Annotated in this window: 49 protein-coding genes and 2 pseudogenes; 20 read left to right on the top strand and 31 right to left on the bottom strand. The window is 73.3% G+C overall.

Annotated elements, in window-relative coordinates:
- The first annotated feature begins 46 nt into the window (after positions 1-46).
- Complete coding sequence (locus ACIGG8_RS37160) at positions 47-250, top strand: cold-shock protein (RefSeq protein WP_099897249.1); 204 nt, start codon at positions 47-49, stop codon at positions 248-250.
- Between the two features lie 354 nt (positions 251-604).
- On the opposite strand, the gene ACIGG8_RS37155 is transcribed toward ACIGG8_RS37160, so the two are convergent.
- The gene (locus ACIGG8_RS37155; protein WP_396553028.1) at positions 605-1,237 is read right to left on the bottom strand and encodes an HD domain-containing protein; all 633 of its coding nucleotides are present in this window, start codon (positions 1,235-1,237) and stop codon (positions 605-607) included.
- 70 nt (positions 1,238-1,307) lie between these two features.
- Here ACIGG8_RS37155 and ACIGG8_RS37150 point away from each other — a divergent pair, with 70 nt between their 5' ends.
- From ACIGG8_RS37150 to ACIGG8_RS37140, 3 genes are all read left to right on the top strand, one after another.
- A complete protein-coding gene (locus tag ACIGG8_RS37150; RefSeq protein ID WP_396553027.1) occupies positions 1,308-2,270 on the top strand; it encodes a GlxA family transcriptional regulator in 963 nt (320 codons plus the stop codon).
- A gap of 500 nt (positions 2,271-2,770) precedes the next feature.
- Positions 2,771-2,974, top strand: a complete 204-nt coding sequence (locus ACIGG8_RS37145) for a hypothetical protein (protein WP_396553026.1) — start codon at positions 2,771-2,773, stop codon at positions 2,972-2,974.
- Positions 2,975-3,025: 51 nt separating this feature from the next.
- Positions 3,026-3,505: a DUF5709 domain-containing protein gene (locus ACIGG8_RS37140; RefSeq protein WP_396553025.1), complete on the top strand. Its 480-nt coding sequence runs from the start codon at positions 3,026-3,028 to the stop codon at positions 3,503-3,505.
- Between the two features lie 598 nt (positions 3,506-4,103).
- On the opposite strand, the gene ACIGG8_RS37135 is transcribed toward ACIGG8_RS37140, so the two are convergent.
- The 6 genes from ACIGG8_RS37135 to ACIGG8_RS37110 all read right to left on the bottom strand — a co-directional run bounded on the left by ACIGG8_RS37135 (position 4,104) and on the right by ACIGG8_RS37110 (position 12,690).
- Positions 4,104-6,524, bottom strand: a complete 2,421-nt coding sequence (locus ACIGG8_RS37135) for an RICIN domain-containing protein (protein ID WP_396553024.1) — start codon at positions 6,522-6,524, stop codon at positions 4,104-4,106.
- A gap of 43 nt (positions 6,525-6,567) precedes the next feature.
- A complete protein-coding gene (locus ACIGG8_RS37130; RefSeq protein ID WP_396553023.1) occupies positions 6,568-7,587 on the bottom strand; it encodes a LacI family DNA-binding transcriptional regulator in 1,020 nt (339 codons plus the stop codon).
- 54 nt (positions 7,588-7,641) lie between these two features.
- Positions 7,642-9,447, bottom strand: a complete 1,806-nt coding sequence (locus tag ACIGG8_RS37125) for a glycoside hydrolase family 36 protein (protein WP_396553022.1) — start codon at positions 9,445-9,447, stop codon at positions 7,642-7,644.
- An 80-nt stretch (positions 9,448-9,527) separates the two neighbouring features.
- Entirely contained in the window at positions 9,528-10,373 is an 846-nt protein-coding gene (locus tag ACIGG8_RS37120; RefSeq protein WP_396553021.1) for a carbohydrate ABC transporter permease, read from the bottom strand.
- Positions 10,373-11,326, bottom strand: coding sequence for a carbohydrate ABC transporter permease (locus ACIGG8_RS37115; RefSeq protein WP_396553020.1), 954 nt, complete (start codon positions 11,324-11,326; stop codon positions 10,373-10,375). Before ACIGG8_RS37115 ends, ACIGG8_RS37120 begins: the two co-directional genes overlap by 1 nt.
- Positions 11,323-12,690, bottom strand: coding sequence for an extracellular solute-binding protein (locus tag ACIGG8_RS37110; protein WP_396553019.1), 1,368 nt, complete (start codon positions 12,688-12,690; stop codon positions 11,323-11,325). The genes ACIGG8_RS37115 and ACIGG8_RS37110 overlap by 4 nt, the downstream gene beginning before the upstream one ends.
- A gap of 534 nt (positions 12,691-13,224) precedes the next feature.
- Here ACIGG8_RS37110 and ACIGG8_RS37105 point away from each other — a divergent pair.
- Entirely contained in the window at positions 13,225-13,788 is a 564-nt protein-coding gene (locus tag ACIGG8_RS37105; RefSeq protein ID WP_396553018.1) for a hypothetical protein, read from the top strand.
- A 401-nt stretch (positions 13,789-14,189) separates the two neighbouring features.
- Here ACIGG8_RS37105 and ACIGG8_RS37100 read toward each other — a convergent pair whose 3' ends face one another.
- Both ACIGG8_RS37100 and ACIGG8_RS37095 read right to left on the bottom strand, forming a co-directional pair.
- Entirely contained in the window at positions 14,190-14,504 is a 315-nt protein-coding gene (locus ACIGG8_RS37100) for a hypothetical protein (RefSeq protein ID WP_396553017.1), read from the bottom strand.
- Between the two features lie 409 nt (positions 14,505-14,913).
- Positions 14,914-17,178, bottom strand: coding sequence for a catalase (locus ACIGG8_RS37095; RefSeq protein ID WP_396553016.1), 2,265 nt, complete (start codon positions 17,176-17,178; stop codon positions 14,914-14,916).
- A 467-nt stretch (positions 17,179-17,645) separates the two neighbouring features.
- Between ACIGG8_RS37095 and ACIGG8_RS37090 the strand changes: the two genes are divergently transcribed.
- Both ACIGG8_RS37090 and ACIGG8_RS37085 read left to right on the top strand, forming a co-directional pair.
- Entirely contained in the window at positions 17,646-17,870 is a 225-nt protein-coding gene (locus tag ACIGG8_RS37090) for a hypothetical protein (RefSeq protein WP_396553015.1), read from the top strand.
- 109 nt (positions 17,871-17,979) lie between these two features.
- Positions 17,980-18,279: a WhiB family transcriptional regulator gene (locus tag ACIGG8_RS37085; RefSeq protein ID WP_396553014.1), complete on the top strand. Its 300-nt coding sequence runs from the start codon at positions 17,980-17,982 to the stop codon at positions 18,277-18,279.
- 145 nt (positions 18,280-18,424) lie between these two features.
- On the opposite strand, the gene ACIGG8_RS37080 is transcribed toward ACIGG8_RS37085, so the two are convergent.
- Complete coding sequence (locus tag ACIGG8_RS37080; RefSeq protein WP_396553013.1) at positions 18,425-18,577, bottom strand: hypothetical protein; 153 nt, start codon at positions 18,575-18,577, stop codon at positions 18,425-18,427.
- 286 nt (positions 18,578-18,863) lie between these two features.
- Between ACIGG8_RS37080 and ACIGG8_RS37075 the strand changes: the two are divergent.
- Positions 18,864-19,259, top strand: a pseudogene (locus tag ACIGG8_RS37075) (hypothetical protein); the annotation flags it as partial.
- Here ACIGG8_RS37075 and ACIGG8_RS37070 read toward each other — a convergent pair.
- The 5 genes from ACIGG8_RS37070 to ACIGG8_RS37050 all read right to left on the bottom strand — a co-directional run bounded on the left by ACIGG8_RS37070 (position 19,246) and on the right by ACIGG8_RS37050 (position 24,836).
- Complete coding sequence (locus tag ACIGG8_RS37070) at positions 19,246-19,902, bottom strand: hypothetical protein (RefSeq protein WP_396553012.1); 657 nt, start codon at positions 19,900-19,902, stop codon at positions 19,246-19,248. The pseudogene ACIGG8_RS37075 and the gene ACIGG8_RS37070 sit on opposite strands and share 14 nt — an antisense overlap.
- A gap of 192 nt (positions 19,903-20,094) precedes the next feature.
- Positions 20,095-21,114, bottom strand: a complete 1,020-nt coding sequence (locus ACIGG8_RS37065; RefSeq protein ID WP_396553011.1) for a YdcF family protein — start codon at positions 21,112-21,114, stop codon at positions 20,095-20,097.
- A gap of 396 nt (positions 21,115-21,510) precedes the next feature.
- Positions 21,511-23,487: a YhgE/Pip family protein gene (locus ACIGG8_RS37060; RefSeq protein WP_396553010.1), complete on the bottom strand. Its 1,977-nt coding sequence runs from the start codon at positions 23,485-23,487 to the stop codon at positions 21,511-21,513.
- Positions 23,484-24,110, bottom strand: a complete 627-nt coding sequence (locus ACIGG8_RS37055; RefSeq protein ID WP_396553009.1) for an ABC transporter ATP-binding protein — start codon at positions 24,108-24,110, stop codon at positions 23,484-23,486. Before ACIGG8_RS37055 ends, ACIGG8_RS37060 begins: the two co-directional genes overlap by 4 nt.
- A gap of 237 nt (positions 24,111-24,347) precedes the next feature.
- A complete protein-coding gene (locus ACIGG8_RS37050) occupies positions 24,348-24,836 on the bottom strand; it encodes a hypothetical protein (protein ID WP_396553008.1) in 489 nt (162 codons plus the stop codon).
- Between the two features lie 93 nt (positions 24,837-24,929).
- Between ACIGG8_RS37050 and ACIGG8_RS37045 the strand changes: the two genes are divergently transcribed.
- The 4 genes from ACIGG8_RS37045 (at position 24,930) to ACIGG8_RS37030 (ending at position 27,866) form a co-directional block, all read left to right on the top strand.
- Positions 24,930-25,352 (top strand): TipAS antibiotic-recognition domain-containing protein, encoded by a 423-nt coding sequence (locus tag ACIGG8_RS37045; RefSeq protein WP_396553007.1) that lies wholly within the window; start codon positions 24,930-24,932, stop codon positions 25,350-25,352.
- 69 nt (positions 25,353-25,421) lie between these two features.
- Complete coding sequence (locus ACIGG8_RS37040) at positions 25,422-25,625, top strand: hypothetical protein (RefSeq protein ID WP_396553006.1); 204 nt, start codon at positions 25,422-25,424, stop codon at positions 25,623-25,625.
- A gap of 526 nt (positions 25,626-26,151) precedes the next feature.
- Positions 26,152-26,985, top strand: coding sequence for a class II glutamine amidotransferase (locus ACIGG8_RS37035; RefSeq protein ID WP_396553005.1), 834 nt, complete (start codon positions 26,152-26,154; stop codon positions 26,983-26,985).
- Between the two features lie 347 nt (positions 26,986-27,332).
- Positions 27,333-27,866: a CbrC family protein gene (locus ACIGG8_RS37030; protein ID WP_396553004.1), complete on the top strand. Its 534-nt coding sequence runs from the start codon at positions 27,333-27,335 to the stop codon at positions 27,864-27,866.
- Positions 27,867-28,090: 224 nt separating this feature from the next.
- Here the strand turns inward: ACIGG8_RS37030 and ACIGG8_RS37025 are convergent, their stop codons facing one another.
- Positions 28,091-29,617, bottom strand: a complete 1,527-nt coding sequence (locus ACIGG8_RS37025; protein ID WP_396553003.1) for an MFS transporter — start codon at positions 29,615-29,617, stop codon at positions 28,091-28,093.
- 232 nt (positions 29,618-29,849) lie between these two features.
- Between ACIGG8_RS37025 and ACIGG8_RS37020 the strand changes: the two genes are divergently transcribed.
- The gene (locus ACIGG8_RS37020; RefSeq protein ID WP_396553002.1) at positions 29,850-30,023 is read left to right on the top strand and encodes a CsbD family protein; all 174 of its coding nucleotides are present in this window, start codon (positions 29,850-29,852) and stop codon (positions 30,021-30,023) included.
- Positions 30,024-30,140: 117 nt separating this feature from the next.
- Positions 30,141-30,488 carry a PRC-barrel domain containing protein gene (locus ACIGG8_RS37015; RefSeq protein ID WP_396553001.1) on the top strand — a complete coding sequence of 116 codons (348 nt, stop codon included), beginning with the start codon at positions 30,141-30,143 and terminating at the stop codon, positions 30,486-30,488.
- 167 nt (positions 30,489-30,655) lie between these two features.
- Here ACIGG8_RS37015 and ACIGG8_RS37010 read toward each other — a convergent pair whose 3' ends face one another.
- Complete coding sequence (locus ACIGG8_RS37010) at positions 30,656-31,372, bottom strand: RICIN domain-containing protein (RefSeq protein WP_396553000.1); 717 nt, start codon at positions 31,370-31,372, stop codon at positions 30,656-30,658.
- Between the two features lie 345 nt (positions 31,373-31,717).
- On the opposite strand from ACIGG8_RS37010, the gene ACIGG8_RS37005 reads away from it, so the two are divergent.
- Entirely contained in the window at positions 31,718-32,299 is a 582-nt protein-coding gene (locus ACIGG8_RS37005) for a TetR/AcrR family transcriptional regulator (RefSeq protein WP_396552999.1), read from the top strand.
- Positions 32,300-33,278: 979 nt separating this feature from the next.
- On the opposite strand, the gene ACIGG8_RS37000 is transcribed toward ACIGG8_RS37005, so the two are convergent.
- From ACIGG8_RS37000 to ACIGG8_RS36970, 7 genes are all read right to left on the bottom strand, one after another.
- Complete coding sequence (locus ACIGG8_RS37000) at positions 33,279-33,947, bottom strand: glyoxalase (protein WP_396552998.1); 669 nt, start codon at positions 33,945-33,947, stop codon at positions 33,279-33,281.
- Positions 33,948-34,650: 703 nt separating this feature from the next.
- Complete coding sequence (locus ACIGG8_RS36995; protein WP_396552997.1) at positions 34,651-35,193, bottom strand: DUF6328 family protein; 543 nt, start codon at positions 35,191-35,193, stop codon at positions 34,651-34,653.
- A gap of 32 nt (positions 35,194-35,225) precedes the next feature.
- Positions 35,226-35,426: a hypothetical protein gene (locus ACIGG8_RS36990; RefSeq protein ID WP_396552996.1), complete on the bottom strand. Its 201-nt coding sequence runs from the start codon at positions 35,424-35,426 to the stop codon at positions 35,226-35,228.
- A 69-nt stretch (positions 35,427-35,495) separates the two neighbouring features.
- On the bottom strand, positions 35,496-35,756 hold the full coding sequence (locus ACIGG8_RS36985; protein WP_396552995.1) for a DUF4235 domain-containing protein: 261 nt from the start codon (positions 35,754-35,756) through the stop codon (positions 35,496-35,498).
- Positions 35,757-36,018: 262 nt separating this feature from the next.
- Positions 36,019-37,083 carry a pyroglutamyl peptidase gene (locus ACIGG8_RS36980; RefSeq protein WP_396552994.1) on the bottom strand — a complete coding sequence of 355 codons (1,065 nt, stop codon included), beginning with the start codon at positions 37,081-37,083 and terminating at the stop codon, positions 36,019-36,021.
- 311 nt (positions 37,084-37,394) lie between these two features.
- Positions 37,395-37,955, bottom strand: a complete 561-nt coding sequence (locus ACIGG8_RS36975; protein WP_396552993.1) for a DUF6479 family protein — start codon at positions 37,953-37,955, stop codon at positions 37,395-37,397.
- Between the two features lie 141 nt (positions 37,956-38,096).
- Entirely contained in the window at positions 38,097-38,267 is a 171-nt protein-coding gene (locus tag ACIGG8_RS36970; protein ID WP_396552992.1) for a hydrophobic protein, read from the bottom strand.
- 1,157 nt (positions 38,268-39,424) lie between these two features.
- Between ACIGG8_RS36970 and ACIGG8_RS36965 the strand changes: the two are divergent.
- Positions 39,425-40,084, top strand: a pseudogene (locus ACIGG8_RS36965) (phosphatase PAP2 family protein); the annotation flags it as partial.
- Positions 40,085-40,273: 189 nt separating this feature from the next.
- On the opposite strand, the gene ACIGG8_RS36960 reads toward ACIGG8_RS36965, so the two are convergent.
- Both ACIGG8_RS36960 and ACIGG8_RS36955 read right to left on the bottom strand, forming a co-directional pair.
- A complete protein-coding gene (locus tag ACIGG8_RS36960) occupies positions 40,274-40,933 on the bottom strand; it encodes a response regulator (RefSeq protein ID WP_396553029.1) in 660 nt (219 codons plus the stop codon).
- An 85-nt stretch (positions 40,934-41,018) separates the two neighbouring features.
- Positions 41,019-42,443 carry a sensor histidine kinase gene (locus tag ACIGG8_RS36955; RefSeq protein ID WP_396552991.1) on the bottom strand — a complete coding sequence of 475 codons (1,425 nt, stop codon included), beginning with the start codon at positions 42,441-42,443 and terminating at the stop codon, positions 41,019-41,021.
- A 210-nt stretch (positions 42,444-42,653) separates the two neighbouring features.
- On the opposite strand from ACIGG8_RS36955, the gene ACIGG8_RS36950 reads away from it, so the two are divergent.
- Positions 42,654-43,376, top strand: coding sequence for a hypothetical protein (locus tag ACIGG8_RS36950; RefSeq protein WP_396552990.1), 723 nt, complete (start codon positions 42,654-42,656; stop codon positions 43,374-43,376).
- 205 nt (positions 43,377-43,581) lie between these two features.
- On the opposite strand, the gene ACIGG8_RS36945 is transcribed toward ACIGG8_RS36950, so the two are convergent.
- The 4 genes from ACIGG8_RS36945 to ACIGG8_RS36930 all read right to left on the bottom strand — a co-directional run bounded on the left by ACIGG8_RS36945 (position 43,582) and on the right by ACIGG8_RS36930 (position 46,632).
- Positions 43,582-44,028 carry a type IV toxin-antitoxin system AbiEi family antitoxin domain-containing protein gene (locus ACIGG8_RS36945; RefSeq protein ID WP_396552989.1) on the bottom strand — a complete coding sequence of 149 codons (447 nt, stop codon included), beginning with the start codon at positions 44,026-44,028 and terminating at the stop codon, positions 43,582-43,584.
- A gap of 34 nt (positions 44,029-44,062) precedes the next feature.
- Complete coding sequence (locus ACIGG8_RS36940) at positions 44,063-45,082, bottom strand: NADPH:quinone reductase (RefSeq protein WP_396552988.1); 1,020 nt, start codon at positions 45,080-45,082, stop codon at positions 44,063-44,065.
- 102 nt (positions 45,083-45,184) lie between these two features.
- Positions 45,185-46,078 (bottom strand): aldo/keto reductase, encoded by an 894-nt coding sequence (locus ACIGG8_RS36935; protein WP_396552987.1) that lies wholly within the window; start codon positions 46,076-46,078, stop codon positions 45,185-45,187.
- Positions 46,075-46,632, bottom strand: coding sequence for a TetR/AcrR family transcriptional regulator (locus tag ACIGG8_RS36930; RefSeq protein ID WP_396552986.1), 558 nt, complete (start codon positions 46,630-46,632; stop codon positions 46,075-46,077). The genes ACIGG8_RS36935 and ACIGG8_RS36930 overlap by 4 nt, the downstream gene beginning before the upstream one ends.
- A gap of 516 nt (positions 46,633-47,148) precedes the next feature.
- On the opposite strand from ACIGG8_RS36930, the gene ACIGG8_RS36925 reads away from it, so the two are divergent.
- Positions 47,149-49,422, top strand: a complete 2,274-nt coding sequence (locus ACIGG8_RS36925) for a histidine kinase (protein WP_396552985.1) — start codon at positions 47,149-47,151, stop codon at positions 49,420-49,422.
- Between the two features lie 99 nt (positions 49,423-49,521).
- Here the strand turns inward: ACIGG8_RS36925 and ACIGG8_RS36920 are convergent, their stop codons facing one another.
- Positions 49,522-50,136 carry a DNA-binding response regulator gene (locus ACIGG8_RS36920; protein WP_396552984.1) on the bottom strand — a complete coding sequence of 205 codons (615 nt, stop codon included), beginning with the start codon at positions 50,134-50,136 and terminating at the stop codon, positions 49,522-49,524.
- Between the two features lie 86 nt (positions 50,137-50,222).
- On the opposite strand from ACIGG8_RS36920, the gene ACIGG8_RS36915 reads away from it, so the two are divergent.
- Both ACIGG8_RS36915 and ACIGG8_RS36910 read left to right on the top strand, forming a co-directional pair.
- Positions 50,223-50,957, top strand: coding sequence for an ABC transporter ATP-binding protein (locus tag ACIGG8_RS36915; RefSeq protein ID WP_396552983.1), 735 nt, complete (start codon positions 50,223-50,225; stop codon positions 50,955-50,957).
- A complete protein-coding gene (locus tag ACIGG8_RS36910) occupies positions 50,954-53,437 on the top strand; it encodes an FtsX-like permease family protein (protein ID WP_396552982.1) in 2,484 nt (827 codons plus the stop codon). Before ACIGG8_RS36915 ends, ACIGG8_RS36910 begins: the two co-directional genes overlap by 4 nt.
- Positions 53,438-54,154: the final 717 nt, after the last annotated feature.

The raw sequence follows: 54,154 nt of genomic DNA, 5'->3' as shown, positions 1-54,154 counted from the left end.
AGTCCGCACTGTGCGGGCTTCGGACAGCCCCATAAAGGAGATTTTTATGGCTAATGGCACTGTGAAGTGGTTCAACGCGGAAAAGGGCTTCGGCTTCATCGAGCAGGACGGTGGCGGCGCTGACGTCTTCGCCCACTACTCGAACATCAACGCCAACGGCTTCCGCGAGCTGCTTGAGGGCCAGAAGGTCGAGTTCGACGTCACGCAGGGCCAGAAGGGCCCGCAGGCCGAGAACATCCGTCCGCTGTAGTTCTTCTGCCACGGCACCCGCCTGGCAGCGAGGGGCCCGCACCGAGTACACGATGCCCGGTCCGGGCCCCTCGGCATCGCTCCATCAAGCGCATCCCCGGCCCCTGGCTCCGTCCACCGGAGAACGGACGAGGAGGCCCGCCAACCCAAGGTCCGACCGGGCCGCCCAGAACGGTGCGAGGAAGCGGGCCCGCCGCGGTGGCGGGGTAGGGGCGACCGCGTTCAGCTCCAGTCCCGGCCGCAGCCGGCCCAGCAGGGCCAGGGCCTGCGGCGCGACCGGCAGAAGCAGCGAGCCGCCGACCGCCTCCTGCCCGGCCGCGTCCATCCACCTGAGCCGGTGCCCCGTCGGTGCCGCTCACTCCCCCCAGGGCGCGGCAGTCGTGTCGAGCTCCAGACCGGTCACACCGTCGGCCCGGCGTTCGCGGAGGAGTTCACCGCCGAGCGAGTAGCGGGGCGCGGCGGCGGCCGATCGGGCGGCGCGCTCCACGATCGCGTCGACGAGCGAGCGGACCATGGCCAGACGGGGGTAGGCGGCGTGGATCCGCTCCTCCCACCCGGCGGTGATCTCCGCGTTGCGGCCGAAGTCGGCTACCACGCCTGCGCGGGTGAGGTGGCACAGCAGACCGCGGCGCTCGGCGATGCCGGGCGAGGTGTGCAGGGCGATCGCCTCCCAAACGCGGTCGACGTCCGCTTCGGGGACCTCGTGCTGCCGCAGCAGGTCCGCCGCCAGGTCCGCGCCTTCCACCTCGAACCGGGCCTCGCCCTTCGCGAGGCTGCCCGTGCCCACGTCGTGCAGGACGGTGGCGGCGAACAGCAGGTCGCGGTCGTAGGCGGCGTCCGTCAGACATCCTTCGTGGGCGGCGAGGAGCTCGGCGAAGAGGAAGCTGCGCACGCTGTGATTGACGATCGGCGCGGCCTCCGAGGCGCGCACGGTGGAGAGGACGGCGTCGGCCAGAGGGCTGGTCGGCAGGTCGAGTGAGAGTTCCATGGGCGCAGGCTACGAAGCGGTCCGCCGCCTCGACAGTGGCACGCGGGCCATCCACCGCTAGGATCGTGCCATGTCGGTTGTCGAGGGGCATCGGGTCGCGGTGCTGGCACTTCCCGGGGTTCTGCCGCTGGATCTCGGCATCGCGGTGCAGACCTTCGGGTCGGGCCCGCACTACCAGGTCACCGTCTGCACTGACCCGACGGCCGGACCGGTGTGCAGCGGCGGGTTCACGGTGGCCACCTCCGCGGGGCTGGAGGCGCTGCGGGACGCCGACACCGTCGTCGTCCCCGGCTACCAGGTCCCGGACACTCCGGTTCCCGCTGCGTCGCTGGCCGCGCTGCGCTCCGCGCACGCGCGCGGAGCGCGGATGGTGTCGATCTGTACGGGGGCGTTCGCCCTGGCGGCCGCCGGACTGCTGGACGGACGCCCGGCCACGACCCACTGGCAGGATGCCGCTGCGCTGCAACGCCTGTACCCGACGATCGAGGTCCGGCCGAACCAGCTCTACGTCGACGACGGCGACGTCCTCACCTCGGCAGGGGTGACCGCGGGCGTCGATCTGTGCCTGCACGTCATCCGACGCGACTACGGTGCCGCGGCAGCCAACGCCCGCGCTCGATCGCTCGTGGCCCCGCCCCAACGCCCGGGCGGCCAGGCACAGTTCATCGAGCGCTTCCGGCCCGCGCCCCTCGGCGAGGACCTTGCACCGATTCGTGCCTGGATGCTCGACAACCTCACCCACCGCCAGGGCGTGGACGAGCTCGCGCGGCGCGCACACATGTCCCGCCGGACGTTCATCCGCCGCTTCCAGCAGGAAACGGGCACCTCGCCGATGGCCTGGCTGACCGCCGCCCGCATCGACCGGGCCCGCGAACTCCTGGAGACGACGACCACCCCGGTCGAAGAGGTCGCGCGCCTGAGCGGGCTGGGCAGCCCCGCCGCCTTCCGCGCGACCTTCCACCGTTACGTCGACACGTCCCCGGCCGGCTACCGGGCGACCTTCCGAGCCGGCCCAGCGGCGAACCGCTGCTGACCCTCGTGGATGCGGGCGTCGAGGGCGCCAAGCAGATCCGCGACGAGGGCGGCGCCGCCGTGTCGTCGCCGCCTCCGGTGGCGGGAGGTAGAGGGGATGCTGACCCAGGACACCTCGCCCTGCTGGGGCTGCCCGATGCGGGTGGTGGCGACGATCTCCTCGGTGTCGGCCGGACGGTGATCTGCTCCGATCGCGCGGGGGTGGACGGAGTGTCGCAGGGTCGACGCGGATTCGGTAGTCGCGTCCCTGGCGGCCGGCTGTGCAGGGGCCACCAAGTGAGGCGGGGCGACGGGCGGCAGGGCGAGCATCGCCACCGTGCAGCGTCGTCGCGGCGATGGGTCAACCGGATTTCGGCGGGCCCCGCCGGAGGGGGCGGCGGAGCGCACGACCGGAGCACGGCGCCGCGCAGACCGGTCCGGGTGGTTTCGCTGCGGTCGGACGGGTACGCGCCGGGGCGCGGTCCAAAGCCGACCCGGACCCCAGGAAGACGAGGAGGAGCCGTGGAGGACGTCCCGCAGGGCGGAGCCGGTGGTGTTCCGCTCGACGACACCGACCAAAAGCACCCGCTCCACCCACCCCGTGGCGAAGGTGAGCCCGACACCGGCGATCAGGGCGACGCCACCACCGCCGAACCGGGCAGAAGCCGGCGCCTCGACCCGCAGGAGACCACCGACCAGGAGGACGACCAGCCAACCGAGAGCTGAGGCGGGCCGCTGCGCACGCAGTGGCGCGCGATCGACGGAGAGGCGTGGGACATGAGCGACGAACCCATGGGCGACGACGTCTACCAGCCGACCGGGGATACGGAGGAGCAGGCGGACGCGGCCCCCCTGGACCTGGACGACGCGCTGGACGAGCGCGACTACGACGACCTGCTCGACGAGGGCTACTCGCCGCCGGAGAAGCCACTGGGCGTCGACAGGATCGGGGTGACGGCCGCCGAGCAGCGCGACGGCGAGACGCTGGCCCAGCGCCTCGCCCAGGAGGAGCCCGACGTCCTGCCCGACGAGGGCGACGGGATCGGCGACCTGCCCGACGGAGAGGGCGAGCCGGTCGACCCGCAGGCCGTGGGCAGCCGCCGCGCGGGACGACTCGTGGCCCCCGACGAGGGTGCCCGGCCCGACAGGGAGAAGGGCCTCGTCGCCTCTGACGCCGGCATCGACGGCGGCGCGGCAGGCGCGGAGGAGGCCGCAGTGCACATCGTCCCGGACGAGCAGGACGAGACCACCTCGTAGCGCCGGCGCCGTGGTCGCGTGCTCGACCGCCCTGCGCGGGTGTCCGCCAGGGCGGTCGGTGCCCTTGCCGCCGCGATCAGCCTGTTCACGGGCGGGTGTCGCCGAGCAGTCGTGGTCGGCCGGACGGAGCCGTCCGTGTGCAGCACGAGGGCAATGGTCGTCCGCACGACGACAACGCCCGAGATTCCGGCGCCGGCCACGGGGCGGCACGTCGAGACGCACGAGCGCGCCGATCTCCATGAGCTGGTCCGGCAGCGCCAGCCGGATCGCCCGGGGGCGGGCCCGGGTTGCGCAGGACCCCGACCCGGTCTGAACGAAGGTGGCGCGGTCCCCGGCCTCGGGGTTGTCAGGCCGGGCGGGGGCCGGGGTGGCGGCCGACGCGCCCGCGGCGGCCGTCGTGGCGCGGCCGGCGGTGTCGGACGCCTTGTCGCCGTCGCCTTCGCCGCCGCAGGCCGTGAGGGTGGCGGCGAGGATGCCTGGCCCCTGCGGTCCGGGGAACGGGAGGACGCCCGGCGGCAGTGTCCCGACTGCCGCCGGGCGTGTGCCCGGCCCGGGCGCGGACCGTGGGGGAAGTGCCGCGCCGCCGGCCGGGGGTCGGTCAGCCGGTGGCCTGGACGACCGAGGTCCGGCCGGCTGGGACGGTGACCGTGGCGTAGGTGTAGGTGACGCCGTCGAGCGTGACGGTGCGGGTCGGCTGCGCCGTCCCGTCGACGGTGATGCCGCTGTGGGTGCCGGCGAACCGGGCCGTCCAGGTGAGGCTGCCGGTGCCGGAGGTGTTGCTCAGGGTCGACTTGGTGACCCCGTCGTGCCGCAGGGTCACCGTGCCGCTGCCGACCGGAATGGAGGTGAGCTGCAGCCAGCCGATGTCCGAGGGCAGTCGGGAGGTGGTGCTGAGGGCGTGTCCGGCGGCGTCCGGCTGGACGCCCAGCAAGCCCTGGACGGTCTGGCCGAGCAGGGTGAAGGCGATCTCGGGGTAGTCGCCGTTGAGGAAGCGCCCGGTGCTGTGCGGCGCGCCGACGCGGTCGTGGACGTACTGCATCCACTTCCAGCCGGTCGCGCCCTGGTTGTGCGCGAAGAACACGTCCGGCAGGTAGGTGGCGGCTTCGAGGTTCTCGGGCGCGCCCGCCCCGGAGGCTTGGGCGTCGATCCAGGCGAGGTAGTCGTTCTGCCGCTGACCCGGGTCCATGATGCCCTTCAGCGGTATGAACCAGGAGTTCTCCTTGCCCCAGTCGCTGTACGCGGTGCCGTTGACGTCGTAGGCGCGGACGACGTGCGCCGGGTCGGCCTGGTCCACGCTCCACTTGGTGTTGAAGTAGGTCCTCAGGGTGGTCGCCTTGGCCTGGAGCCCGGCGGCGGCATCGGCGTTCCCCTTGGCCCTCGCCAGCGCGGCGGCGGCCAGGTAGGCCTGGTACTGCGAGGCCACGGCGTCGCCGGATTCGGCGAGCGTGGCACCGTTCTCGTTGTAGCTGGCGACGCCCTGGAAGATGTCGCCGCTGGTGGCCTGGGCGATCGGGACGCCACCGTTGTCGATCGGGCCGGTGTGCCCGGTGACGTAGGGCCCGACGGTCCCCGCGACGAATCCGGACAGCGCCGGGTCGTCGAGGTAGTCGGTGTCGCCGGTCCAGCCGTAGGCCTCGTTGATCTTCTGGGTGAGCTCGAACGCGGCCGGGAGCTCGCGGACGAATGAGGTCGGACTGTGGTAGTCGATCGACAGCGGCGTCTTCGCGTCGAAGTTGACCGCCCAGTACGGCATGTGGTCCGGGGCGCCGGCTGCGGAGGACGCGAAGGAGCGGAGCATGGTCTTGTTGGCCGCGTCGAGGCCGAGCAGGTGGGCGCCCACCACCTGGTGGGCGAAGTCCCGGGAGTAGAAGGCCGAGCGGTACGGGTAGCCCGCCCAGTAGGTGGTGGCGTACGTGTCCTGTCCGCTGCCCCCGCTGGCGCGCTCGTCGGCGTTGAGCGGGCCGGTGGCACCGGGCTGGGCGGCGAAGGAGTTGGCCTTGGCCCGGGCCCAGTCGAAGAGGGCGGTGACGGTCGCGTTGGAGGAGCTGATCCGCGGGTTGTTGGGGGCGGACGGCGCGACGGTGACGTCGTCGACGTTGACCCATCCACCGGGTGCGGAGCCCACGGACACGGTGACGGTGTCTCCGGTGGCCACCCGTACGCCCGGCACGGTGTACTGGGCGTAGACGGCCTGCGCGGGTACGGTCACGGTTCCCACGGCGACCGCGTTGACCTGCACGGTCAGGGTGCCCCCGGCCGCGCCGGTGGCGATCCAGGCGCCGATGTCGTAGCTGCCCGCCTGTGGCGCGGTGGTGCTCTGGCTGACCCGGTAGCCGCTGCCCGCGTCCAGGTAGGCGAGGCCGGCTCCCCGGTGCGCGTTGTTCCCGGCGGTCCCGGTGTGCACGGTGAACGTCCAGCCCGCGGTGCCCTGTTCGAAGCCCGGGTTGGCGAAGAGCAGCGGGTCGGCTCGGGTCAGCAGCCACTGCTGGTTGGCGCCGCCGAGGCAGGTGTACTGCTGGATCTGGACGTTCGGAGTGGGGGCGCCGTACGGCAGGTCCAGGCAGAGCGCGCTGTTCTGCGGGTGGACGAGGGTGGCGCCGTTCGCGGTGGCCTCCAGCGTGAACTGTTCGTTCGGGGAGCCGTCGCAGGCGTACTCGATGAGTGCGGCGCCAGGGGCGGTGGAGCCGCCCTGGACGTTGAGGCAGGAGTTCGGGGCGGAGCGGTCGGAGATGGTGTAGCCGCCGCGGCCGTTGGGGGTGAGGCGCCAGCGCTGGCCCAGGAGCCCCTGACAGGGCTGCTGCACGACCGGGGTCAGGTCGGCGGTGGCCGCCCACCTGCCGCCCAGGCACTGGCCGGTGGCCCCGGAGGCGATGGTGTAGGCGCTTCCGGGGACCACCGGATCGCCGACGGCGTGGGCCGCCCCGGCGGGCAGCAGGGTGAGGGCGCTCGCGGCGACGGAGACCAGACCCAGGTGGGCGTGCGCGCGCAGCAGGGCGCGACGGGGTACGGGGTGGGGCAACGTATCCTCCGACATCGTTGTGGAAGGTGCGCCCCCGGCGGCCTCAGGCGGGCGGCCGTCGGGGGTGGTGAGGGGCGGTCGTGCTCCGCACGACGACTTCGGGCTGGAACATCAGTTCGCCGACCGGCACATGGTGCCCGGACAGCAGACCGACCAGGCCGCGCGCGACCTCGGCCGCGAGCCGGTCCACGGGCTGGCGCACCGTGGTCAGCGGCGGGTCGGTGAACTCCATGAGAGGGCCGTCGTCGTAGCCGATCACGGAGACGTCCTCGGGGACGGAGAGGCCCTGGCGGCGGATCGCGCGGATCGCACCGAGCGCCATCTGGTCGCTCGCGGCGATCACCGCGGTGACGCCCCGGGCCAGCAACTGCTCGGCGGCGAACTGGCCGCCTTCGACCGAGTAGGTCTGGTGCACCACCGGCTGCTCGTCCTCACCCAGGCCGAGCGCCGCCATCGCGGCCCGGAATCCGGCGACCCTCCGGTCGGCGGGGCGGTTTCCGACCGGACCGGCGGCCATCCCGATCCGGCGGTGGCCGAGCCCGTGCAGGTGACGCACCGAGAGTTCCGCGGCGTAGGCGTCGTCGGTGGAGAAGGCGACCGAGCGGCTGTCCTCGAAGCGGCCGTTGATGCAGACGTAGGGGACGGGACGGTTCTCCAGGAGCTGGAGCACCTCGGGGTCGAAGTTCTCCAGGGTGTTGCTGGCGGAACAGAAGACTATGCCGCTCGCGCCCAGGTCGAGGAGCGACTTGAGGAACTCGCGCTCCTGCACGCCTCCCGGCAGCGCGGGGCACACGACGGCGCGCAGGCCGTGCGGCGCCAGCGCGAGGCCGATCCGCTCGGCCAGCACACCGAAGATCGGGATCGACAGCCCCGGGGTGATGACCCCGACGATGCCACCGGTGGCGGTGCCCCGCTCGTAGCCGAGTTCCTCCATGGCCCGCTCGACCACCTGCCGGGTCTTCTGCGAGACCCCGGCCTTGCGGTTCAGCACCCGGCTCACCGTGGCCACGCTGACCCCGGCCCGCTGGGCGACCTCGGTGATCCCGACCTTTTCCTGTTCCACTACTACCTGCCCCCAGATTGGGTTGATCGTTGTCCCCGGTCGGCCGTAACTATGTCATCCGGCGACCTCGGTGACGTGCCAGAGACCGCCGGTCGGCACGGCGACGGAGTGCAGGCCCTCGGGGAGGTCGATCAGGAGGTCGGGCTGCGGTCGGCCCGCCGCGTCGTAGGCCTCGATCCGGACGTGACGAGCGGTCCCGCGCACGTCCAGCAGCAGGCGCTCCGCGGTCGAGGCGTTGACCAGCGTGAGCGCGTGCCAGGGTCCCGCGGGCAGGGTGACCGGGCGGTCGGCGTAGGCGGTGACCACGTACTGGTCCTCGTGCCGGGCGGTGACCTGCGGGTACAGCTCGTCGGGCCGGCCCGGCTCGTAGTGGCCACCGGTCAGGGCCGGGCTGAGCCGCCGCCAGGTGGAGAGCCAGAACGCCAGCGCCCGGCGGTGGGCGCCGGAGAGCTCGGTGAGGCGGGCGGAGATCTGCGGCACCGAGTGGAGCGCGCCGTGGATCTGGCGGGCGAGCACCTCCGGCGCGCCGTTCGGGTCCCACATCAGCATGTCGGAGTGGACGGCGCCGCCGGGGGCGAGCATGGCGATGTCCAGGGTGCGGACCCGGTTGGCCACCGCGTCGGCCGGGCAGTCGATCGCCCGCAGGAGGTTGCCGTACGCCGTCATGGCAGGGCCGGTGTAGCGCTGGCGCAGCTCGATCACGAAGTCGTCGCCGCGCAGCCCGCGCAGTTCCTCGCGCAGCCGGGTCAGCAGCAGGGCCATCGCCTCGCCGACATCCGCGACGTAGCCGGGGCCGGCCTGGTCGGGGGCGGGGGCCAGGGCGTAGGCGGTGGCCTCGTCCAGGAAGTCGATCTTCAGTCCGTCCAGGCCGTACTCCGCCACCACGCCCCGGCAGAGGCCGACCACGTGGTCGCGGACCTCGGCGTGGCGCGGGTCGAGGATCCGGCAGTCGAGGCGGTGGACGTGGTGCGGGGCGAACCGGGCCCAGTCGCGGTGGGCCGCGGAGCGCTCGCCGAGGAGCAGCGGGGCGATCCACGCGGTGTAGCGCAGGCCCATCGCGCGGACGGTCTCGACGTGGGCGCGCAGGTCGGGGAACTTGCCGGGGTCGGCCGTCCAGTCGCCGCAACCCGCGTAGCCGCGCCCGTCACCGTGCAGCTGCCAGCCGTCGTCGAGGAAGAGCTGCCCGCAGCCCAGTTCGGCCGCGACCGCGGCCTCGCGCTCGACCCCGGCGGCGGTCACGTCCTGGGCGAAGGCGTACCACGTCGAGTAGACCGGGGTCCGGCCGAAGCCGGGCGTGGGCAGGGGCGTGCCCCCGGGCAGGGCGCCGAACCAGTCCCGCAGTTGCCGCAGGGCGGCCGCCAGGGTGGTCCCGGGAACGGCGAGCCGCACCCGGCAGGACTCGCCGGCGGCGAGCGGGAAGCGCAGCCAGACACCGAAGCGCTTGTGCTCCTCCGAGACGCCGAAGCGCACGGCGGTCTGCCGGACGACGCGGTCGGCGGCGAAGGCGAGCATGGAGCGCCCGGTGGTGTCGAAGAGGCAGCCGGCCGGAGCGGAGTCCACCAGGGAGACGGAGCGCCAGGGCGACCAGTCGGCCGGCAGGGTGCGCTCCCAGCCGGCGTTCGGGTGCCAGAAGCCGGCGGCGTCGCCGAGCGGGACGTCCAGACGGATCGTCACCTCGGTGGCGCCGGCCGTGGCGGCGAGGACGACGGTGTCGGTGTCCTCGGCGGCGGCCTCGACGGCGCCCGGCGCGGCCTGCACGGTGATCCGCGTGCCGTGCAACCGGAGTTCGTGCGTCCCGCCCTCCCACTGGTCCGGGGTGAAGGTGGGCAGCGCGGCGAGGTCGATGGAGCCGGTCTGCACGGGGGGCCTCTCTGGAGTGGGGGCGGTGGAGGGGGTGGTCGGGTCGGTCGCGGCGGTGCGCGGACCGGCCGGGTCGGCGGTCACTGCTTCACGGCCCCGGCGAGCATCCCGGACACGAAGTGCTTCTGCAGGAAGAGGAAGAGCACGGCCATCGGTACCGCGGCCACCGCGGTACCGGTCAGCAGCTGGCCGTAGTCGACGTCGGAGCTGCCGGTCAGCGCGGCGAGGGCGACCGGGATGGTGTAGGAGGACGGGTCGCGCAGCGCGACCAGCGGCCAGAGGAAGTCGTTCCACTGGAACAGGAAGAGGAACATCGCCAGCGCCGCCAGGGCCGGGCGCATGGTGGGCAGCGCGATCCGCAGGAAGAGGCCGAGCTCGCCGCAGCCGTCGATCCGGCCGGCCTGGAGCAGCTCGTCCGGCAGGGAGCGCATGGACTGGCGCATCAGGAAGATCCCGAACGGCAGGGCGAGGTTGGGCAGCAGGACGGCCTGGTAGGTGTTGAGCCAGTCCAGGTTCACCATCATCTTGAACAGCGGCACGATGGTCAGCTGGGTCGGCACCACCAGCGCGAGCAGCAGCAGCGAGAACAGGACGCCCTGGCCGCGGAAGCGGTACTTGGCGAAACCGTAGCCGGCCAGGGTGCAGACGATGCCGCCGAGGACGGTGTAGACCACCGACAGCAGCAGGGAGTTGAGCACGACGCGGCCGAAGCCGACGGACTCCTCCAGGTTGCCGAGGTTGATGCCGAGCCGGCCGCCGGGCAGCAGCTGCGGCGGGCGGCCGAAGATGTCGTGCGAGGTGTGCGTGGAGGCGATCGCCAGCCAGTACAGCGGGGCGACGGTGAAGGCGAGCAGGGCGAGCATCGCCCCGGTGAGCAGCACCTGGCCGCGGCGGGACGCACGGAAGGCGGGACTGGTGCCGGCCATCACTCCTCCTCCTTGGCGAGCTTGACCTGGACGAGGCCGAGCAGCGAGATGATCAGGACCAGCGCGTAGCCGATCGCGGACGCGTAGCCGAAGTCGAAGTACCGGAACCCGGTCTGGTACAGGTACACCCCGATGGTGGTGGTCGCGTTGTCGGGCCCGCCGCCGGTCATGATGAACGGCTCGTCGAACAGCTGGAGGGTGCCGATGGTGGACAGCACGACGGTGAGCAGCAGGGCGGGCCGCACCCCGGGCAGGGTGACGTGCCAGAACCGGCGCCAGGCGCCAGCACCGTCGACGGCGGCGGCCTCGTGCTGCTCGGCCGGGACGGTCTGCAGCCGGGCCAGGTAGATGACCGCGTTGTAGCCGGTGTAGTGCCAGGTCAGGGCGAGCATGATGGCCACCCGGGCCCAGAACGGGTCGCTGAGCCAGTGCACCTGCGGCAGTCCGACCAGCTGCAGCAGCCAGTTGACGGCACCGGAGTCCTGGTTGAGCAGTGCGCCCATCATCAGGCCGTAGGTGACCAGGCCGGTCACCACCGGGAGGAAGAAACCGAGGCGGAACACCGGCTTCCAGCGCAGCAGCGCGGAGTTGAGCGCGACGGCGAGGCCGAGCGCGAGCGCGAGCATGACCGGCACCTGCACGACCAAGATCAGCGCGGTGTTGCCCAGTGCCTTCCAGAACAGCGGGTCGTGGATCAGCCGGTCGTAGTTGCCGAGGCCGGTCCAGGTCTGCTGGACGCCGTCGGTCCGGTACAGGCTGAGGAGGAACGACCAGACCACCGGGTAGAGCCGGAACGCCGCGAACAGGGCGAGCGCCGGGAGCACGAAGAGGTAGGGCGCGAGGCGGGCACCCCCGCCGCGCCCGGCCCGCCGGGGGGCCGGGGTGGTGCGGGTCCGCGGGGCCGCGGGGCCGGCCCCGGGCGGGGCCGGCCGATCGAGCGGAGCGGTCGTCATGCCTGCGCCCGCCTGGTCTGCTGGACGAGCTGCTCCGCGGCGGACTTCAGCGCCGCGGCCGGGTCGGCGCCCTGGAGCAGCACCTTGGTCTGGGCGTCGTCGATGACCTTGAGCGCCCGGGCGTAGTCGGCGGTGTAGTTGGTGGGCACGGACGGCTTGGACAGCTCGTCGAGGAACACCTCGGCGTACTTCTGGCCGCCGAAGAACGCCGCCTCCGCGTGGAACGCCGGATCGTCGTAGGCCTTGAGCAGGGCGGGGAAGATGCCCTTGTTCTTGTAGATCCCGACCTGCGACTCGGGCCGGGTCAGCGCGAACTCGGCGAAGGCGAAGGCCGCCCGCTGGTTCTTGCTCGACCCGGCGACCGCCAGGTGGGTGGAGTTGACGATGGCGGAGCGGGAGCCGCCCGGGGTGACGGCGGGCGGGAGCATCAGCTTCCAGTTCCCGCTCTGATCGGCGGCCAGGGTCTCCATGTACCCGCCGTACCAGGCCGGGTTGGGGCAGACCGCGACCTTGCCCGCCTTGACCGCGGAGTCGTAGCCCGGCTGGCCGGGCGAGCCCTGCCCGTCGAGGACGAGGCCGGCGTCGTTCATCTCCTTGATGAGCGTGAGCGCTCGGACCGCCTCGGGCGAGTTGAGGGTGATCTTCCCGTCCAGGTTGAAGTAGAAGGTGCCCTGGAGCTGGAGCAGCAGCTGGAAGAGGTTGGCCGAGTCGGCCTGCGAGGCGGAGCGGTCCAGCGCGAGCAGGGCGGTGCCGGTGGCGTCCTTGACCTTCTTGCCGGCGGCGATGACGTCGTCCCAGGTCGCGAGTGCGGTGGCGTCGACGCCGGCCTTCTGGAAGAGGTCGGCCCGGTAGTAGAAGCCGCTGGCGTTGGCCTCCCACGGCAGGGCGTAGACCCTGGATTCGCGCGAGACGGTCTGCCACAGGCCGGGGGCGAAGGCGGTGGCGTACTTGTCGGCGCCGAGCTTGGAGATGTCGGCGAGCCCGCCGGGGAACTTCTCGATGTAGCTGGGCAGGTAGTCCACGCCGATGTGCAGGACGTCGGCGAGCCCCTGGCCGCCGGCCGCCATGGAGATGGTGATCTTGTCCCAGATGGCCGGGTTGCCGATGTCCTGGACGGTGACCTTCACCTTGGGGTGGACGGCGTTGAACGCCGGGATCAGGGCCTTGAGCTCCGCCGCCGGGTTCTTCCAGCTCCACACGGTGATCGAGCCGGACAGCTCGCCCGATCCCCCGTTGTCGCCGCCGCCCGAGCTCGAACCGCTGCACGCGGCCAGCACCGAACCCCCGCCCGCGGCGACCGCCGCCGCGCCGAGCCCCTTCAGGAACCCGCGCCGACTCGGACCGCCCACGACTCTGCCACCCATGCCCGGGTCTCCTTCTCTCGGCTCGGGACGGCGCCGCACACCAGCCGTCCCCGTTCTCCGGCGCACCGCCGTCCGGTGCCGCCGCGCTCGTCGCCGCCGGCGGGAGCGGGAGTGAATCTAGCCAGACCAGCAACGGTTAACAACAGTTTTCGAGGATTTTTCGTCTCGCACAGCGAAAAAGTTACAGACTGGTGCGCCGACCCCTCGCCGGTACACCGGCGCCGGCTCTCCCCTGGGAACCAGTCGGCGACCGCACCGGCGGCACGGGACAAGCAGCGGCCCCGGCGCGACGCCGGGGCGGCTGGTTGTCGGTGGCTGCGGGAGTGATGACCGCCGTGCACTTCACCGGGGCACGACGCCGACGGAGAGTCCGTGCAACCCGGGCCTGGCGCTCCACCGTCGGACGAGGTCCGGCACCCGCTCGGGTGCCGGACCTCGTCCGCGTTCACCGGATGGATCTTCGGCTGACAGCAGCATCGGGGGCCCCACGACCCGTCCCTGTACAGGCCGCTGCCCGGGTCCGGTCGGGTCCTCATGGCAGCCCTGGACACCGGCTCGGGAGCGGAGGTCCAGGCTGCCGCCGCGCTGGAGGCCGCGGCGGCGCGGCCCGATGCTCCTCCCGGCCGCATCGCCGCCCTGTGGAGAGTGGTGAAACGGATGGCCTACCTGCTCGGCGTGGTCACGCCCGAGCAGCGGCCGGTGTCGACCGTCATCCGCACCCTGCAGTGGATGCTGCTCGCGGTGGTCCTTCTGATCGGCCTGGTCGCCCCGCTGATCTGGCTGCCCTACCTCGGGTACTCCTACCACCGTGCGAGCCAGGACCTCGGCGAGCGAGCTCGGGCCTACTACCAGGGCAAGGCCGACGCCTGGCCGTCGGAGCCGGAGCGCACCGCGCGGGCCCGGCCAGCGCTCGTGGCCGCCGTCCTGAGGACACTGCTCTCTCTGCTGCTGCCGGTCGCTGCCGTGGTCCTCGTCATCGCCACCGACGCCCAGCTCGTGGGCGGCCGCTACCCGTTGCTCGCGATCGTGCTGGTCGCCCTGTCCGCCGTGGTCGGCGAGATCTGGTACCTACGGCGCCGGCGCCGGTCGGCCGACTGACCCACTGCGCCCGAACCGGCCCGACCGACACCCTCAGGCCGCTCACGGATGGGCGGGCAGAGGCCCGCCCAGTACATGGGTGAGGCCTTCGACGCCGCCGCCTTCCTGCGTCCGGCCACCTGACCGTGGAGCCGGCCGACGGAGGACCGATCGGGTGACGCACGGTCGGGGCTCGCACCGGCCCCGGCAGTCCGACTCCAGCGGGAAGCGCCGCCGCCGTCATGGTGGTTCTTCTCCTCACCCGCGTAGCGGCGGTCGTCGCCGACCGCCGCAGCGCCGCGGGACCCGGACGGCGAGGAGCGGGCCGGGCGGCGAGGAGCGGGCCGGGTGAGTCCCGGCCCGCTCCGGCGGGCGGTGTCAGGCCGGTGAGCCCCTGGTGCGGTCGACCGGCGGACGGCGGATCAGCCGACGTCGATGCCGGTGACCGCCGGAGTCCCGATGCCCACCGCACCCTCCTCGTACCCGGCTGCGGCGAAGGCCCGCCGGGCCAGGTCCAGTGCCGCCTCCCCGGCGGCGGTCCGGTCGGCGGCCTCGACCTCCAGCCGCAGCACGAAGGTTCCCTCCGGTTCGTCGAGGGTCAGGACGTCGAGGTCCGGCACCTCCGCGCCGGCCTCCTCCGGGTCCGCGCCGCGCACGACGGCGAGCAGGGTGCGGCGTGCCGACTCCCCCAGTGGTTGCTTGACGGTCCCCGGAACGGTGATCACATAGCTGCCCATGTCCTCCGTGTGACCCGTGCGCGGCGTCGGAAACCTCGATCCGCAGGGTTCACCCGGACGTGCGGCTGTGGGACGGCGGCCGTGGACCGTCACTGAGGTCGGGCAGTGGGGCGGCATCGTCTCCTGGCTGGTGATTCGGCTGATCACGTCTCCCTTGAGGCCTCGTCAGATCGCCACGCTCCGGCAGTCGAGCGGTTCGAGCGCAGATGGAGCGCGTGATGGAATGAACCGCCCCAGCCACGGAATGACCCGCCCCCAGCCGTGGAAGCCGGACGGCGAGTGCCGTCCGGCCCGGCGGCCTGATCCGCCGGGGCTTCAACTCCTCGCGGGCGCCCGTGTGTCGGCCCCTGGCGGGTCGGACCGGTCTCACGGACGTTCGTCGTGCTTGCGGAGCCCGCTCCGGCCTCTCCTACGGCCGGGCGTCGGGCGTGGGGAACCGGTCCCAGGCGCGGTGCGTGCCGAGGAAGCCGACGATGCCGGCAAAGACCTCGTCCATGTCTTCGCTGGTCAGGACGCCGGGGGCGTGCGGGTCAATGCCGGCGGCCGACCATGTCGCCCGCGCGGCGGGGTGGCCGCCGAGGGGCTTGGCGTGGCGGTAGGCCTCGTTGACGAGCAGCGCGACGCGGGAGTCGACGGGTGAGGGACCGTTGGACTTGGCGTCCCGCGCGCCGTGGTCGTCGGCGCCGGGCCCGGGGGTCCCGAGCAGGACCAGTGCGTCGAACTCGACGGAGCGGGCGGCGGCGAAAGTCCGCTGGACGGGGACGTCGTCGGCCAGTGGGGCGCCGGTGGGGGCGATGATCAGGGCGGTCATCCCGGCGCCGCGCACGGCGTCCCGGACCTGCCGTACGAGGTCCGCCCCACCGGCCGGGTTCGCGACGATGCCGACAACGCGGCCGTCGGCCGGCCAGGAGCTGCCGAGCTGGGAGAGGGCCGGGCTGGGCTGGACCTGGACCGGCGCCGCGGCGGCTTCCGGGGCCGACAGACCCAGCCCGGCGGCGACCTCGGCGCACAGCACCGGGTCGATGTTGGCCAGGACTCCGACCATCCGCTCCCGGATCGCCGACTCGTGCACCTTGGACAGCTCGAAGGTGTAGGCAGCGATGACGTGCTGCTGCTCGACGGGGGTGAGGCTGAGCCAGAACAGGCGCGGCTGGCTGAAGTGGTCCGCGAACGAGGCGGGGGCCTCGCGCACCTTGGCCGCGGCGGCGATGGGAGTGGGGTACTCCACGAAGGCGTGGTCGGCGGTGCCCGCGAAGAACGGGCAGCCGCCGTCGAGCGAGTTGGGCTTGTACGGCGCGACACCGGAGTGGACGGCGTCCTGGTGGAACCCGTCGCGCAGCATGTCGTTGACCGGTGCGTGGGTGCGATTGATCGGGATCTGGGCGAAGTTCGGGCCGCCCAGGCGGGTGATCTGGGTGTCCAGGTAGGAGAAGAGGCGGCCGGAGAGCAGCGGGTCGTCGGTGATGTCGATGCCCGGGACGAGGTGGCCGGGGTGGAAGGCGACCTGCTCTGTCTCGGCGAAGAAGTTGGTCGGGTTGGCGTTCAGCGTCATCAGCCCGATCGGCTGGACCGGGGCCAGTTCCTCGGGCACGATCTTGGTCGGGTCGAGCAGGTCGATGCCCTGATAGGTCTGCTCGGGAGTGTCGGGGAAGGTCTGGATGCCGAGCTCCCACTGGGGGAACGCGCCGGCCTCGATCGCGTCCGCGAGGTCGCGGCGGTGGAAGTCGGGGTCCACGCCGGCGATCAGCTGGGCCTCCTCCCAGACCAGGGAGTGCACACCGAGCCTGGGCTTCCAGTGGAACTTGGCCAGGGTGCTCGCGCCTTCGGCGTTGACCAGGCGGAAGGTGTGGATCCCGAAGCCCTCCATCATCCGGTACGAGCGCGGAATGCCGCGGTCCGACATGTTCCACAGCGTGTGGTGGGTGGCCTCGGTGTGCAGCGAGACGAAGTCCCAGAACGTGTCGTGCGCGGACTGCGCCTGGGGGATCTCCCGGTCCGGGTGCGGCTTGGCGGCGTGAACGACGTCCGGGAACTTGATCGCGTCCTGGATGAAGAAGACCGGGATGTTGTTGCCGACCAGGTCGAAGACGCCCTGGCCGGTGTAGAACTTCGTCGCGAAGCCCCGGGTGTCCCGGACGGTGTCCGCCGAGCCGCGCGAGCCCAGCACGGTGGAGAAGCGCACGAACACCGGCGTTTCGACGCCTTCGGCGAGGAACGCGGCCTTGCACACGGGGGCGGCGGTGCCGTAGCCGCGGAAGACGCCGTGCGCGGCGGCGCCCCGGGCATGGACGACCCGCTCGGGAATGCGCTCGTGGTCGAAGTGGGTGATCTTCTCGCGCAGGTGGTGGTCCTGCAGGAGCACCGGCCCGCGGGGGCCGGCCTTCAGCGAGTGGTCGCTGTCGGGCAGCCGGGCGCCCTGGGCGGTGGTCAGGTAGCCGCCGCTCTGCGAGCGCACGTCCGCCGCACCGCCGCCACCGCGTCCGGTCGCCGACACGGGGGCAGGTGCGCCCTGGTCGCGCTTGGGCGGCAGCGGTGCGCGCGGATCGGTGGGCTCCGCCACGGGCGGCGGCTCCGCACCAGGGGCCCCCGGCACCAGCGGCCGGTCGCGGTCCTTGCGGTCGGACACGGCGTCAGCCACGGCGTCGACGAGTTTGTGCAGGGGAGACTCGGTCATTGGTCCTCCGGATCGACGGCGGCCCACCCAGAACGGGCGGACGTTCAGCTGCATACACACGACTATCGGCGTGCTCGGTCGGCTCCGCACAGCGGCACACCGCACGGCGCCGGTGTTGTCGGCGAGGGCCGCCTGCCCGGCCTGAGAACCCCTACTCGCCCGCCCCGCCGGCCGTGGTACCGGGTGAGGGAGGCTTACCCCGGACGGGGCGATGAACTCGCGCAACGGGGGTAGCCGACGGCTGACCGTGTACCGGAGGACTCGGAGGACAAGATGGCACGCATGGATGCGAGCGGCGACGGCGGCCTCGACACACTGACCAGCGCCGTCCACCAGGTGAGTGATCCGGCTGCCTCGGCACTCGACCGCGCCCGGAACGCCGCCGAGCCGGTCCTGTCGTCGGCCGCGGCTGGAGCCCGGCGCGCGATCGGACCCGACAAGAAGACGAGAAGGAGAGGACGACAACCATGAGCAACCACGAGCACGGGGACACCGAGGCCCCGCAGACCGGAGCGGAGACCCGGGAGCGGTCCGCCGAGCAGCGCACCATCACCGCCCCCACCCCGCCGGACGTCCGCGACGGGGACGAGGGCGAGGACGAGGCCGGGGACGGGGACGGGGACAAGGCCGGGGAGGGGGACGAAGACGGGGACGCTCCCCGGCCTCCGGCGGCGGACACCCGGGCGCCCTGACCGGCCCCGTTGCGCGGCGCACCAACAGGCCCGGTCGGGCGAATGGTTCGGTGCAACCGGGGCAGACGGACGGGACAGGCAGCACCCCCCAGTCGGAGAGGACGACCCCATGCCGCACGGCCCGACCCACCAGCCCGGCGCCTACGAACACCACTGGAGCTGGCAGGTGCGCGGCGCCTGCCGCTCCGGGGGCGCCAGCCTCTTCTTCCACCCCTCGGGCGAGCGGGGCAGGGCACACGAGGCCCGCGACGCGGCCGCCAAGGCCGTTTGCGCCGGCTGCCCCGTCCGGCTCGAATGCCGCCGCCACGCCCTCGAAGCCCGCGAGCAGTACGGCGTGTGGGGCGGGCTCACCGAGGACGAGCGGGACCGCCTGCTCAGCCGGGGCCTGCACCGGCAGCCGGTGGCCTGAGGTGCGGGGGCCCGCCCTCGGGCCCTCGCGGCGGCGGCGGCCCGCGCGCCCGCGGGTAGGGGCGCGGGCATGGGTTCGCGAACGAATGACGCGGTGGGGCCCGTCACCGCGGAGGTCCAGGAGGAGTACCTGCTGATCGACCCGGTCACGGCTTGCCCGCACCCGGGTCGAGGTGGTGCACGAGACGGCGGGCCCGCACCCGGCGGTTGACGGCGAGGAAGTGCCGAACGAGCTCCTCCAGGCCCAGGCAGAGGTGGCCGCCCCGGTCTGCCCCGACCTGCACGAGGTCGGCGGCCACCTGCTGCGCCCGCGCCACGCCCTCGCGGCGGCAGCCGAGCAGGCCGGCCGGCGAGCTGCGGCGCGGCGCCTGACGCCCGACGCTGCCCGGAGGTCACCGACGCGCCCCGCTACCACCCGATCCGCCGCTCCCGGCCGGCGGACGAGTCGGTGATCAACGGCATGCACGTGCACGTGGCCGTCGCCGGCCCCGAGGCCGGGAGCTTGTGCTCGACCGGCTGCGCGGCTGGCTGCCGGTGCCCCCTGTGCTGTCCGCCAACTCCCCGCTCTGGTAGGGCAGCGACACCGGGTTCGCCAGCCGGCGCACGGTGCTGTTCGGCCGCTGGCCGACCCGCGGGATCCCGCCGCACTTCGCCGACGCGGCCGACTACGACCGGCGTGTCGACCACCCCCACTGGCCCCCGGGCTGTTCCGCCACCGCGGGCAGTTCCGGGCAGGCGCGGCCCTCGAACCGCTTTCCGACCGTCGAACTGCGAGCCGTGGACGTGCAGTTGCGCGCGGACGAGGCGGTGATGCCGGCCCAGGGCAACCGCGGAGCGCCCGCGCCGCCACCTGGAGCGGCACGGGAAGTCCGGCCTGCTCGCGACGATCGCGGGCGAGAGCGTCGCGGTGTGATCGGGGTCCGGCCCGGCCGGGCCGGACCCCGATCACACCGCGGGTGCCGTCCGGTCAGGCGCCACTGAGCTCCGCCGGCGGCAGGTCCGCGACCTCGTCCTTGGTCAGGCGTACATGGAGCAGCCCGCCGCTCCAGTAGGTCTGCCGGATCGGGATGGCGACCGTCTTGCGGCCCCACAGGTGGCCCTCCTGCAGCAGCACGTGGGTCACCGCATGGTCAGCCGGGTCGACCGCCAGGCCGCGGACCTTGCCGATCGCGCCGTCCTCGGCCTCCACCTGGTCCCCGCGCCGGATCTGCACCTCGCCGGCCGGCACCCGGTCGTGCTGCTCCAGCCCCGGGTCGGCCACGGGGAACAACAGACCGGGCGTCAGGCCGGCGGTCCCGGCGCCCAGCCCGTAGTAGGGCAGCAGCAGGGCCTCGCCTGGTCCGTAGCCCGGGCTGCTCGGGTCGGTTTCCAGGTAGTGGGCTTCGACGGCGGGGTCCAGCTTCTCCAGGTCCGCGCGCGTGCACCGCAACCTCAGGGTGCCGTCGGACCCGTCGTCCGGCACCGCCGGGTGTTCGACCAGGTCGGCCGGCACCAGGCGGTCGGCGACCACCAGGTGGGTGACCTCGGCTGCCACGGGGTCGACCACCACGCGGTCCAGCCGGCCGCAGTCCTCGTCCGTGCAGCGGACTTCGGCCCCGATCCGGTACGGCACGGCCTCGATCATCGCAACCTCCGATGCTCCGATGGGATGTCAGGTCGCCCGTTCGTCTGCCCCGGTCGTGCCCGGCCATGCCTGTGCGGTCGGGCACGGCGGGCCCCCGACGGGCGCGGGCGGCTTCGGGCAGTGCCAGCCGACCCGGGTGCCACGGGCAGGCGGCCCGGTCGCTGTCCGTCTCCGCCCCGGGCGCCGGCCGGCTCAGCCGCGCCAGCCCGCCCACGCTCCGGCGACAAGCACGAGCCCACCCGCCACCAGGTTCGTCAGAGGGTAGGCGACCAAGACGGCCGCGTACTCCCGCAGGATCGCGCTGGGCCAGTAGTACGCCGCCGTCGGCGAGCCCGCGGCTTCGCCCGGCACGTCGGCGCGGCGTGCGAGGACGGCCGCGCGAAAGGCGTGGAAGTCGTTGGTCACGATGACGCAGCGGTAGCCCGGTCGCAGGCGCTCCATCAGTTCCCGGCTGAACTTCAGGTTCTCCTCGGTGCTGGTCGAGGAGCGCTCCTGCACGATGCATCCGTCCGGGACCCCTCGCTGCCTCAGGTAGTCAGCCATCGCTTCGGCTTCCGGCATCCGTTCGTCCGAGCCCTTGCCGCCGGACACCAGCAGGATCGGGGACCGTCGCCGCGCCGTCTGCTGCCGGTACAGGGCAAGCGCCCGGTCCAGCCGTGAGGCCAGCAGCGGCGGGACGACGGATCCGTGCGTCAGTCCGGCGCCGAGGACGACGACGAAGTCCACCCGACGGCGCACCGCCACCCGCTGGTAGAGGGCGGAGTAGCCGACGAAGCAGGCGAAGAGGAACGAAAGGTGGCCGGTCAGGAACAGCACGGCCGTGTTCACGGCACGCAGGGGGCGGTTGTCGATGCCGGCGGCGACGCCCGCAACGCTGATCATCCCCAGGAGCGCGGCGCCCGCCAGCAGTGACAGGAGGTTGGCCAGGCGGCCGCCTTCCGTACGGATCATCCGGATGCCGTTGGTCACCAGGAACCCGGCGAGGACCAGCGCACCCGCTGCAGCTCCGAGCGTGAGGCCGGTCCCCACCGCTCGGTTCACCGGCCGCACCACGTGATCGAGCCCGATGAACGAGCCGGCCAGCAGGAGGAGCGCGCACAGGCCCAGCAGGACCCCGTTGCCGAACCGGCGCCGGTCACCGTCGAAACGCCGCAGGAAGACGAGCAGGACGAGAACGGCCGCCAGGTAGCAGGAGAAGTAGGAAAGAGTCATCGGTGGTCCCTCGCACCCGTGAAAGGCTGTCGGCGGCAGTTGGACGCACTGAGGTTCGGTGCGGGCTGCCCCCTCTCACCGGATACTCGCATCGGGTTGATCTCAGTCGCGGTAGCCGACCGGCAGCCTTCCGGCCCGCGCAGCCTTGCCGCCTGCGGCGCTCGCTGCCGCGCCCCAGCGGTAGCGACCAATGCTGGGCCGTGGGCGGCGCCCCGCTCCCGGTGCCGTTGGACGTTCGCTGCGGTCAGGCCGGCCGCAGCAGGACCGGCTCGACTTCGGCGTCGTCCGCGCCAGGGGAGCTTCTCGCGGTCCCTGACAGCCGGCGGGGCCGGGATCGCCATGTTGGCTTCCACGGCACGCGAGCAGCTCGGGAGCGAGCAGGCGCCGATGGGTTGTTCACAGCGTGATGTCCGGGTGGAGGCGCCCCATGGTCCACATCCGCTGGCGGCGCGTCACCAGCGTGGTGAGAGTGAGGAAGAGGAGCCCGTAGGCGGTGAGCAGGGCGCAGTCGCGGACCAGGTGCGAGGTCTGCCCGCCGGAGACGGTCATCCGCAGGCCGTCGATGAGGTAGGTCATCGGCAGCAGTGGGTGCAGCGCCTGGAAGAAGGCGGGTGTGGTGGCCACCGGGTAGAGGCCGCCGCAGGCGGTGAGCTGGAGGATGAGCAGGACGAGGGAGAGGAGGTCGCCGGTGATGCCCAGCGCGGTGCGCAGGAAGTGGTCGACCGTCACGAAGGAGCCGGCCGCGATGACGAGGAGGGCGGCGGTCGCCAGCGGGTGCACGGGGTGCAGGCCCAGGGCCAGGTCCACCGCGCAGTAGAGCACCAGGGCGGCTGCGGAGCCGAGGGCTGCGGCCGGCAGCCATCCGGCGAGGGCGATGCGACGGGCCGGGGCGTTGCCGGCCAGGGCGCGCCGGTTGGCGGGGCGCAGCAGCAGGTAGGCGAACAGGCCGAACACCCACAGGGCGATCCCGAAGAAGAAGGGTGCCATTCCGCGCCCGTAGACGCCGGCCGGGTGCAGGTTGTGCCGGTCGATCTGGACGGGGGTGCCGAGGATCTGGGCGGCCTGGGTGATCTGCTGGTCGTTGAGGTCGGGGAGGCCGGCCAGGCCCGCGTCAATGGTCTGGGAGAGCTGGGTGGCGCCGGCGCCGGCTTGGTCGGCCGCGCTCTTGGCGGCTTGGGCGGCCTGCCCGGAGCTGTTCAGGCCGGTGGCGAGGACCGCGGCGCCGGTGGCGACCTCTTGGCTGCCGCTGTCGATCAGGTGCAGCGGGGTGGTCACGGCCGCTGTCTGCTGTTGGAGTGCGCCGGTCCGGCCCTGCAGTTGCTGGGCGTTCTTGAGGGCCTCCGCGCCGGTGCCGGCTGCCCTGTCGGCCTGGCTGTCGGCCTGACCGGCGACGGTGTCGGCCAGGCGGGCATGGTCGAGGAGCTTCTGCAGGAGTGGGTCCTCGGCGAGTTCGGGGTGGGCGGTGGTCAGGCCGGTGACGTCGGTCAGGGCCTGGGTGGTGGCGCGGTGGGCCTGGCTGGTGGCGGTGTGTACGCCGGCGGTGCCCTGGGCGGTGACCTGCGCGGCGGTGACCAGGGCGGCGGCGGTGGCGGGGAGTTGGCGACTGACGGCGGCGGTGAGCGCGTCGGCGGCGGTGTCGATCTGGGTGACGGCCTGGCTGATCTGCCGGCTGCCGGCGGCGACCTGGGAGGCCCCCGTGCCGGCGGCGCTGCCGGTGGCTGCGAGGGCGCCGGCGCCCTGCTGGGCGGTGGTGGTGGCACCGGTGAGCTGGTGGGCGGCGTTCGAGGCGGTGGTGAGCTGCTGACGGATGACCGACAGCCGGCCGTAGAGAGTGCGGACGTAGGTCTCGTGGGTGGCCGCGTCGATCTGGGCCTCCAGTTTGGACTGGACGGTCTCGGTCATCACGCCGGCGATGTAGTTGTTCGCGTCGTTCAGCTCCATCACCAGGCCGGCCTGTTGCGGTTGCGGGTTGCTTGCGGTGGCCAGCCGGGTGCTGAAGTCGGCGGGGATCTCGATGGTGAACGCGAACCGGCCGGAGCGCAGACCGGTCTCGGCGGTGGAGCGGTCGACCAGGTGCCAGTCGAACGTTCCGGACGCCTTGAGTTGCTGCACGAGCTGGTCGCCGGCGGTCACCAGCCGGCCACCGGGCCTGTCGCCCGGGCCCGCGGCCGGACCGGGGTCGCTGACCGCGGGGCGGTCGGAGTTGACCACGGCCACCGGGATGCGGTCGGTCTTGCCGTACGGGTCCCAGTTCGCCCACAGGTACGTGCCGCCGTACAGCAGCGGGATCAGGCACAGGATCAGCGGCACCAGTCGGCGCAGCGGCCCGCGCAGTCGGCGCAGTTCCAGGAACGCGAGCCCGAGCGCCTTCACGACTGCGCCTGCGATCCGATGGGGGACAGCAGGGCTGCGCTGCGGTGGGGTAGTGCGAGCAGCACGGTGTCCGCGCCGGGGTCGGTGGGCGGCGGCTCGGTGGCGGTGGCCAGGACGGTGCAGCCGGTGTCCGTTACGGTCCGCAGCGCCTGCCAGGCGCGTTCGCGCTGCGGCCGGGTGCAGCCCCGGCCGACGTTGTCCACCGCCAGCACTGCGGGGGCGCAGGCCAGCGCGAGCGCGGTGGCCAGCAGCAGCGTCTCCAGCGGGTCCAGGTCCTCGGCCGGCGTGCGGCCGCGCAGCGGCAGGCCGAGCAGCCACGCCGCGCCGGCGACGGCCCGGGTGGTGACGGCGCGGTCGCTCCAGCGGTGTTCGGCGATCAGTTCCGCTACGGTCAGCCGCCCCTCCGGCTCGACGGCCGCATCCGCCCTGGCGATGGCGGTCCTGGCCTGGATGCGCCGCGCCCCGCGGCCCACCGCGCGGTCCCGGCCGACCTGCACCACCCCGGTGGTCAGCCGCATCCGCGCGCACAGGGCCAGTAACAGCGCGGTCCGCCCGGAGCCGCCCGGCCCGTGCGCCACCAGCAGCCCCCCGGCCGGCACGTCCACGTCGACGTTCTCGAACACCGGCCCCCTGGGCCCGCGGACACTGATTCCCCGTGCGATCACGCACTCCCCGGTCATCTTCACTACTTCCGGGTAACCCGTTTCGCCGATCCCATCCGCCCCGACGCCCGTCGCTTCCGGTGCACGTCGGATTCAGGCCACTGGACTTCCTGCCGGAGGTCTACCACCGCTCCGGCGAAGGCCCAGGCGGCGCCATCATCCCCGACGCCCCGCTGCACTGCGCGGTTTGCGGGCGGCTCAGTGCCGCCAGGCAGAAGCGGTGGCGATCGTCTTGAGCTGGTCGACCGTCAGTGCCGGGGTGCCCGGCAGTGCCTGGGCCTCGCCGGCGCCGTTCCACTCGGACGTGAGGACCGTGGTGCCGTCCGGGTGCAGCACCTCCACACTCCACCCCAGCGTCGGGCCCCCGCCGGTCTTGGACGCGCCCGTCTCCCGCACCAGCACGCTCGACCCGTCCGGGGTGTGCGTGAGCGTGCCGGACGTGTCGTTCTCGAACGCCTCGCGTTCGCGGGCAACCGCGGCGTTGTCGCTCGGGCGCGGCTGCACGTGGACGGCGAGCGTGCCGGTGCGCCCGTCCAGGGTGAGCGCGAGGTGGGCCTTCCCGGGGGTGTGCTGTTCGGCGCCGGTGCTCGTCGCCGAGAGACCGGACGGCCAACTGCCACCGGCTGGACACCGCTCTTCCGCACCCGGTCTAGGAAATGGTTTGCCGACCCGGTGGCCGTGTGTCACCGTTCGGCCTGGACCGGCAGTTGATCATCAGCGGTCGGTCGATGCCGACATGTCGGCGGCCTCTCGGGGATCCACCGGAGAGGCGACGAAACGATGGGAACCGGTGCCGTGGAGATCAGTTACGAGGACGAGTGTCGCCGGTCGTTGGCCGAGGAGCAGGCGAAGAGCCTTGCCGGGACCAACGACTGGGAACATGTGGACAGGGAGCGGGTCCACCAGGACTGGGACGTCCTGTACCGGGAGATCACGGCCCTCCTGGAAGGCGGTTCGCTGCCCGGGGACCGGCAGATCCAGGAACTCGTCCGCAGGCACTTCGACATCGCCTGCCGGTTCTACACCCCCTCCAGGGAGGCCTACGTCGGGATGTCGCTCTTCTACGCCGAGGACGAGGCCATGAGGGCGTTCCACGATTCCTACCACCCCGGGTTGGTGGAGTTCCTGGGCGCCGCGATCAAGGTGTTCTCCGAGCAGGGGAGCGGGTTCGCCCCCAGCGCAGGAGCCGGGACTTCGGCGTAGTCGGGCGACCCGGGCCAGGACCTGCACCAGGGGGTGTGCCCCCGACTGAGGGTTCCGCACGAGCACCGGGTGGGGACGACGCGGGTCGGGGGGCTCGCGCTCACCATCCTGCTGCTGTCCTTCGGGGCACTGCTGCCGATCTGGAGCGACAAGGAGTTCGCGCCGTCCAGCAAGGCGATCGGCTCGCTGCTGGTGATCGGCTTCTGCCTGCTGGTGATCGTCGGGCGGACTCCACGGTGGGGAGGGCGCGCAGCCGGCCATCGCAGCCGGTGATCTGAAGGACCCGGGTGACGCGGTGGCTGGGCTTGATCAGCGCCAGCGGCAGCCGCCGGCTCAGGATGCAGCCGAGCGGCGGCGTCGCACAGCTGGAGATCGCGCAGATCCAGGCACAGGACGAGGGGCCGGGGACGGAACCAGCGCACGCACCGAACACGCCACGCAACCACGCGGACACAAGCCGGAAGGCGACGGCGCGGGCTCCCACCCGATCCCCCGGCCTGTGGGCGGAGCGCGGCTCTCACCGGCCGGGCCGGAGCGCCGTTGCCGAGGCCCTCCTCCCCTCGCCCGGTTCTGCCGACGAATCTCCGGCGCAGGACGCCGGCACCCGGGGGCCCACCGGTCCTGGCTGCCCGGCCCTCACCCGCTGACCCGGCCCTGGCCGGAACCGCGTCCGGTGCCCTGGCCTTCCGTCCTGCGTCGTCGTCGAGGGTGATCGATAATTTCTGCAGTGACCGGCGCCCGCCGGTGTTCGTACGTCGCACGGGCATGCCGGGCCGCTACGTCCGCAAGGAGGTCGACCATGTGCCGATGGCTCGCCTACTGGGGCTCTCCCATCCGGCTGACGGATGTGCTCTACACCCCGGTCCACTCGATCATCGATCAGAGTCTGCATTCCAAGCTAGGAGCCGAGACGACCAACGGCGACGGCTTCGGGATCGGCTGGTACGACGGGACCGACTCACCGGGGGTGTTCCACAGCACCGAGCCGGCATGGAACGACACCAACTTGCGCGAGGTCTCGGCGCACACCACTTCACCGCTGTTCTTCGCGCACATCCGCGCCGCCATCGGCTCCGCCGTGCAGCAGTCCAACTGCCACCCTTTCCGGTACCGGCGGTGGCTGTGGATGCACAACGGCTTCATCGACGGGCTCGGCGACATCAAACGAGAGCTCTCCTTCGAGATCGATCCCGCGCTCTGGCTGGACGTCAAGGGCACGACCGACACCGAGCTGATGTTCTACCTGGCACTCACCTACGGACTTGAGGACGACCCTCCGGGCGCCGTCGCCCGCATGATCGGGTTCGTCGAGGCGCGCGGCCGCGAGCACGGACACCAGTTCCCTTTCCAGGGAACGATCGCGACCAGCAACGGCGATTCACTGTGGGCGTTCCGGTATTCGAGCGTGGGCCGGAGCCGATCGCTGTACTTCAACCGGAGCGTCCCGCAACTCAGGGAGCTGTTCCCCGATCGGGCCGTCCTGCGTGAGGCGGCCGACCGCACGCGCCTGGTGGTATCCGAACCGATCGGGGACCTTCCCGGTGCCTGGGTCGAGGTCCCGGAGGCCACCTACGGCGTGGTCGGCCAGGACCAGGAGGAACTGGTTCCCTTCACTCCACGGACTCCTGCCTGACGGGGAAGACCGGGAGCCTATCCGGGATGCCGGCGCACCGACAGCCGCTCCGTCAACGCGCAGGCAGGCGGGACCGTGCGGGAGCACTTGTTCCTGACGGGGCCAGGACGACGATGCCCGGCGGCCCGGGGCGGCACCTCGCGCTCGGGGCGGTGGCCGGGCCATGCCGCCCTGGGTGATGGACGGCACCCGAAGTGACGGACGTCCCGGCGCCCGGGTCTCGCCGCTTGATCACGGGACTGCTTGCGGGACAGACTGCGACCCATGAGGTTCACAGGCATGCCCACCGACGCGCAGACCACCCGCGTCCACTCGGCCTCCTCCTTCCTGGACGGGCAGGCCCGCCGGTGAGCGCCGGCCTCCCGTTCTTCCGCCACCACCCGGAACCCGTCGCAAGCGGATCCATCCGCGAGAGTGCCGAGACCTGCGCGTGCTGCGAACGCAGCACCGGATGGATCTACACCGCGACCTTCTACACGGCCCAGGACGTCGACGGGCGGTTCTGCCCCTGGTGCATCGCCGACGGCAGAGCCGCCGAACGATTCGAAGGCCACTTCACCGACTCCTACGGGCTCGACGGCGTCAGCGAGGAGACCCTGGAGCAGGTCACCCGCCGCACCCCCGGATTCCGCGCCTGGCAGGACCCGCACTGGCTCGTCCACTGCAACGACGCCGCCGCCTTCATCGGTGAGGTCGGATACACCGAACTCGCCGCCCACCCCGACGCACTCGACCAGCTTCGAACCGATCTACGGATGAGCGGTCGGCACGACGCATCCCAGCTCGAAAACTTCCTGACCCACCTCGGTCAGGGCGCAAGCGCCATGCTCTTCCGCTGCACCGTCTGCGGCACCCACCTCGCCTACGCCGACGCTTCGTAACCAGGCCCAGCCCAGCAGCACGTGCTGTTCCCTTCAGAGGAACTCCACCCTTCGGAGCTCGCCTGTCCGTCTCCTGGATGCCGCATTGCCCGGTCCGCCGTTCCCGACCCGGATTCGGCGGGCGGAGTTCGAACCGCCGAGGGGATGCGCGGTCGGGATGCGCGCGTCCGTGGAGTGTCTGCCGCTTTCCCCTGCTCCGTCGGTCGGCAGCCGGTGGCAAACGTTCACGGGGTCCGGGCGGGCGTCACCTGGCTGAGGGGTGCGGCCAGGGTCTCCAGGCTCCGCCGTTCGGCGCGTACGCCGATCGCTGCTTCGACCAGGCCGGCGCACGTCATCAGGGCGGCGCCGATGCAGAAGGCGAACGTGGTGTCGGAGGTCCTCCCGCTGCCGACCAGGCCGTTGAACAGCAGCGGTCCGGTGATGCCGCCGATGGCCGTGCCCACGGCGTAGAAGAAGGCGATGCACAGCGCCCGGGTCTCCATCGGGAAGATCTCGCTGACCGTCAGGTAGGCGGCGCTCGCGCCTGCTGACGCGAGGAACAGGACTGCCGTCCAACAGGCGGTCATGGTGGTGGCGTTGAGAGCGCCGCGCTCGAACAGAGCCGCCGTGCCGAACAGCAGCAGGCCGGAGCCGATGTAGGTGCCGGTGATCATCGGCTTACGGCCCACGGAGTCGAAGAGGTGGCCGAGGAGCAGCGGCCCGAGGAAGTTGCCGACGGCGATGACGGCGAAGTAGTAGCCGGTGTGTCCTTCGGGCACGTCGAAGAAGGTGGTGAGGATGGTGGCGTAGCCGAAGGTGACCGAGTTGTAGAGGAACGCCTGGCCGACGAAGAGGGCCAGGCCGAGGATGGTGCGCCGGGGGTAGCGGGTGGTGACGGTGCGGGCGATGGTGAGGAAGCCCAGTGGGCCGCGGGGCCGGATCCGGATCGTCTCCCGGACGGGCTCCAGTTCGCGTCCGGTCTGCGCGGCGACGGTCCGCTCGACCTCGTCGACCAGCCGTTCCGCCTCGGCTTCGCGGCCGTGGGTGAACAGCCAGCGGGGGCTTTCGGGTACGTGGCGTCGTACCAGCAGGATGACCAGGCCGAGCGCCAGGCCGAGGCCGAAGGCGAGCCGCCAGCCGACCTCGGTGGCGAACAGCGCCGTGTTCAGCAGGGCGATCGAGGCGAACGCGCCGAGGGCGGCGCCGATCCAGAAACTGCCGTTGACGACCAGGTCGACCCGGCCGCGGACCCGGGCGGGGATCAGCTCGTCGATCGCCGAGTTGATCGCCGCGTACTCGCCGCCGATGCCGAAGCCGGTGAAGAACCGGCAGAGGAAGAAGAACCAGGCCGTCCAGGACACGGCGGTCACCGCGGTGGCAGCCAGGTACACCGCCAGGGTGACCATGAACAGCCGCTTGCGGCCGAGCCGGTCGGTCAGCCAGCCGAAGAACAGCGCACCACTGCACGCGCCGGCCACGTAGAGGGCAGCGGCCATGGTGGTCACCTGGGTGGTGCTGATCGCGATGCCGCTGCCGGATTCGGCGAGTCGCCCGGCGATGTTGCCGACAATGGTCACTTCAAGGCCGTCCAGGATCCAGACGGTGCCCAGGCCGATGATGATCCGCCAGTGCCAGTGCGACCAGGGCAGTCGGTCCAGTCTGGCGGGTACGGCGGTCTCGATGACGTCTTCCTGCCGGTCGGTGCGGGTCCGCTGGTCGCGGGTCCGTTCGGCAGGGCTGATTCCATCCGGCACGGTCGGCCTCCCTGTCATTCGTTCTCGTTGCGGGCGCCGGGCTCTCGGGTTCGGCGCCCGCTGCGTCTTCCCGGCGTCGCGGCCCTCACACCCGCCCGACACCCGTCCGCTTCCGGCAGCGGTGGGTGGTCCGCCGATCCGGGCCTGATGGCGTTTCAGTCGGAGCGTCCGGAAATCGGTGTGCATGGACCCGGGCGAGGGGGGCAGTCGAGGGACAGCCGTACAGGACGTCACATCGGAAGGGGACGCCGTGAGCACCGGTGACAAGGCATCGAATGCCGTCCGGAAGGCCAAGGGCAAGGCTGAGGAAGAGGTCGGCAAGGCGGTCGGCAACGAGCGGATGACCGCCCGGGGCAAGGCCGACCAGGTGGCCGGGGACCTGAAGCAGGCCGCCGAGAAGGTCAAGGACGCGTTGCGCGACTGACGCACGGCGTCCGGCGTCGCGCACGTCGGCGTCCACCGGGTACCACGTGCCGGGTGCTGGGCGCCGGGCACGGGACCGTCAAGATTCCGCCGAAGTCACACCGAAGAGGAGGCAGTTGTGAGCACCGGTCTGTGGGGTTACGGGAACGCCGAGGGCTACAACCCGGGCAGCGACCTGACGGGTTTCCGCGTCGAGGCGGAGGACGGCCACATCGGCAAGGTCGACAAGCACTCCGAGGAGGTCGACTCCGCCCATATCGTGGTCGACACCGGTCCGTGGATCTTCGGCCGGGAGGTCCTGCTGCCCGCGGGCACCATCCAGCGGGTCGACACCGGGGAGAAGACGGTCTGGGTCAACCGGACCAAGGAGGAGATCAAGAACTCCCCCGAGTTCCACCGCGACAAGCACATCGACGACCCGGACTACCGTCACCAGCTGGGCGGCTACTACGGCGGGATCTTCTGACCGCCTGACGCCGCACCCGAGGCGGCCCGCAGTCGACGTGGGCGACCGGGCCCGACCGCGCGCCCCACCGCGATCTGCCGGGCCAGGCGCAGCCGGTCCTCGTGCGAGCGCTGCGAGCGCCCGGCCCGACGCGGTGAGGCGTCGGACCGGGCGGCGGGATCGTTCGGTCAGGCGGGGCAGTTGCCCAGGACGACCTTGCCGCCCGACTGCGAGGCGGTCGCCGGATCCACCATCAGGCACAGGTTCGTCCACTTGTTGATGAACCGGTAAGCCGCCTGGTCGGCGAGATTGGTGGGCATGATGTTCCACATCTGGTTGTCGGACATCCAGCGGGTCTCGCAGGGCCACCAGAACAGCTGGGTCCCGGCCGACGGCGGGGTCCCGTTGTTGTACGGGGCGGTCAGGCACTGACCGTTGGCGGCCTTGACGAAGAAGTAACCCATGCTGTCGAAGGTGGACGGCGTGGCGGCCTGCCACTGGTGGCTGCTGGGCGGGTTGCCCTGGCAGGTCCGCTGCTGCACCACGCCGCCCTGCCCGGAGCTGTCGAACTCCGGTCCGCGGGTCATGCACCGGCCGTACTTGCTGTCCACGTACGTCTTGTCGGACTTGACCGCCCAGATCGCCGGGCTGGTGTTCCTGGCCTCGTAGTACCTGTTGCGGGCGACGATGTCATGCACCAGCGCCCAGCCGGGGTAGTCCATCATGACGATGCCCAGCCGTCGGTTGGCGGTGTCCTTGTTGAGGTAGTTCATCAGCCGCACGTTGACGCCGTCGACCCAGACCAGGTCCTTGCCGTGCAGGACGCTGTAACCGCCCGCGTATTCGGAGGGGAAGACGGGGCGGTCGCCGTCGGAGTGGTGCCAGTCGAATTCCTCGGGCGGCACCTCCGTAGCACCGCTGGCCGTCGTCGACGCCGACCAGGGGTGGGTCAGCGTCACTGTCTCGCCGGCACCCGTCGACGACCGGTAGGCGCGGCAGGGGCAGCAGGTGGCGGGGCCGGAACACCTCCGGTACGGCGCGCTCCGTCGCCACGTCCGGCAGATTCAACGAGCGGGCGCGGCCGGCGGTATGCCCGGGCGACGGGAAGCACCCGGTCGGCCCCCGTGACGGCCGGCGCCGGCCCGGAGACGGCTCCGGGTCTGGCTGCCGCCGGATTCCGACCCCGCCGGGCCGGGCCGGACTCGGGCGGCGGGGCCCATCCGGATGAGCTATCCGATTACCATGACCCCATGACGACGACACCACTGCGCAAGGACGCGGCCCGCAACTGGGACCGGATCGTGGCCGTCGCCCGCGAGCTGGTCGACCAGGGCACGCCGTTGCAGCTCAACGACGTCGCCCGCCGCACCGGACTCGGAGTCGGCACCGTCTACCGCCACTTCGCCACGCCCGAGGCGCTCCTGGAAGCCGTCGCCACCCCCCGTCTGGAGGCCCTGGCCGCCCACGGCAGGCAGGCGCTGGCCGACACCGAGGCCTGGCGGGCGCTGGAAGGCTTCCTGGTCCGCACCATCGAGGCGCAGGTCACCGACGCCTCCGTAGCACCGGTGGCCGCCGCTTCGGTCGACGCCCTGCCGCGCACCACGGAACTCAAGGAGTCCCTGTGGTCCACAGGCACCACGCTCCTCGACCGGGCCCGCGAGGCCGGCGCCGTCCGTCCCGGCCTGGCCGCAGCCGACCTGGTCCCGCTCATGTGCGGCATCGCCTACGCCGTCGACGTCCACGGCAGCGCTCCCGCAGACCGGATCGACACCGCGCACCGCTACCTGGCCGCATTGCTCGGCGGCCTGCGAGCCACACCGACGACGGCGTGAGATCTCCTGCCGAAGCCCGGGGCGGTCCTTGCGCCCAGGGGTGACGCCGGGCACCTCCAGTGCACGTTCCACGACCGGCTTCCCTTGGGGGCATCAGCCCGATCCGGCCGTCCGCTCGTCCGAACCCCTTGCCGGCGGCCTCCGCCGTCGATCGTCGCGGCCACGATGTCGCCGTTCTCGGCGACGGACCGGCTTCGTACGAACTCTCGGACGTCGCTGCGGGTCCGTGGCCGCCGGCGCGCCGGGCGGTCTGGCGCAGGCTTGAGATACGGAAACCTTCAAGGATCCTCGGGACGACCAGCACCCGGCGGTCGGCGACCCCCGCCGGCGCCCACCCCGGGGCGCCGAGCCGGCCAGGACCCGCGGCCGGGACGCCGAGGGCGGGAACGGGCGGGCTACGGATGTCCCCTGTCCTTGAGCGCGGTGGCGAAGCCGAGCATGCCGTCGTCGATGGGCAGCGACGGGCTACTCGGCTGCCGGCCCGTCCCGGTCGGGACGACGGTGTCGACCTCCTGCTGGCCACCGAGCCGCCGGTCTGCTGGCCAAGATCAAGGAGGCCAAGGACGCGGAGGCGGCGCAGAGCCTGATCGGGCAGTTCGGCGTCGGCTTCCACTCGGCCCACCAGGCCCATCGCGCGAAGCCCGACGACCCGGCACTCGCGGACACCGCCGAACTCGTCCACGGCAGCGCCCTGCTCACCGAGGGCGGCGACCTGCCCGACCCCGCCCGCTTCACCCGGCTCCTGACGGACCGCCTCTCCCGCACCCTGTAACCGCTGCGCACGGGCGCGCGTGCGCCGGGGCCGATGAGCCCCGCAGCCGGACCCGGCACGCCTCCTGCTGCCGCGTCGGCGCGACGCGGGTGCCCGCGGTCCCCCTGCCGGAGCGTCCGGGAGGGGGACCGTCACAGCCGGGATACCGGGACTGCGCCGGAGGATGCCGTCCTGTTCACACCGTTTCCTGCGGAGGTCGGCCGCGGGTCAGCACCGTGCGGACGGGCCGGCGGCGGCCCGCACCGCGGCCTCCCAGGCGAACCCGTCCGGGTCGGCGAAGGAACCCGCGGTGCCGCCGAGGACGATCCGGTGCGAGCCGGTGCCGTCGACGGGAACGCCCACCTCCTTGGCCAGGGCGCGGCGCTTGTACAGCGCCAGCTTGACGGCGCCGGCCTCACCCGGGGCGAACTCGGTGTACTTGCCGCCGAAGCTCCTGGCCACGGTCAGGCCACGGCCCACGTAGAACTCCCTGGTGGCCTTGACGTTCTCCACGCCGAGCAGCAGGACGACGTCGTCGATCTCGCGGGTGGCCGGGCCGGTGTCCTTCTTCGCCGAGGTCGCGACCTTCCAGGCCGTCCCGTCCGGCGCCTGGACGGAACCCCCGTAGCCCCACAGGGACTTCGTCGCGGGCTTGATCACGGTGGCGCCGGCGCCCACGGCGGCGGCGAGGAAGGCGTCGACGGTGGCCGGCCCGGACACGGTGAGCGCCAGCGCGAAGCCACGGAACCCGGTGGACGGCGCCCCGGACTCCCGAAGGCGAACGTGCCGGTCCACGCCGAAGGCGGTGTAGAAGCGGTGGGCGTCCCCGGTGTCGGCCACCTCCAGGGTGACGGACGCGAGGGACACGGTGGACGCGGTGGTTTCGTTGTTTCCCATGTCCGTCACGCTACGGTCGGCCCGGCGCCCGGGGCTTCTCGAATCCTGATCGGTCCGGCCCGGTCCCCGTCCCCTGCTGCGCGGCGCGGACGCCGCCGCCGATGCCGATGCCCTCGCCGGGGACGGGGTGTCGGCGGCGCGGGAGGACACGGACTCGACCGCAGCAACCTCGCACAGGTGCCGACGGGGGCGAGGCCCCGGGCCTCGGGGCCCACGGCTGCCGGAAGCCGCGGCCCGGCGGCCGTGTCAGTGGGCGGCCCTATGTGGATCAGCACGAACGCCGCTCCGATGCGGCGTGAATCCCCCTGTCATCCTGAGGAGCTGGTGTGCTGCTGCCTGCCTGAGAGGAATCGAGCACGGCCCGGGTGGTCCCACCCGCCCGGCCGCGCAAGGCAGGAGCTGGCACCGCTGCTGACCCGCGAGGCCGGCCGAGTCCTCCCCGGCCGCCTCGCCGACCTGGACGCCTGGGTGCCGCCGTGGCGTTCGCCGGCAGGCCCGCCCGCCGCCCTCACGCGGCCGTCCGCTCGCCGGGGAGCCGCACTGCTCGCCAGGCGTCCGGCCACCTGCGACGCCCTGGCGGAACTGTTCGGGTGTGACGACGACCGGGCGATCGAGGAGGCTCCCGCGGGCCCGGCACTGCTCACCCGGCACCCCGCGACAGCCGACCCGTCCCGGAGGAGGAGGCTGCGCGGTTCCTCTGGCGTCAAGCCCGCGCGGGCGGAGCAACGCCGGTCGAGGAACCGTTCCCCCCGGCTGCAGGCCGCGAACCACGCTGTTCGCGTCGCAGGACCAGGAACGGCAGGACGAGCCAGCAGGTGGTGAACAACAGCAGGACCGCGCCGCTCAGGACCCATGCCGTGGTGGAGCCGTGCAGGGCGGTGCGGAGCAGGAGCAGGAGAGCGCTGGTGATGGTCAAGGCGAGCAGGGCCAACCCGGTGGTGATCAGGTGCCCGGCGGCGCGGACGAGTTCCGGTTTCATGCCGCGGCCGGCGAGTACTCGGTGGAACGCTGTCGGGGCGACGAGAGCGGCGGTGGCGGCCGCGCCGAGCATCACGGTGGCGACGTACAGGTGGCGGTCGAAGGTGGGCAGCGTGGCGAACCGCGGGGTGAAGACCACCGAGATGAGGAACCCGAAGAGGATCTGGGCACCGGTCTGGCAGACCCGGACCTCTTGGAGCATCTCGCCCCAGAGCCGGTCGGCCCGTTCTGCGGCTGTTTCGTCGCGGCCGGATGTGCCCTGCGGCACCTGGTCCTCCTGTTCGGTGGTGTTGCCCGGGTTCAGTCCGGTGCTTCGGCGTTCCAGACGATGCGCTGCACGGCGGCTGCAGAGATCCACGTCTCGTCGCCGTCGTCGGCGGGGCGGATCCTCACCCAGCGGCCGCTCAGGCGTACCAGCCCGCTGAGGTGTGCCGTGACCGTCCCGGGCACCGCGCCGGGCAGGCAGTGCACGACGGCGGCGGCCCACTTCTTTGTGCCCATGACTTCGACCATCGGTGTCCGCGGGGCGGACCGCCACCGGGGGGTGCCGTCCGGGTCGGTGACGCGTGCTCAGCCGGGCCAGGTGCCGGTGAGCCGGTGGGTGGCGACGGCGCCGCCCCGGTCGACCGCCGCCTTGACCAGTGCGAAGACAGCCCCGTGCAGCGCGGCTGCGGTCAGCACCTCCTTCCAGGTGCGCTGGGGGTCCGTGGCGGACGGCGCGTCGTCCTCGTGGCCCAGGAGCGCCCACAGGCGCTGGAACACCGCCCCGGCGGCCACTCCGCCGAGCGCGCCGAAGAGCAGCCCGAGCGGCTTGTAGAGGATCTTGACCATGGCGGGCCTCCGTGCGTGGTGCCGACGGGTACGGACATCAGCCCGTCTTTCCGGAAAGCGGGACACCAATCCCTTCGCTCGGCGGCCGGTCCGCCGGGAGCGGTCGGTGGTGCCGTCGTCCTGCGCCGCGCGACGCGAGGCGCAGGGGGCGCCCCCCGGCGCCGGCCCGGGCCCGGGCCGGCGCTCTCCGTCGCGCTCCCGCCGTGGTGCGGGCCACCCGTCACCACGTCGCCCGGGACGCGCCCTCGTACGGGGCGCCCGGTCAGGGCGTGGTGTGGCGCAGGATGTCCAGCACCTCTGCGGCGATGCTTGCCTCGTCGTGCTCGAAGTCGGGGCCGGTCAGCTGCGCGGGGTCGGCCGGCAGGCCGGTCAGGACAGGCGTGTGCAGGTGGCCGCCGGGCGTGTGGGGTGCCAGGGCGAGCCGGAGCAGGTTGGAACGGTAGGCGACCTCGTTGGAGAGGTACCCCCCTCCGCCTCCCTCGACCGAGCGCGAGCCCGGCGTCGGGCCGTCCTCCCGGGAGACCGGCACCGTGCCACCGACGGGGATCTCGGCGACCTGGGTGTTGAGCAGGACGGGGTACGGCTGCTGGACGGTGGTCATGGCGGCGGTCGGCAGGCTGGTCGGGATGAACTCGGGACCGGCGGCCAGAGCGGGCGGGTCGGCGGGGTGGTCGTAGCTGCCGCCGCCGAGCGCGTCGAGGTTGTCGGGGTAGGGGTCGGCGGAGCGGGCCCGGCCGGCCCAGGCCTCCAGGGTGAACAGACCGGGGTAGCCCTGGCTGACCGTGGTGATCAGGTCGGCCGCCACCGGCCCGGCAGTCAGCCGCGGGGCGAAGGCCCGGTCCACCACCCCCTGGTCGAAGTCCCCGTACCGGACCGGCAGGACCACCGTGCGGATCTCGGCCTGGCTGCCGTCCGCCAGAGTGACCTGGCGGCCGTCGAGCTGCAGGGCGGCCGAGCCCGACGGGTTGGCCCGCCGCAGCTCGGTGTCCAGGCCGAACGGGTCGAACCCGCTCACGAAGTAGCGCCGCACGCCCCGAGTGCCACGGAACTCGTTGCCGACCAGCCCGCGGGAGGCGTCCTCGAACCCGCGGCGCAGCGCGGCCCGGTCGACGGTGTAGCCGGGCTGCCACTGCGCGAGGTGGGCCGTCATCGCCACCCGGGTCCAGTACAGCGGCCGGTCGTCCTGCGCGGGCAGCGTCCCGCCGGGGCGCCGGCCCTGCGCGCGGTCGACCGCCGAGCCCCAGAGCGCCTGCCCCCAGTCCTGGACCAGGTGCTGTGCTTCGGCGGCGGTGCGGGCGGTGCACAGGGCGGCCGGGAAGCGGCGCACGAAGTCGCCGAACCCGCCACCGTCGACGAGCGCGGCGGTACGGGGGTCGGAGAGCCGGGCCTGCTCCTGGTCGGGTGCCGCCGTGGTGGGGGGGGGGGGGGGCCCCGGGCCCCCCCCCCCCGCGCCCCCCCCCCCGACACCCGGGCCGAGGAGGGCGGCGAGGGCGGTGGCGACGCTGAGGACGGTCATCGCGCTCGTGGACGTACGGCGGGCGATCTCGGGGGTCCGCATCATGACATGTGACATTACACATTACACTGGCAGGCCGCCAGGGGGGCGGACCGCTCCCGGAAGTGTGACCTCACGGGTCGTCAGGGCGCCCGGTGCGCGGGCGTACCGGTGAGGCCCGGTGTCTCCTCTCGACCACGGCGTGTTCGTGGCGATGTGCTGGGGGCGGGCACAGGGCCCGAGGACGGGAGGGAGCAGCGATGAGCACCGCTGTCGAGGAATGGGCGTGGACAACCCCACGCTGCCGCTGTGCCGCCGGGCCCCACACCCCGTCGGCACACCCCCGTCCGCCCGCAGGGCGCACCTGCGGGCGGCCGGGCGGTCTTCGTCCCCCTCGACGCCGACCCGGGACCCGCACGATCACCGCTCGCCGGCATCCGGCGGGGTCCGACGGGATCCGGCTCCTCCGCGCCCGTCCCCCGGCCCGATGGCTGCGACCCTCCGGGCTCGTCCGGCCGCGTCCGCCACGATCCGGCCCGGGCGCCTTCGGCACCGGGGGGCGGAACGGGAGGCTTTCGGCGGTCGATCCGGCGGGCGCCCCACACCAACGCGCCGATCAGCAGCACGCCCACCGCCACAGCGATGAGAACCGCGAGCAGCGGCATGCCCTGGGAAGTTGCCGCGAGCGGCAGAACAGCGGTCACCTTCTCCTCCTTTTCGGTCTGCGGCCCGGCACGGCCTCCGCACCGCGTCCCCGCCGACCGGTCGCACCACGGCAGTGCGGGCGCGTGGTCGTCAGGCGCTGGGCATTCGGGCCGAACGGCGATGAGGGGAATGACGCCGCCCTACCAGCGGTACCAGCGGCCTCGGCTGCCCGAGCTGCCGGTGCCGCGCGCGACGAAGCCGAGCAGCCAGACCGCCAGCACCGCGACCGCCACCCACCACAGGGCCTTGAGCGCGAAACCGGCACCGAAGAGGATCAGGGCGAGCACCAGCACGAGAAGAAGGGGAACCATCGTCAGCAACCTCCAGGTCGGTCGAACGGCTGGACGCGCGCTCGTCTGCCCCGCACCGTGCTCCTCATGCACGGGTCACACGGAGGAGGCGGTGCCCGGGTGCCCGGCGCGGGGACCTGCGTGCTGACCGCGTGGAGGCTGCAGGGGTGGGCGTCGCCCGCGTGGCGGGCCAGTGCGGCGCCCGCGACCGCTCCGGTGAGGTGGTCGCTGGTGGACGGCCAGGGGCCGCACCCGGGGTGGAGGAGCCCCTGCCTGGGATGACGGCGGCGCACCTGTCGAGGGCCGCCTTCCAGGGGTGCCCGGGCCGCTCGGTGCCAGGCCCGCGGCTGCGGCACCCGGCTCACGGCGGGGGCGACCGCGTCGCCGCTGCGGGCGTGCAGGAGCCGTCCCACGAGGGGCCCGTAGGCGCGGCGCGGGATCAACACGGTGACCTCGGTGCGGCCGTCGGCGCTCGTTCGGGAGGCGAGGCCGGCGATGGCCCGGTGCAACCGCCGGCCGGATCCGCTTGCTCGCGGCCTTGTCCCCGGCCGGGCCGGCCCCCGCCGCACTGCTGTGGGGCTCCCCGCCGCAGCCCGCCGGGACCATCGTGAGCGCCGCTCCGGCGGCCGCCACCGCGACGCCCCTCCCCCTCACTCGCACAGCTCTGGTCCCCTCTCAGTTGTTTCAAAATTGGCGGTGTTCATATCGTTTGCGCAGGTCAGACTGCCAAATGAATGAGTTCGTCCACCTCCCGGAGCACCGCCCGGCGGAACGGCGACCGGACGGCAGCCAAGACATGCTCGTGGCCCTGGTGGATCTGACCGTCAGGGCCCGGAACCGGCGTCCGCCGGGGCCGGTTCCCCAGGGCGGGTCCGCGCATGTGGTGGCGGTCCTTCGCGGCCATTGCCCCCGCCCTGTACCGAGTGGTCGTAGCGCACCGGGTCCGCCGGGACTCCGGGCACATCGCCCACGGACCCAGGACGGTCCGACGGCCGGCGGCGACGGCGACGGCGACGGCGACGGCGACGGGCGGCGAGGGGATCGGCCGGCAGGTGTGGAAGGTGGCGCGCAGGAGGGCCGCATAGGCCCACCGCTGCGTCAACCCTGACGATCGTCCAGGTCCCTCTCCGACTTTCGGGTCGGGTCCCGGCCCACCTCCGGTTCCTATCGTCCCGATCATGACGAGAACAGGCAGGAAGAGTGCGGTCGGGAGCGGCCCGGCGACGGGCGCACGCGTGGCCCTTGCGGCGGCGCTGCTGGGCACGGGCGCAGGCGTGGCCGGATGGCTGGCGCCGGCGGGCGGGGGAACGGGCGGGCCGGTCCGGGTGGTCACCGGTGCGTCGGCCTCCGGCTATCGGCGGGCAGCCGGTGCCGTCGCGGATGCGCCGCAGGCCCTGGCCGGGTTGCTGGAGCCGGCCACCGAGGCCGGGCTGCTGGTGCTCGGTCTGCTGCTGGCCGTCTGCTGGTGGACGGCGCGCGGCCGCCGAGCGGCCGGTGCGGTCGCGGGCGCGGCGCTCACCGTCCTCGGCACGGTCCTCGCGTACGGGGCGAGCGAGGCACTGAAGGTCGTGATCGACGAGGAACGGCCCTGCCGCGCCCTGTCGGGCCTGCCGTCCACCGCTCTCGCCGACTGCCCGCCGCCCGGTGACTGGTCGTTCCCCAGCAACCACGCGACCCTCGCCGTCGCACTGGCCACGGGCCTGGTGCTGCTGCGTCCGCGGTGGGCGTGGCTGGTCGTCCCGGTCGGGCTGGCAACGGCCGCGCTGCGCGTGGCCGCCGGTGTGCACTACCCGCACGACGTGGCGGCCGGGGCGGTGCTCGGCGGCACGGTCACGGCGGCGGTGTTCGTCGCGCTACTGCCGTCCGCGACGGTGGCGGTGGCTGCGCTGAGCGGCGTCCGGCTGCTCGGCACACTGCTGCTGGCGCCGGGACCGGTCCCGACCTCCACCCCTGCCCCGACCCGTGCAGGCGACCCGACCGCTGCCGGCGGCCCGGCTCCTGCCGACAGCCGGGCCGTCGTCGGCGGTTCAGCCGCGGGCGTCGGCGCTCAGTCCGGCTTCGTGGCCGAGTACGGCGGCGGCCGCCCGGTTGGCCACCCCCAACCGCGCCAGGACGGAGCTGACGTGGGCCTTCACCGTCCCCTCCACCACACCGATCCGGCGGGCGATCTGCCCGTTGGACAGCCCGGCCGTGACCAGCGCCAGCACGTCCCGTTCTCGGGCGGTCAGCTCGGCGACCTGCTCCCGGGCAGCGGCTCGCCGGTCGGCGGGACCGCTCACCCCAGTGGCGGCCAGATGGGCCACCACCCGGGCGGCAACCTTGGGTGAGAGGTAGGCGGCGCCGTCCGCCACCGCCCGGACACCGGCGATCAGTTCCTCCGGTTCGCCGGACTTGATCAGGAAGCCGTTGGCGCCGCCGCCGAGAGCCCGCAGGATGTAGTCGTCCTCGCCGAAGGTGGTCAGCATGACGATCCCGGTGGCGGCCCCGGACCGGGTGGTGGCGGCTGCCCGGCGAATCTCGGCGGCGGCGGTGATGCCGTCCGCGCCGGGCATCCGGATGTCCAGCACGACGACGTCCGGGCGGTGGCGCCGCACCAGTTCGACCGCCTCGTGTCCGTTCCCGGTCTCAGCGACGACCTCGATGGCCGGATCGGCCGTCAGGACGGCTCGCACGCCTGCGCGCACCATCGGCTCGTCGTCCGCGATCACCACCCGGACCGGCGCGCCGGCCGTGGTCCGATCCGCCGGCTCCGCCCGCTCGTTCAACGGGCGCTCACTCGACCAGGGCGTCCAGGGAGATCAGCACGTCCTCCCGGAAGCAGAGCCGGTACGCGTCCCCGGACCGGTCGTCGTCGAACGCCGCAGCCGTCATCGCGTAGTACTCGCACGTCACTCCTTCTCCCCGGGGCGGCGGATCGCCCACGGACGGATGGTACGGAATCTGATGCCCGGGCAGGACCCGCTGCACCGTCGCACGGTCCTGCCCGACCCGCAGCGACGCGTAGTCCGCAGGGTCCAGCACGGCGCGGGCGGCGGTGTGGACGGTCCACCCGCGCAGTACCGTGACCAGCGCCAGTGCGGTCACCAGCGGCACCAGGACGACCGCCACCACCATCCGGCCGACCCGGCGGCGGGCGTGACGCAGTTCCCGGGCCGGAGAGACCACCACCGGCTCGGGGACGCAGGAGGGGGTGACCGGAGCGGCGGAGTGCGGGAGGCGGGCGGACACCTCGAAGCCCCCGCCCCCCGCACGGGGCCCGTGGACGAACGAGCCGCCTGCCAGACGGACCCGTTCGGCCAGGCCGATGAGACCGCGGCCGCCGCCCGGCCCGGCCGCCGGGGTGCCGGGCGGGACGGCCCGCGCCGGGCCGTTGGCCACCCGGACGGACGTGCCGTCCGGCATGTACGTCACCTTGACCATGACCGGCGCGCCCGGGGCGTGCTTGGCGGCGTTGGTCAACCCCTCCTGAACCACCCGGTACACGGCGTGCTCGGCCGCGCGGGGCACGCCGTCCGGTTCCCCGCTGACCGTCAGCCGCACGTCCAGGCCGGCCGCGGCCGCCTCCTGCACCAGCTGCGGGAGGCCGGCGTCGGCAGGACCGGGGACGGTGCGCTCGTCGGTCCCCTCGCGCAGGACGCCGATCACCTCGCCCAGGCGCTCGACCGCGGCCGCCGCGCCCGCCCGGATCTCCTGCGCCGCCTCTCGGTGCGGCGGCGCCAGGCCGGGCGCCAGCTTCAGCGCGCCGGCCCGCAGGGCGATCAGGCTCAGGTCATGGCCGAGGGCGTCGTGCATGTCCTGCGCGATCCGCGCCCGTTCACGCAGCCGGGCCTGCTCGGCGACCAATCGGTGCTCGCGCTCGGCCCGTTCCGCCCGCTCCCACCCGGCCCGCACCAGTTCCTGCGACTGCCGCCAGAACCGACCCACCATCCAAGGCCCCATTCCGGCGCACACCAGCAGGGAAACGAACGACGTCCCCCGCACCGTCCACGCCGGCACCGCCACCACGGCCAGGACGCCGAGGGTGAGGAGCACCCCCAGCACCACCACCGCCGACCGGGCCCGTTCCATCCGCAGGCCGGCCAGGAACGCCGCCCCGATCGCGGCCGCCACCCACCAGATGGTCACCGAACTCAGCCCGATCGCCACCGCCGCCACCACCAGCAGCACCCGGTCCACCCATCGCGTACTCGTCCACACCCCCCAGAGCCTACGGATCATGCGGCGCCCGCGAATCTGCCGAAAGTCATGCTCCGCTCCCGGCTCGGCGCGCCTGCCCCCTGCCCCGCGGCCGGGCTGGTCCCGTAGCCGCCGCGGCACACGGCCGTTGCCGTTCGGATACTTCCGGCCTGCCGGATCGGGCAGGATGTGACCGAACGTGTCGGGGGCAAGCGAGGTGACGGGGGTTGCATGATGGGGCGTACGGCACGGCGCGGGGGCGCGGCAGTGGCTGCGGTGGTGGTGCTGGCACTGGGGGCCGCCGCCTGCACCGGGCAGGGCGGCACAGGCGCAGCCGCGTCCACGGCGACGGCCGCCGCGGCGGCGACCCCGACAGCGCCCCCGACGGTGACGGCACACCCCGTGGTGCTGCCCGAGCCCGCCCCGGCATCGGCGCAGTGGATCGTGGACCAGCTGGCCAAGAACCCGCCACAGCCCTGCCCCGCCCCCACCCTGGCGAACCTCGCGGTGCTCGACCGCAGCGAGGACGCCCACGACCGGGCGGACGTGGTGTGGTTGAGGGACGACTCCTACCTGTGCCTCGCCTCGATCAGCCGCGTCAACGGCAACCTGACCACGGGATTCTCCTACGGCTCGATCGCGTCCTACACCTCCGGGCAGAGCCCGTCGACGATCGGCGGCCTGCGGCAGCCCTCCTACTTCACGGTCTTCCCCGTCGACACCGGGCAGGTCGTGCTGCAGGGCGGGGGGAGCCGGTTCGGGCCATTGCACCAGCGGACGCTCGACCTCGGCGCGGGCAAGGCGATCACCGTCGTCCAGTACCGCTACGCCGTCGAGCCCACGCCCGACCCCGACTCGTCGGTGGTCGAGCTTCCGCCGCGGGAGGACCCGGACCACCCGGCCGAGCTCTGCCCGTCCGTCCACGGGCCGTGCCGCCTCGCGGACGTCTACTGAACCCTCGCGCCGGCCCCGATGGGGGCAGTGACGAACGGTTGAGCAGACCGGTTGTGCGAGGTCTCCGACCAGGGACGGAGCCCCCGTTGCTCCCGGAACCCAGGCTGCCGAGGCCCCGGGACGGCACACGAGGCCGCCACCCACAGGGGCGGCCTCCCGGCATCTCGGGTTCGCGAACCGGCCGTCGGCAGGGCTGGTCCCCGGGTCAGCCCTCCAGCTTCGCGTACAGGCCACGGCCCGGGCGCTGCGCCCGCCCGGCCTTGGCCAGGCGCTCCAACATGGTGCGCACCGCCTTCACGTTGTCCGCCGACTCCCCGATTCCCAGCCGGGCCGTCAACTCCCGGGCGCGCAGCGGCCCCTGGGCGTCGGCCAGCACGGCCAGCACGGTCTCGGAGGTGGCACCGGTCGTTCGCCGCCCCGGCACGGAAGCAGCCTTCTCGCTGACCTCGGGGGCCGGCTCCGCGCCGGTCCCCACCGGCCCGGTGTTCCGGGTCGCGGCCGTCCTCTTCGCCGTGGTGCGCGGCCGCGCGCCGCCGGCGGTCTTCTTGGCCGCAGCCTTCTTCGCGGTGGTCTTCTTCGCGGGCGCCGCCTTCTCAGCGGGTAAGAGGACCTTCTCCTCGGATGGGGCGCGGGACCTGTGGATGGAGGCCACGGCTTCCCCTGAGGCATCCGCGCCGAACTGGAGGTCAGGCCGTGATGTCCACCAGGACTTTGCCGACCGCACGGCTCTCGACCGCTCGGTGCGCGTCGGCGGTGCGCTCCAGGGGAAAGCGGAGCAGCGGCAGGCCATGCCCCTCGCCGACGGGCAGCGCGCCATCGCGCACTGCGGCGGCGACGTCCTGGGCGGCCGCGGCGCGTGCTTCCGGACCGGCCAGGAAGAGGATCAGGAACTGGAGGCGCGCGTTGAGCACCATGTTCTGCAGTACGTCCAGTTCGACCGGCCTGCCGCCGTCGTTGGCGTAGGTCGAGATCGTGCCGCGCGTTCGCAGGACGGCGAGGTCCAGGGCGAGGTTCGCGCCGAGCGCCACCTCGGCAATGATGTCGACGCCGTCCGGTGCTGCCGTGCGGATCGCGGCAGCCGGGTCGCCCTCGCGGTAGTTGATCACGTGGTGGGCTCCGGCGGCGGTGGCCAGTCGGGCCTTTTCCGGACTGCTGACCGTGCTGATCACGGTGGCGCCGGCCCATCGGGCGAGTTGGATCACCGCGTGTCCGACGGCTCCGGCCCCGCCCGCGGCGAGCACCACCTTCCCGTCCAGGGCCCCGGGACCGAGCCGGCGCGGTCCGTCCTCGGCGACGGTGAGCGCGCGGTGCGCGGTCAGCGCGGGGACGCCGAGTGAGGCGCCGAGGTCGAAGCCGGCTTCGTCGGGCAGCGGAACGGCCTGTTCGGCCGGCACGACGGTGAACTCGGCGGCGGTGCCGGTGGGCCGCCCGGCGGCGGCCATGAACAGCCAGACCCGTTGACCGACCCGGCCCTGGTCGACGCCCTCACCGACGGCGTCGATCGTGCCGGCGCCGTCGAGGTGCGGAGTGACCTCGGGGAAGTGCTTGGGGTGGCCGATGCCTGCGCGTGCCTGCCAGTCGGTCGGGTTGACCCCGGACACGGCGACCCGTACGCGAACCTCGTCGGGGCCGGGCTCGGGCAGATCGCGATCGACTAACCGGAGGATGTCGGGGGTGCCGTTGTCGCGGTAGATGATGGCCTTCATGATCCGTCCTTGGTATCTGGTGGAGAGGGGTCCCGGCGTGGCCTGGCGTTTCGCCAGGTGTCGGCGGGGGCGTGGCGGCGGCCCGGGCCGCGTCGGTTCCGGTCAGCCGATGGGGACTTCGTTGGAGCGGGACTCGATGCCGTCGAGAATGGCGAGGGTCGCGGCGTCGAGGGTGATCCCGCTGACCGCGGTGTTGGCCTCCAGGTGGGCGGTGTTGGCGGTGCCGGGGATGAGCAGCACGTTCGGGGCGTGGTGCAGCAGCCAGGCGAGGCCGACCTGGGAGGGCGTGACGCCCAGCGACGCAGCCACGGCGTGCACCGCCGGCTCCTCGGTCGCCTTGGGCAGGCCGGGGAAGGCCCCGCCGAGAGGGAAGAACGGCACCCAGGCGATGCCCTCGGCCGTGCACAGCCGCAGCAGGTCCTCGTCGTCGCGTGAGACGAGACTGTAGGCGTTCTGGACGCAGACGACGCCGGCGGGCAGGGCGCGGCGCAGGCCGTCGAGGGTGACGCTGCTCAGGCCGATCGCGCCGATCTTGCCCTCGTCGCGCAGGGCGGTCATCACCGCGAGCTGGTCGTCGAGGTCGACGACCTGGTCACCCTCGGGGCGCAGTCCCGGGCCGGTGTCCAGACGGCGCAGGTTGACGACCGCGAGCCGGTCGACGCCAAGGCTGCGCAGGTTGTCCTCGACGCTGGCGCGCAGCTGCTCGGGCCGCTGTGCCAGACGCAGCGGCAGGTGTCCGCCGGGGTTGGGGTCGGCCCCCACCTTGGTGACGACCAGGACGTCGTCCTCGGGGCGCAGTGCCTCACGGATCACGTCGTTGGCGAATCCGAAGCCGTAGAACTCGGCGGTGTCCACGTGGTCGACGCCCAGCTCGACCGCGCGGCGCAGCAGGGCGACGGCTTCGTCGCGACGGTCGTGCAGACGCTCAAGCTGCAGTGCGCCGTAGCCGATCCGGAAGACGGTGCGGGCGGCGATCGAAGCGGTCTCGGTGGTCATGACGCTGTCTCCTCGGCCGGTGTTCGCAGGGCGGTGTAGAGCAGTTCGGCCTGGTAACGCGCCATGACCTGGTGGGCGATCGGGGTGGCGTGTTCTCGGGCCCGGGCCGGCTCCTGGTGCTCGACCTTCACGAGCCAGGCGGTGACGCAGTCGTGCAGCATCGCGCGCATCCGGTCGGTCGCGTCGACGACGATGTCGTGGATGGCCGCGTCGGTGGTCGCCTCGCCCCAGGTCTGCACGCCGACCCGGGCCTCGGCGGGGTTGATTGCGGCGATCAGGCGGCGGAGCAGTTCGTCGGGGTCGGGCGGGGCGTCGCCGGCCGCGTACGCGGCGAGGACGTCGGCACGCTTGGCAAGCATCTGGCGGGCGGTGGCGCGGACCAGGTCGGCCTTGTTGCGGTAGTGCGCGTAGATCGAGCCGGTCGACAGGCCCGACTCGGCGGTGATGTCGGCGATCGAGGTCCGTTCCAGGCCGTTGCGGCTGAAGCAGCGCACGGCGGCCTCAGCGATCTGAGTACGCCGGAGTTCCTTGCGCGCGTCGGTGAGCCGAGGCATCACACCCCCACAAAAAGAATCGCTGTTCTGCTTATAAGGGAACGTTAGCAGAACCTCGGTTCTGTTTACGTTGGGGTGGCCCTCGGATCGGGCAGCCCCGGCCGGCGGCGGAAGGGCGACGGAGCCGGCGTCGAGGTTGAGGTCGTAGTAGGCGGTGATGGTGTCGGCCTACGGCACCGGGGCCGGGAACCGGGTGGCGATCACGTCCTTGACGGCGGCAGTCAGGACGGCGGTGCTGCCGGTGGCCCGGGTCAGGTGCGGTTCGAGCCGGCGCATCAGCTGGTGGTCGCGTGCAGCGCCGCGTCGGCCTCGTGCGCGCCTCGGCGTGCACGACGGGCTCCGGCGGGCCGCCCGGTCGGGCGCCGTGGAGGAGCACCCGGCCCTCGCCGGGGCCGGCCGCCCACCGTGTCGTCCTGCAGGAGGCCCACCCGCTTCACGAGCGGGTGCCCCGCAGGGTTTCGGCAGGCGCGACGGGCCGCGGTCCCGCCGGATCCGGCCGGTGCGTACGATGCTCCGGTGCTGGGGAGACGGGGGAGGGACGTCCCGCTGTGGCGGGCGCGGGCGTTGGTGGTCGCGGTGGCTGCCGCGCTGGTGGCGGTGCACCTGCTGAAGGGGCTTGAGCGTCTGCCGGCCGAGCCGGTCGCCGGGGCCGCCGTCACGGCGGCCTGTCTGGTGCTGGCGGCGTTGCAGCTGCGGCACATCCGGCCCGCTCCCGGCGGGGCTCCGAGGTGGGCGGGCTGGACGGCCGTGGAGTGGGCGGTCGGCTTCCTCGCGGTCGGACCGCTCGGCGTCTCGATCGGCGTGCTCTGTCTGCCCGTGGCCTCGCTGCTGCTGGAGCGTCGCCGCCTGTGGCTCCCCCTGTTCGCGACGGGCGCCGTCCTGGCCGGCGGGGCACGGTCCGGCGGCGTCCGCGACACGGCCGACCTGCTGCTGACGGTCGCGCTCGGCGGCGTCATGCTGTACGCCGTCACCACGCTCGCGCTGCTGGCGGACCGCGTCCACACGGCCCGGCTCACGCTGGCCGCCTCGGCGGTCACCGACGAGCGGCTGCGCATCGCGTCGAGCCTGCGCAGCGAACTGTCCGCGGGCCTGGCGCGGATCCACGGCCTGGCCGTACGGGCCGATCCTTCCGTACTGGGGGAGCTGATCGGCGGTGCCCGCGCGACGCTGGCGGCGGCCCGCGCCACGACCGCCGAACTGCGCAGCCTCTCGCTCGCCCCGGAGGCGGCCAGCGCCCGGGCCCTGCTCGCCTCCGCGGGCATCGCGGCCGACATCCGCATCGGGCACCGCGAACCGCTCGGTCCCTCCGGGACGGTGCTCGCGACCGTGCTGCGCGAGGCGGTCACGGCGGTCGTCCGGGTCGGCGACGCCCGCCGGTGCGAGGTCATCACCGGTGAGCGGACCGGGCGGACGGTCCTGCGCGTGGTCAGCGACGGCGTGCCGACGGCGGCGCTGGGCGCGGACGTCCTGGACGGTCTCGCGGAACGGGTCCGCGCTGTCGGCGGCCGGCTGACGGCGGGTCTGGAGCCGGACGGGCGCTTCGCCGTGGAGGCGGTGGTCGCCGCCACGCCCGCGCCGGTGGCTGCCGCCGATCCGCCCGAGCTGCGTGCCGCGCTCGGCCTCTACTACTTCCTGCTCGCCGCCTTCTGCGGAAAGGCGCTGCTGTTCTTCCCGGCGTCGCCGTCCGGCCTCGGGCTCGGCGTGGCCTGCGCGCTGGCGTTCTGCGCCTTCCAGGTCCGCTTCTCGATCCAGGACGCCACGCGGCACGCACGCCCGGCCCTGCTCGTCTCGGCCGTCCTCGCCCTCGCGCCGCTGCCCTGGCTGGGCCGGAACTGGATCGGTGCGGCGGGCATCCTGGCCGGCTCGCTGCTGATCGCGCTGCCGCTGCGCGCGGGCGCGGGCCTGGCGGCCGCCCTGGCCGTCGCCGCCGGGGTGATCGGCGGGGGTGGGCCGGCCTCCGCGCTGGCGGCCGCCGTCAACGTGGCGATCACCTGCGTGGTGGTCTTCGCGGTGCTTCGCCTGGTGCGGTTGGTCCGGGAGTTGCAGCGGGCGGGGGCCGGCCTGGCCCGCGCCGCCATCGTCACCGAGCGCCTGCGGGCGGCCCGGGACCTGCACGACCTGCTGGGACACGGGCTGGCCGCGATCCTACTCAAGGCCGAGCTGGCCCGGCGCCTGGCGGACGCCGCAGTCGTCGCCGGTGCCGTCGGCGGGGCCGGTGCGGAGGCCGTCGGGGCCGGTGCGGGCACCGCGAACGCCGCGAACGCCGCGAACGCCGCGGGCACCGCGCGCACCGCGAACGCCGCGGGCACCGCGGACGCCGGCGCGGCCGACACCGCCGCTGACCGCTGCCGGGCCGAACTGGCCGACATCGCGCGGCTGGCCGCGCGCGGGCGGGCCGAGCTGGGTGCGGTGGCCGACGACAGCCCCCGGCTGTCCTTCGCCGCCGAACTGGCTTCCGCGGCAGCGGTCCTGGAGGCGGCCGCCATCGCGGTGGAGGTGGATGACGACCCGGTGCCGGACGAGGCGGGAACCGTGCTGAGCGTGGCCCTGCGCGAGGCCGTGACCAACATCCTGCGGCACAGCTCCGCCCGTCACGCCCGGATCGCCACCACCGTCACCGGAGGGTCGGTGCGCCTGGAGGTGGAGAACGACGGCGTCCGGGCGGGCGTCACCCCGCCCGGCTCCGGGATCGGCGGCCTGACCGTGCGCCTGACCGAGGCGGGCGGCACGCTGAGCGCCGGAGCGGACGACGGCTGGTACGTGCTGCGGGCCGAACTGCCGCTGCGCTGACCGCCGGCGCGGCACACGCCGGCGGCCGACCGTCCCTTCCGGGCGGCCCGGCTGCCTGGCGCCCGGCGGCCCGCACACCCGTCAGTCGGCGCGCCGCGCCTACGACTCCAGCCAGCCCGCCTCGCGGGCGATGCGCACCGCGTCCGTCCGGTTGCGGGCGTTCAGCTTGGTGACGACCGCGGTGAGCACGTTGCGGACCGTCCCGGTGGACAGGTGCAGCCGCGCGGCGATCTCGGCCGGCTCGGCGCCCCCGGCCAGCTCCCGCAGCACGTCGTTCTCGCGCGGCGTGAGCGGATTGTCCGCGAGGTCCCACGCGACCACGGCCAGCGACGGGTCCAGTACCCGGCCGCCCCCGGCGACCTGCCGGATGGCCGCGACGAGGTCCGCGGGCGGGACGGTCTTCAGCAGGAAACCGTCGACCTTCGCGGCCAGGGAACGGCGGAGCAGTCCGGGGCGGCCGACCGACGTCAACATCAGCGTGCGGCAGTGCGGAAGCTTCTCCTTCAGCGCCGCGGCGGCCTGCAGACCGTCCGTCAGGCCCGGCATCTCGATGTCGAGCACCGCCACGTCAGGCATGAAGACCATCGCACGGGGCACCACGTCGTCGGCCGAGTCCGCCTGCGCGACGACCTCGAAGTCGGGTTCCAGTTCCAGGAGTGCCACCAGCGCGCCGCGCACCACGTGCTGGTCCTCCGCCAGCAGGAGTCTGATCATGTCCCGACCCTACCCGTGATGACGTCACGGGTGCCTCGTGATCCCGCCCCTGGGACGGGAGTTCGCAGGTCGGCAGGCTTGGGGACATGAACGAGGCAATCACTCTGGACGCCGTGAGCAAGGTCTACGGCAAGGGGCGGGGCGCGGTCGCGGCCCTGCGCGAGGTGACAGTGCGGCTGCCCAGGGGCGGCTTCACCGCCGTGATGGGGCCGTCCGGTTCGGGCAAGAGCACCTTCCTGCACTGCGCGGCCGGCCTGGACCGCCCGAGCTCCGGCACGGTCCGTCTCGGCGACACCGACCTGTCCCGGCTGAGCGAGACCAAGCTGACCGAACTGCGGCGCGAGCGTGCCGGGTTCGTGTTCCAGTCCTTCAACCTGGTCTCCTCCCTGACCGTCGAGCAGAACGTCACCCTGCCGCTGCGGCTGGCCGGCCGGCGTGCCGACGCCGGACGCCTGGCCGGGCTCCTGCGCCGGGTGGGACTGCAGGAGCGCGCCGGGCACCGGCCCGGACAGCTGTCCGGCGGCCAGCAGCAGCGGGTGGCGATCGCCCGGGCGCTGATCTCCGACCCGGAGGTGGTGTTCGCCGACGAACCCACCGGCGCTCTGGACACCATGACGGCCCGTGAGGTACTGACACTGCTGCGCCAGACCGTCGACGAGCTGGGCCAGAGCATCGTCATGGTCACCCACGATCCCGTCGCCGCGTCCTACGCCGACGAGGTCCTCTTCCTGGCCGACGGCCGAATCGTCGACACCCTGTCCGGACCGACCCCCACCGAGGTCGCCGACCGCATGATCCGCCTGGGAGCGTGGAACCGATGATGCTGAGCCTCGCCCTCACCACCCTCCGGCACCGCACGGCCGGGTTCGCGGGCGCCTTCGTCGCCCTCTTCTGCGCGGCCGCCCTCGTCTGCGGGTGCGGGACCCTCCTGGCCACCGGCCTCACCGGCACCGTGCGTCCCGAACGCTACGCGGCCGCGCCGATCGTCGTCTCGGGGGACCAGGACGTGCACACCGTGCAGGGCGGCGGCAAGGGGAAGACGAAGGAGAAGAGCAAGCCGATCGCCGACCACGCGTGGGTGCCGGCCCCCCTGGCCGAGCGCATCGCCGCCCTGCCGTCGGTACGCTCCGTCGCCACCGAGGTGACCTTCCCGGTGCTGCTGCCCGGCGGGCCCACCGGCGGTTCCTGGGGCCACGGCTGGGAGTCCGCGCCGCTGGCCGGGCTCACCCTCGCCACCGGCCGCGCACCCACCGGCCCGGACGAGGTCGTCATCGACGCCGGCACCGCCACCCGGGCCCACCTGTCCACGGGGTCCACCACCGCCGCCCGTACGACCTCGGGCACCCTGACCGTCCGCGTGGTCGGCGTCACCGCCGAGCGGTTCGAGAACCAGGCCGCCCTCTTCTTCTCCCCCGAGCGGGCCCACGGCCTCGCCGGCCACGACGGCCTGGTCGGCGCGATCGGCGTCTTCCCGGCATCCCCGTCGGCGGCCGACGACGTCCGGGCACTGCTCGCCGGCAGCCGGAGCGTCCCGGCCCCCGTGGTCCGCACCGGCGACGACCGCGGCCGGGTGGAGTTCCCCGACGCCGCCAACGCGCAGGTCCGCCTGGTCAGCATGGGCGCCGTCCTGGCCGGCACCTCGCTGCTGGTCGCCCTGTTGGTCGTCGTCGGCACCTTCGGCCTGTCGATCCAGGGACGGCAGCGCGAGATCGCCGTCCTGCGGGCCGTGGCCGCCACCAGTCGGCAGGTCCGCAAGATGATCGGAGGCGAGGCGCTGGCGATCGGTCTGCCGGCCGGAACCCTGGGCGCCGTCGCCGGTCTGCCGCTGGGCGGCTGGCTGCACGGCCGCTTCGTGGCCCTGGACGTCATCCCGGCGAACCTGCCCGTCGTCCTCTCCCCCTTCCCCGCCGTGGCGGCCGCGGCCTGTGCCCTGCTGACCGGGTGGGCAGCCGCCCGCATCTCGGCCCGGCGCGCCACCGCCATCAAGCCGGTCGAAGCCCTCGGCGAGGCCGAGCTCAAACCGCTGCGCCTGGCCTGGCCGCGGATCGTCTCCGGCGTCCTCGCCGCCGCCGGCGCCGTCGTCCTCACGTCCCTGCTCACCATCCTGCACTCCGACCAGGCCTCGACCCCGGTCTGCTTCATCGCCGTCCTGCTCTGGTGCACGGCGCTCGCCCTGCTCGGCCCCCTCGTGGTCAGGGGCGGCGTCGGAATCCTCGGCCCGTCGCTGCGGGTGTCCCGGGTCGGCGGCTATCTCGCCGCCCACAACCTGCGGGCCGGAGCCCACCGGCTGGCTTCGGTCGTCACCCCGCTCACCCTGCTGGTCGCGATGGCCTGCACCATCCTGTTCACCCAGACCACCGTCGACGGTGCGGCCGACGCGCAGCGGGACCGCGGGAACGTCGCCGACTTCGTCGTGGGACCGCGCGTGCCGGGCACCGCCGCCCAGGCGCTGGCCGCGGCCCCGGGCGTCCGGACCGTGACCCGGGTGCTCCACACCCAGGTCCGCGACGGGCTGACCAAGCGCAGTGTCCAGGCGGTCACGCCCGAGCGCCTCTCCGACACCCTCGACCTCGGCGTCACCGCCGGCGACATCGGCCGGCTGACGGACGGCACGGCCGCGGCCGCCGACGGACTGGGCTACCGGCTCGGCCAGCAGGTCCACCTGGTGCTCGCCGATGGCAGCCCGGCCGAGGTGACAGTCGTCGCCCTCTACAGCCGCGGTCTCGGCTTCGGTGACCTCACTCTCGCGCACGCGCTGGTCGCCGCCCACGTGGACGTGCCGCTCGACAGCGAGGTGCTGGTGCGCGGCGACGGTCCGGCCGGCGCCACCCGGCAGTCCCTGACCGCCGCCCTGCACGCGGAGCCCGGGCTGGGAGTGCTGGACCGCGCCGCCGCCCAGGCCTCGCAGAACCGGGTCAGCGCCCAGATCGGCTACGTCACCCTCGGGCTGATCATCGCCTTCGTCGCCATCGCCGTCCTCAACACCCTGGCCGTGAGCATCGCCGACCGGCGGCAGGAGTTCGCCGCGCTCGGGCTCACCGGCGCGACCCGCCGCCAGATCCGCAGGATGCTCGGCTGGGAGGCCGCGACGTCCGTGGCCATCGCCACCGCACTCGGCCTCGCTATCGCCTCCGCGGTGCTCACCACCTACGCCCAGGGCATCACCCGTGGCACCGCCGGGGTGACGGTATCGGCCGCCGGCCTCGCCGCGGTCCTCGTCGGCACCGCCTCCCTCGCCGCCGTCGGCACCTGGCTCCCCACCCGGGCCACCCTGCGCGGCCTGCGCCGCCGCCGTGCCTGACCCCCACACCCCCTGGCGACGGCCCGCCCGACCGGTACGACCGGCACCGGGCGGGTGCACGCCGTGAGGCCGGCCCGCGCGCGGGCACAGCCGGGCGGCACACGGCCCCGCGAAGGATCCGACGCGGACGTGTCCGGCTCCGGCGCCCCCGGTCAGCCGACTCCTCGACGGCCAGTGTCGGGTCGGTGTTCCGGCCCTCACCTCTTGCGGAAGGCGGGACGCCGGTCGCCGTACTGGGTGGTCGGTGCCCCGCATCCGTTCGGAGTTGTGCGCAGGTCAAGGGCGCTCACCTGGTTCTGCCCTGCGCGGGCCGCGCAGAATCTCTTTCAACTCGGCCCGCATCTCATCCTCCAACGCCGACAACCCGCTTCCCAGCCGAGCTGCGCAGCCGCTCTCTTCCAGGGACAGGCGCCCGTAGCGGAGTTGGGCCTCAACGGCTGAGAAGGTCGCCTGCACCTCGTCGAGCGCCAGTCGTACCGACTGCGAGGCAATCAAAGAAGCCTCCGCTGACCACATCAGTGCCGATCGACGCAGGCTTCTGAACTTGATTGGGTGATGTCGGGGTTGGGCTTGCCCGGTCGCTTAGAGGCCGCGGACGAGTGCCGCCGACAGCGCAAGCTCAGTCACCGCGAGCACGACGATGGCGAGCCCCGCGATACGGCCCCGGCGGGCGACCTCCTTGTACTGGGAGTGCCGGTAGACGCTCGGGTCCGAGTC

Origin of the sequence: Kitasatospora sp. NPDC085464 (genome assembly GCF_044541955.1) — a bacterium.
GTDB lineage: Bacteria > Actinomycetota > Actinomycetes > Streptomycetales > Streptomycetaceae > Kitasatospora.
This window is presented reverse-complemented; position numbering and strand designations above follow the sequence as displayed.

Excerpts from the sequence above, each read along its gene's own strand:
- ACIGG8_RS37155 (WP_396553028.1), bottom strand. The coding sequence starts at position 1,237 with ATGGAACTCTCACTCGACCTGCCGACCAGCCCTCTGGCCGACGCCGTC.
- ACIGG8_RS37140 (WP_396553025.1), top strand. The coding sequence starts at position 3,026 with ATGAGCGACGAACCCATGGGCGACGACGTCTACCAGCCGACCGGGGAT.
- ACIGG8_RS37115 (WP_396553020.1), bottom strand. The coding sequence starts at position 11,326 with ATGACGACCGCTCCGCTCGATCGGCCGGCCCCGCCCGGGGCCGGCCCC.
- ACIGG8_RS37065 (WP_396553011.1), bottom strand. The coding sequence starts at position 21,114 with ATGACTCTTTCCTACTTCTCCTGCTACCTGGCGGCCGTTCTCGTCCTG.
- ACIGG8_RS36940 (WP_396552988.1), bottom strand. The coding sequence starts at position 45,082 with ATGAAGGCCATCATCTACCGCGACAACGGCACCCCCGACATCCTCCGG.
- ACIGG8_RS36950 (WP_396552990.1), top strand. The coding sequence starts at position 42,654 with ATGATGGGGCGTACGGCACGGCGCGGGGGCGCGGCAGTGGCTGCGGTG.
- ACIGG8_RS36960 (WP_396553029.1), bottom strand. The coding sequence starts at position 40,933 with ATGGTGCGCGCAGGCGTGCGAGCCGTCCTGACGGCCGATCCGGCCATC.
- ACIGG8_RS37070 (WP_396553012.1), bottom strand. The coding sequence starts at position 19,902 with ATGATCGAGGCCGTGCCGTACCGGATCGGGGCCGAAGTCCGCTGCACG.
- ACIGG8_RS36935 (WP_396552987.1), bottom strand. The coding sequence starts at position 46,078 with ATGACCACCGAGACCGCTTCGATCGCCGCCCGCACCGTCTTCCGGATC.
- ACIGG8_RS37085 (WP_396553014.1), top strand. The coding sequence starts at position 17,980 with ATGCCGCACGGCCCGACCCACCAGCCCGGCGCCTACGAACACCACTGG.
- ACIGG8_RS37095 (WP_396553016.1), bottom strand. The coding sequence starts at position 17,178 with ATGACCGAGTCTCCCCTGCACAAACTCGTCGACGCCGTGGCTGACGCC.
- ACIGG8_RS37105 (WP_396553018.1), top strand. The coding sequence starts at position 13,225 with ATGGCAGCCCTGGACACCGGCTCGGGAGCGGAGGTCCAGGCTGCCGCC.
- ACIGG8_RS36970 (WP_396552992.1), bottom strand. The coding sequence starts at position 38,267 with ATGGTTCCCCTTCTTCTCGTGCTGGTGCTCGCCCTGATCCTCTTCGGT.
- ACIGG8_RS37090 (WP_396553015.1), top strand. The coding sequence starts at position 17,646 with ATGAGCAACCACGAGCACGGGGACACCGAGGCCCCGCAGACCGGAGCG.
- ACIGG8_RS36910 (WP_396552982.1), top strand. The coding sequence starts at position 50,954 with ATGATGCTGAGCCTCGCCCTCACCACCCTCCGGCACCGCACGGCCGGG.
- ACIGG8_RS37150 (WP_396553027.1), top strand. The coding sequence starts at position 1,308 with ATGTCGGTTGTCGAGGGGCATCGGGTCGCGGTGCTGGCACTTCCCGGG.
- ACIGG8_RS37000 (WP_396552998.1), bottom strand. The coding sequence starts at position 33,947 with ATGGGAAACAACGAAACCACCGCGTCCACCGTGTCCCTCGCGTCCGTC.
- ACIGG8_RS36930 (WP_396552986.1), bottom strand. The coding sequence starts at position 46,632 with ATGCCTCGGCTCACCGACGCGCGCAAGGAACTCCGGCGTACTCAGATC.
- ACIGG8_RS37035 (WP_396553005.1), top strand. The coding sequence starts at position 26,152 with ATGTGCCGATGGCTCGCCTACTGGGGCTCTCCCATCCGGCTGACGGAT.
- ACIGG8_RS37110 (WP_396553019.1), bottom strand. The coding sequence starts at position 12,690 with ATGGGTGGCAGAGTCGTGGGCGGTCCGAGTCGGCGCGGGTTCCTGAAG.
- ACIGG8_RS37120 (WP_396553021.1), bottom strand. The coding sequence starts at position 10,373 with ATGGCCGGCACCAGTCCCGCCTTCCGTGCGTCCCGCCGCGGCCAGGTG.
- ACIGG8_RS36985 (WP_396552995.1), bottom strand. The coding sequence starts at position 35,756 with ATGGTCAAGATCCTCTACAAGCCGCTCGGGCTGCTCTTCGGCGCGCTC.
- ACIGG8_RS36920 (WP_396552984.1), bottom strand. The coding sequence starts at position 50,136 with ATGATCAGACTCCTGCTGGCGGAGGACCAGCACGTGGTGCGCGGCGCG.
- ACIGG8_RS37160 (WP_099897249.1), top strand. The coding sequence starts at position 47 with ATGGCTAATGGCACTGTGAAGTGGTTCAACGCGGAAAAGGGCTTCGGC.
- ACIGG8_RS37045 (WP_396553007.1), top strand. The coding sequence starts at position 24,930 with ATGGGAACCGGTGCCGTGGAGATCAGTTACGAGGACGAGTGTCGCCGG.
- ACIGG8_RS37005 (WP_396552999.1), top strand. The coding sequence starts at position 31,718 with ATGACGACGACACCACTGCGCAAGGACGCGGCCCGCAACTGGGACCGG.
- ACIGG8_RS37100 (WP_396553017.1), bottom strand. The coding sequence starts at position 14,504 with ATGGGCAGCTATGTGATCACCGTTCCGGGGACCGTCAAGCAACCACTG.
- ACIGG8_RS37025 (WP_396553003.1), bottom strand. The coding sequence starts at position 29,617 with ATGACAGGGAGGCCGACCGTGCCGGATGGAATCAGCCCTGCCGAACGG.
- ACIGG8_RS36915 (WP_396552983.1), top strand. The coding sequence starts at position 50,223 with ATGAACGAGGCAATCACTCTGGACGCCGTGAGCAAGGTCTACGGCAAG.
- ACIGG8_RS36990 (WP_396552996.1), bottom strand. The coding sequence starts at position 35,426 with ATGGGCACAAAGAAGTGGGCCGCCGCCGTCGTGCACTGCCTGCCCGGC.